56 protein-coding genes and 2 tRNA genes (1 of these 58 cut by a window edge) are annotated in these 56,859 nt (G+C 56.2%); 27 read left to right on the forward strand and 31 right to left on the reverse strand.

Annotated elements, in window-relative coordinates; all coding sequences use genetic code 11:
* Window positions 1-243, forward strand: a 243-nt coding sequence (locus tag C814_RS24405; protein WP_207637137.1) for a hypothetical protein, incomplete at its 5' end; no start/stop codon positions are given.
* 70 nt (window positions 244-313) lie between these two features.
* Here C814_RS24405 and C814_RS23765 read toward each other — a convergent pair.
* The 6 genes from C814_RS23765 to C814_RS15945 all read right to left on the reverse strand — a co-directional run bounded on the left by C814_RS23765 (window position 314) and on the right by C814_RS15945 (window position 4,709).
* Window positions 314-571: a hypothetical protein gene (locus tag C814_RS23765; protein ID WP_155846403.1), complete on the reverse strand. Its 258-nt coding sequence runs from the start codon at window positions 569-571 to the stop codon at window positions 314-316.
* Window positions 558-1,709: a M56 family metallopeptidase gene (locus C814_RS15925; RefSeq protein ID WP_016316405.1), complete on the reverse strand. Its 1,152-nt coding sequence runs from the start codon at window positions 1,707-1,709 to the stop codon at window positions 558-560. The genes C814_RS23765 and C814_RS15925 overlap by 14 nt, the downstream gene beginning before the upstream one ends.
* Window position 1,710: 1 nt before the next feature.
* Window positions 1,711-2,118, reverse strand: coding sequence for a BlaI/MecI/CopY family transcriptional regulator (locus tag C814_RS15930; RefSeq protein ID WP_016316406.1), 408 nt, complete (start codon window positions 2,116-2,118; stop codon window positions 1,711-1,713).
* Window positions 2,119-2,283: 165 nt separating this feature from the next.
* A complete protein-coding gene (locus C814_RS15935) occupies window positions 2,284-3,168 on the reverse strand; it encodes a hypothetical protein (protein ID WP_016316407.1) in 885 nt (294 codons plus the stop codon).
* 94 nt (window positions 3,169-3,262) lie between these two features.
* Window positions 3,263-4,198, reverse strand: coding sequence for a DegV family protein (locus C814_RS15940; RefSeq protein ID WP_016316408.1), 936 nt, complete (start codon window positions 4,196-4,198; stop codon window positions 3,263-3,265).
* A 10-nt stretch (window positions 4,199-4,208) separates the two neighbouring features.
* Window positions 4,209-4,709: a tRNA (cytidine(34)-2'-O)-methyltransferase gene (locus C814_RS15945; protein WP_016316409.1), complete on the reverse strand. Its 501-nt coding sequence runs from the start codon at window positions 4,707-4,709 to the stop codon at window positions 4,209-4,211.
* 643 nt (window positions 4,710-5,352) lie between these two features.
* Here C814_RS15945 and C814_RS24845 point away from each other — a divergent pair.
* Window positions 5,353-6,177, forward strand: coding sequence for a hypothetical protein (locus C814_RS24845; RefSeq protein ID WP_207637138.1), 825 nt, complete (start codon window positions 5,353-5,355; stop codon window positions 6,175-6,177).
* Between the two features lie 69 nt (window positions 6,178-6,246).
* Here the strand turns inward: C814_RS24845 and C814_RS15955 are convergent, their stop codons facing one another.
* Both C814_RS15955 and C814_RS15960 read right to left on the reverse strand, forming a co-directional pair.
* On the reverse strand, window positions 6,247-7,332 hold the full coding sequence (locus C814_RS15955; protein ID WP_016316411.1) for a zinc ribbon domain-containing protein: 1,086 nt from the start codon (window positions 7,330-7,332) through the stop codon (window positions 6,247-6,249).
* 61 nt (window positions 7,333-7,393) lie between these two features.
* On the reverse strand, window positions 7,394-8,029 hold the full coding sequence (locus C814_RS15960; protein ID WP_022788467.1) for a corrinoid protein: 636 nt from the start codon (window positions 8,027-8,029) through the stop codon (window positions 7,394-7,396).
* A 370-nt stretch (window positions 8,030-8,399) separates the two neighbouring features.
* On the opposite strand from C814_RS15960, the gene C814_RS24610 reads away from it, so the two are divergent.
* On the forward strand, window positions 8,400-9,194 hold the full coding sequence (locus tag C814_RS24610) for a M23 family metallopeptidase (RefSeq protein WP_016316413.1): 795 nt from the start codon (window positions 8,400-8,402) through the stop codon (window positions 9,192-9,194).
* A gap of 42 nt (window positions 9,195-9,236) precedes the next feature.
* On the opposite strand, the gene C814_RS15965 is transcribed toward C814_RS24610, so the two are convergent.
* On the reverse strand, window positions 9,237-10,511 hold the full coding sequence (locus tag C814_RS15965; protein WP_016316414.1) for a glycosyltransferase family 4 protein: 1,275 nt from the start codon (window positions 10,509-10,511) through the stop codon (window positions 9,237-9,239).
* Between the two features lie 437 nt (window positions 10,512-10,948).
* On the opposite strand from C814_RS15965, the gene C814_RS15970 reads away from it, so the two are divergent.
* The 3 genes from C814_RS15970 (at window position 10,949) to C814_RS15980 (ending at window position 14,088) form a co-directional block, all read left to right on the forward strand.
* Window positions 10,949-12,025 carry a mannose-1-phosphate guanylyltransferase gene (locus C814_RS15970; protein ID WP_016316415.1) on the forward strand — a complete coding sequence of 359 codons (1,077 nt, stop codon included), beginning with the start codon at window positions 10,949-10,951 and terminating at the stop codon, window positions 12,023-12,025.
* Window positions 12,026-12,041: 16 nt separating this feature from the next.
* The gene (gene gmd / locus C814_RS15975; protein ID WP_016316416.1) at window positions 12,042-13,073 is read left to right on the forward strand and encodes a GDP-mannose 4,6-dehydratase; all 1,032 of its coding nucleotides are present in this window, start codon (window positions 12,042-12,044) and stop codon (window positions 13,071-13,073) included.
* Between the two features lie 67 nt (window positions 13,074-13,140).
* Entirely contained in the window at window positions 13,141-14,088 is a 948-nt protein-coding gene (locus C814_RS15980; protein WP_016316417.1) for a GDP-mannose 4,6-dehydratase, read from the forward strand.
* 89 nt (window positions 14,089-14,177) lie between these two features.
* On the opposite strand, the gene C814_RS15985 is transcribed toward C814_RS15980, so the two are convergent.
* The 7 genes from C814_RS15985 to C814_RS16010 form a co-directional block, all read right to left on the reverse strand.
* Window positions 14,178-14,552, reverse strand: a complete 375-nt coding sequence (locus C814_RS15985) for a hypothetical protein (protein WP_016316418.1) — start codon at window positions 14,550-14,552, stop codon at window positions 14,178-14,180.
* A 14-nt stretch (window positions 14,553-14,566) separates the two neighbouring features.
* Complete coding sequence (locus C814_RS15990) at window positions 14,567-15,304, reverse strand: pseudouridine synthase (protein ID WP_016316419.1); 738 nt, start codon at window positions 15,302-15,304, stop codon at window positions 14,567-14,569.
* Window positions 15,305-15,675: 371 nt separating this feature from the next.
* Complete coding sequence (locus C814_RS15995; protein ID WP_016316420.1) at window positions 15,676-16,857, reverse strand: D-alanyl-D-alanine carboxypeptidase family protein; 1,182 nt, start codon at window positions 16,855-16,857, stop codon at window positions 15,676-15,678.
* A gap of 74 nt (window positions 16,858-16,931) precedes the next feature.
* On the reverse strand, window positions 16,932-18,002 hold the full coding sequence (gene ytfJ / locus C814_RS24965; protein ID WP_016316421.1) for a GerW family sporulation protein: 1,071 nt from the start codon (window positions 18,000-18,002) through the stop codon (window positions 16,932-16,934).
* A gap of 189 nt (window positions 18,003-18,191) precedes the next feature.
* A complete protein-coding gene (gene scpB, locus C814_RS16000) occupies window positions 18,192-18,716 on the reverse strand; it encodes an SMC-Scp complex subunit ScpB (RefSeq protein ID WP_016316422.1) in 525 nt (174 codons plus the stop codon).
* Complete coding sequence (locus C814_RS16005; protein ID WP_016316423.1) at window positions 18,709-19,449, reverse strand: segregation and condensation protein A; 741 nt, start codon at window positions 19,447-19,449, stop codon at window positions 18,709-18,711. The genes scpB and C814_RS16005 overlap by 8 nt, the downstream gene beginning before the upstream one ends.
* Entirely contained in the window at window positions 19,449-20,135 is a 687-nt protein-coding gene (locus C814_RS16010) for a site-2 protease family protein (RefSeq protein WP_016316424.1), read from the reverse strand. Before C814_RS16010 ends, C814_RS16005 begins: the two co-directional genes overlap by 1 nt.
* A 229-nt stretch (window positions 20,136-20,364) precedes the next feature.
* Here C814_RS16010 and rpmB point away from each other — a divergent pair, with 229 nt between their 5' ends.
* Window positions 20,365-20,553 carry a 50S ribosomal protein L28 gene (gene rpmB, locus C814_RS16015; RefSeq protein ID WP_016316425.1) on the forward strand — a complete coding sequence of 63 codons (189 nt, stop codon included), beginning with the start codon at window positions 20,365-20,367 and terminating at the stop codon, window positions 20,551-20,553.
* Window positions 20,554-20,637: 84 nt separating this feature from the next.
* On the opposite strand, the gene C814_RS23775 is transcribed toward rpmB, so the two are convergent.
* Window positions 20,638-20,781 carry a hypothetical protein gene (locus C814_RS23775; protein WP_196809932.1) on the reverse strand — a complete coding sequence of 48 codons (144 nt, stop codon included), beginning with the start codon at window positions 20,779-20,781 and terminating at the stop codon, window positions 20,638-20,640.
* A gap of 529 nt (window positions 20,782-21,310) precedes the next feature.
* On the opposite strand from C814_RS23775, the gene C814_RS0105120 reads away from it, so the two are divergent.
* Complete coding sequence (locus C814_RS0105120; protein WP_016316426.1) at window positions 21,311-22,354, forward strand: 3D domain-containing protein; 1,044 nt, start codon at window positions 21,311-21,313, stop codon at window positions 22,352-22,354.
* Between the two features lie 160 nt (window positions 22,355-22,514).
* Here the strand turns inward: C814_RS0105120 and C814_RS16020 are convergent.
* From C814_RS16020 to C814_RS16035, 5 genes are all read right to left on the reverse strand, one after another.
* Window positions 22,515-22,599: transfer RNA gene (locus C814_RS16020), tRNA-Tyr, on the reverse strand.
* Between the two features lie 15 nt (window positions 22,600-22,614).
* Window positions 22,615-22,690 (reverse strand) — tRNA-Thr (locus C814_RS16025).
* 241 nt (window positions 22,691-22,931) lie between these two features.
* Window positions 22,932-23,660 (reverse strand): YesL family protein, encoded by a 729-nt coding sequence (locus C814_RS16030; protein ID WP_016316428.1) that lies wholly within the window; start codon window positions 23,658-23,660, stop codon window positions 22,932-22,934.
* Window positions 23,661-23,757: 97 nt separating this feature from the next.
* The gene (locus C814_RS0105125; RefSeq protein WP_016316429.1) at window positions 23,758-24,339 is read right to left on the reverse strand and encodes a hypothetical protein; all 582 of its coding nucleotides are present in this window, start codon (window positions 24,337-24,339) and stop codon (window positions 23,758-23,760) included.
* Between the two features lie 84 nt (window positions 24,340-24,423).
* A complete protein-coding gene (locus C814_RS16035; protein ID WP_016316430.1) occupies window positions 24,424-25,644 on the reverse strand; it encodes an AGE family epimerase/isomerase in 1,221 nt (406 codons plus the stop codon).
* Window positions 25,645-25,861: 217 nt separating this feature from the next.
* Here C814_RS16035 and C814_RS16040 point away from each other — a divergent pair, with 217 nt between their 5' ends.
* The 4 genes from C814_RS16040 to C814_RS16055 all read left to right on the forward strand — a co-directional run bounded on the left by C814_RS16040 (window position 25,862) and on the right by C814_RS16055 (window position 30,861).
* Entirely contained in the window at window positions 25,862-27,235 is a 1,374-nt protein-coding gene (locus tag C814_RS16040) for an ROK family protein (RefSeq protein WP_016316431.1), read from the forward strand.
* Between the two features lie 315 nt (window positions 27,236-27,550).
* The gene (gene nagA / locus C814_RS16045) at window positions 27,551-28,663 is read left to right on the forward strand and encodes an N-acetylglucosamine-6-phosphate deacetylase (RefSeq protein ID WP_016316432.1); all 1,113 of its coding nucleotides are present in this window, start codon (window positions 27,551-27,553) and stop codon (window positions 28,661-28,663) included.
* 72 nt (window positions 28,664-28,735) lie between these two features.
* Window positions 28,736-30,046, forward strand: coding sequence for an amidohydrolase family protein (locus C814_RS16050; protein WP_016316433.1), 1,311 nt, complete (start codon window positions 28,736-28,738; stop codon window positions 30,044-30,046).
* Window positions 30,043-30,861, forward strand: coding sequence for a purine-nucleoside phosphorylase (locus C814_RS16055; protein WP_016316434.1), 819 nt, complete (start codon window positions 30,043-30,045; stop codon window positions 30,859-30,861). The genes C814_RS16050 and C814_RS16055 overlap by 4 nt, the downstream gene beginning before the upstream one ends.
* Before the next feature lie 397 nt (window positions 30,862-31,258).
* On the opposite strand, the gene C814_RS16060 is transcribed toward C814_RS16055, so the two are convergent.
* Complete coding sequence (locus C814_RS16060) at window positions 31,259-31,915, reverse strand: GDSL-type esterase/lipase family protein (RefSeq protein ID WP_016316435.1); 657 nt, start codon at window positions 31,913-31,915, stop codon at window positions 31,259-31,261.
* Between the two features lie 222 nt (window positions 31,916-32,137).
* On the opposite strand from C814_RS16060, the gene C814_RS16065 reads away from it, so the two are divergent.
* The 9 genes from C814_RS16065 to C814_RS16100 all read left to right on the forward strand — a co-directional run bounded on the left by C814_RS16065 (window position 32,138) and on the right by C814_RS16100 (window position 41,155).
* On the forward strand, window positions 32,138-33,520 hold the full coding sequence (locus C814_RS16065) for an ABC transporter substrate-binding protein (protein ID WP_016316436.1): 1,383 nt from the start codon (window positions 32,138-32,140) through the stop codon (window positions 33,518-33,520).
* Between the two features lie 105 nt (window positions 33,521-33,625).
* The gene (locus C814_RS16070) at window positions 33,626-34,561 is read left to right on the forward strand and encodes a carbohydrate ABC transporter permease (protein ID WP_016316437.1); all 936 of its coding nucleotides are present in this window, start codon (window positions 33,626-33,628) and stop codon (window positions 34,559-34,561) included.
* Between the two features lie 15 nt (window positions 34,562-34,576).
* On the forward strand, window positions 34,577-35,398 hold the full coding sequence (locus C814_RS16075) for a carbohydrate ABC transporter permease (protein ID WP_016316438.1): 822 nt from the start codon (window positions 34,577-34,579) through the stop codon (window positions 35,396-35,398).
* A 151-nt stretch (window positions 35,399-35,549) separates the two neighbouring features.
* Window positions 35,550-36,467 carry a dihydrodipicolinate synthase family protein gene (locus C814_RS16080; protein ID WP_016316439.1) on the forward strand — a complete coding sequence of 306 codons (918 nt, stop codon included), beginning with the start codon at window positions 35,550-35,552 and terminating at the stop codon, window positions 36,465-36,467.
* A gap of 15 nt (window positions 36,468-36,482) precedes the next feature.
* Window positions 36,483-37,223: a glucosamine-6-phosphate deaminase gene (nagB, locus tag C814_RS16085; RefSeq protein ID WP_016316440.1), complete on the forward strand. Its 741-nt coding sequence runs from the start codon at window positions 36,483-36,485 to the stop codon at window positions 37,221-37,223.
* 197 nt (window positions 37,224-37,420) lie between these two features.
* On the forward strand, window positions 37,421-38,542 hold the full coding sequence (locus C814_RS16090) for an ABC transporter ATP-binding protein (protein WP_022788470.1): 1,122 nt from the start codon (window positions 37,421-37,423) through the stop codon (window positions 38,540-38,542).
* Between the two features lie 358 nt (window positions 38,543-38,900).
* On the forward strand, window positions 38,901-39,356 hold the full coding sequence (locus tag C814_RS0105130) for a NanQ anomerase/TabA/YiaL family protein (RefSeq protein ID WP_031219797.1): 456 nt from the start codon (window positions 38,901-38,903) through the stop codon (window positions 39,354-39,356).
* A 350-nt stretch (window positions 39,357-39,706) separates the two neighbouring features.
* The gene (locus tag C814_RS16095) at window positions 39,707-40,459 is read left to right on the forward strand and encodes a FadR/GntR family transcriptional regulator (RefSeq protein WP_016316443.1); all 753 of its coding nucleotides are present in this window, start codon (window positions 39,707-39,709) and stop codon (window positions 40,457-40,459) included.
* Window positions 40,460-40,462: 3 nt separating this feature from the next.
* Window positions 40,463-41,155, forward strand: a complete 693-nt coding sequence (locus C814_RS16100) for a FadR/GntR family transcriptional regulator (protein ID WP_016316444.1) — start codon at window positions 40,463-40,465, stop codon at window positions 41,153-41,155.
* Window positions 41,156-41,206: 51 nt separating this feature from the next.
* Here the strand turns inward: C814_RS16100 and C814_RS16105 are convergent, their stop codons facing one another.
* The 4 genes from C814_RS16105 to C814_RS16115 form a co-directional block, all read right to left on the reverse strand.
* Window positions 41,207-41,752 carry a DUF3795 domain-containing protein gene (locus C814_RS16105; RefSeq protein WP_016316445.1) on the reverse strand — a complete coding sequence of 182 codons (546 nt, stop codon included), beginning with the start codon at window positions 41,750-41,752 and terminating at the stop codon, window positions 41,207-41,209.
* 248 nt (window positions 41,753-42,000) lie between these two features.
* The gene (locus tag C814_RS23780) at window positions 42,001-42,165 is read right to left on the reverse strand and encodes a hypothetical protein (protein ID WP_016316446.1); all 165 of its coding nucleotides are present in this window, start codon (window positions 42,163-42,165) and stop codon (window positions 42,001-42,003) included.
* Between the two features lie 161 nt (window positions 42,166-42,326).
* Complete coding sequence (gene rpsT / locus C814_RS16110) at window positions 42,327-42,572, reverse strand: 30S ribosomal protein S20 (RefSeq protein WP_016316447.1); 246 nt, start codon at window positions 42,570-42,572, stop codon at window positions 42,327-42,329.
* A 225-nt stretch (window positions 42,573-42,797) separates the two neighbouring features.
* Window positions 42,798-43,031 (reverse strand): HPr family phosphocarrier protein, encoded by a 234-nt coding sequence (locus C814_RS16115; RefSeq protein ID WP_016316448.1) that lies wholly within the window; start codon window positions 43,029-43,031, stop codon window positions 42,798-42,800.
* A 207-nt stretch (window positions 43,032-43,238) separates the two neighbouring features.
* On the opposite strand from C814_RS16115, the gene mtaB reads away from it, so the two are divergent.
* From mtaB to feoB, 5 genes are all read left to right on the forward strand, one after another.
* Window positions 43,239-44,531, forward strand: a complete 1,293-nt coding sequence (gene mtaB, locus C814_RS16120) for a tRNA (N(6)-L-threonylcarbamoyladenosine(37)-C(2))-methylthiotransferase MtaB (protein ID WP_016316449.1) — start codon at window positions 43,239-43,241, stop codon at window positions 44,529-44,531.
* A gap of 243 nt (window positions 44,532-44,774) precedes the next feature.
* Entirely contained in the window at window positions 44,775-48,491 is a 3,717-nt protein-coding gene (locus C814_RS16125; protein WP_016316450.1) for a phosphoribosylformylglycinamidine synthase, read from the forward strand.
* A gap of 443 nt (window positions 48,492-48,934) precedes the next feature.
* Window positions 48,935-49,630: a TVP38/TMEM64 family protein gene (locus C814_RS16130; protein ID WP_016316451.1), complete on the forward strand. Its 696-nt coding sequence runs from the start codon at window positions 48,935-48,937 to the stop codon at window positions 49,628-49,630.
* A gap of 106 nt (window positions 49,631-49,736) precedes the next feature.
* Window positions 49,737-49,976 (forward strand): FeoA family protein, encoded by a 240-nt coding sequence (locus tag C814_RS16135; protein WP_016316452.1) that lies wholly within the window; start codon window positions 49,737-49,739, stop codon window positions 49,974-49,976.
* Window positions 49,973-51,976 carry a ferrous iron transport protein B gene (gene feoB / locus C814_RS16140; protein ID WP_016316453.1) on the forward strand — a complete coding sequence of 668 codons (2,004 nt, stop codon included), beginning with the start codon at window positions 49,973-49,975 and terminating at the stop codon, window positions 51,974-51,976. The genes C814_RS16135 and feoB overlap by 4 nt, the downstream gene beginning before the upstream one ends.
* A gap of 254 nt (window positions 51,977-52,230) precedes the next feature.
* On the opposite strand, the gene mscL is transcribed toward feoB, so the two are convergent.
* Entirely contained in the window at window positions 52,231-52,656 is a 426-nt protein-coding gene (gene mscL, locus C814_RS16145; RefSeq protein ID WP_016316454.1) for a large-conductance mechanosensitive channel protein MscL, read from the reverse strand.
* 221 nt (window positions 52,657-52,877) lie between these two features.
* On the opposite strand from mscL, the gene C814_RS16150 reads away from it, so the two are divergent.
* The gene (locus C814_RS16150) at window positions 52,878-54,854 is read left to right on the forward strand and encodes a fructose-bisphosphatase class III (RefSeq protein ID WP_016316455.1); all 1,977 of its coding nucleotides are present in this window, start codon (window positions 52,878-52,880) and stop codon (window positions 54,852-54,854) included.
* 76 nt (window positions 54,855-54,930) lie between these two features.
* Here C814_RS16150 and C814_RS16155 read toward each other — a convergent pair whose 3' ends face one another.
* The 3 genes from C814_RS16155 to C814_RS16165 form a co-directional block, all read right to left on the reverse strand.
* Window positions 54,931-55,623: a hypothetical protein gene (locus C814_RS16155; protein ID WP_016316456.1), complete on the reverse strand. Its 693-nt coding sequence runs from the start codon at window positions 55,621-55,623 to the stop codon at window positions 54,931-54,933.
* Window positions 55,620-56,156: a GNAT family N-acetyltransferase gene (locus C814_RS16160; RefSeq protein WP_016316457.1), complete on the reverse strand. Its 537-nt coding sequence runs from the start codon at window positions 56,154-56,156 to the stop codon at window positions 55,620-55,622. Before C814_RS16160 ends, C814_RS16155 begins: the two co-directional genes overlap by 4 nt.
* 169 nt (window positions 56,157-56,325) lie before the next feature.
* A protein-coding gene (locus C814_RS16165; protein ID WP_016316458.1) for an RraA family protein crosses the window boundary here: on the reverse strand, window positions 56,326-56,859 show its 3' portion. Its footprint extends 132 nt past the window's final position; only the last 534 of its 666 coding nucleotides appear in the window; the start codon falls outside the window, past its right edge; the stop codon is at window positions 56,326-56,328.

Genomic DNA, 56,859 nt, shown 5'->3' on the forward strand with positions numbered 1-56,859 from the left:
CCCAAAACTAAAGTTTTATTCAACTCTTTTGCTTTAGCCAGAGCTTGCCCAAAACCAAAGTTTTACTCGATTTTTTTCAAAAAATCGCGGGGTCGAGGGGCGGAGCCCTCGACGCGCTCCGCAGAGCGCGGAACGCTTTATCCTGAGAAGCGCATTTTTCGGGTGAATTGCCGCCCGAAGGGCGGCAAGAGGGGGCTTTTTGCAAGAGAAAAAGCCCCCTCCCGGTTTGGTGACCCGTATTAAGATTATAAACGAAAGATCGCCGCATTTCATCACGAAATACGGCGTTTTTTACCTGCGATTCTATTTTTGTTTAGCAGGCAATCCAGTCTCCAACCCATTCCCCTTTAGAATAATTATAAAGGCGACGATAGATATGTCCATCTATGGTTTTATAAACCCACTCAATCTTATCTTTGCGGGGCTGGATGCTTCCTCCATCTATACCTGAGTTTTTAATTGTAGAGATCTGCGGGGCAGACCAGCCTGCAGCAGACACTTGTATTCCCATAAAAGAAATAGCAAGCACAGAAGCAGAAAAAACAGCCAGCATTTTTTTACGAAGGTTCAAGTTGTGTCACCTCATCAATAGATTTATAAATTGGCATATCTGAAACTATATTACGACTATCATAAGCTATTCCCCAATAAACTCCGTCAATATAGACATCATATTGCCCATCATCTCTTAAAACAGAAAATATATTTTCTGAACTTAACGGTATAGAGTCCGCGAGTTCTGGATATTCTGGCTCCAATATAAAAGAAAAAGCGCCAATCAGAAGCGCTGCACACACAAGCATACTTGGTACAAGATGTCGCTGACGCGCTTCTTTGGTCTGCCGATTGCTCATTGACAGCAACTGGAATCGCTGTTTCACTGGAGCCTCTTTTGCTGTTGCAAACGCTAAGGCACAGTTGGAAAGCGGCGAATCAACACTGATCCTTGCGACATCCACCAGACACTGCATATAGTCATTGGTTTCTTTGTCGCTCATATACTGGGTAACCACTTCATCAGCATGAAGCTCTAAGACTTTTGCAAGCTGACTCCTGAGAAGCGATGTAATTGGATTCCACCAATACACCGCACAGACAAATTCACAAAATATCTTGACCCAGGCATCATGGTTATCATAATGTGCGATCTCATGCCGGAGGACATGCGACCATTCCTCAATGGAAAGCTCCATGTCAGGTATCGCGATGACTGGGTATCGCCATCCAACCATCATCGGAACTTTAACCAGAGGAGAACATATCAGTTGGAAGGTTGCAATTCCCTTGGAACGCTTTTTGCATAACCCAACCAACGCTATTTTTGCTTCCGCAGGACAAGGAACCGCCGTTTTGCGTATAGCTCCTTCAAGCTGCAAAAAAGGAAACATCGACCGCGAAAAGCAGATAACCGCACCGATTAGCCAGATTGTGACGAGAATCACTCCCGGGGATACCGCTATTTCCCCAAATACAAGTGGGGTAATCAGGAAATCCCGTAATGCAGGCAGGCCCCATCCAAGATAGATACTGGTTTCAAAGCCAAGCTCAAACGGAATCACCATGCGGATCATAGCAATCATCAGAAACCAGATAATCACTCTCGAACCGGTATAAACAAGCCACTCGTCCTTTTGTAAAAACCGCCAGACCAAGTAAATCAGCAGACTGCCGAAAAAAATAATGCTCATCAAACCGGTTGCTGAAATCATCTTAAGAGTCCGCCTCGAGTTTCTCCCGATGCTGGTGAACAAGCTCCTCCAGCTCATCAATCGTCTTTCTGTCTACATCTTCTTCCAGGAGTCTGGAAACGATTTGTGTCGTAGGCAGCTTGGGGCTGATGTCTTTGAACTGTTTGATGAAAAGCTCGGTCGTATACACTTCGGGATCCACATTGGGTCTATACCGACGGGAAAGAACGGTTCCACTGTGGACAATGTCCGCGATCTCGATCATCCCGGCATTCAGAAGATTTTTCAGAACCACATTTACGGTGTTGATGCTTGTAGAACTGATCCTGGCAATCTCAGACGCAAGATAAGGCGTATCGCTTTTCCACAGCAGGGTCATGACCTCCATTTCCCTGCGGCTCAACTGAATTGGATTTCTAATTTGGGGCACAGCACATCTCCTTTCTTTTTTCCTAAAACGGAATTTACTTTATAAATAATTATAATACAAAAAAATAGAAAGTCAATAGTTCTGAGGGAAATTTTTATCCGTTTTTTGAAAAAGCGGGTATCTGCCCCCGAAAAGTACGACGCGGGCTAAAAAAGCCGCGGCAAATCAAAACGGAACCGGAAGGAGAAAGCCGGGGGTAACGATCAGGATTGCCGCGCCCGCCGCGAACGAGACCCCGTTGGCAACAAGCGCATAGATAACTGCCAGCCAGCGGCGCGCCGGTTCTCCCGCCGGACGGTACCGGGGCAGCAGAAACGCATAGGCAGTCGCTTCGAGCAGAAATACCAGAAATTCCAACAGAACATATTCGACCATCAGCAGCAGGCCGCCCGCATGATAGGCGGTCAGATTGAGCAGGAGGTTCAAAATCCCCTGGGTGACAAGGTTAGCCGCCAGAACAATGCGTATCTGCTGTCTGGCGCGGTAACAGAACAGAACCGCAACCACAAGTTCGATCGCGATGGTTGCAGCCATCCGGCAGAAAAACGAAACAATCTGCCAGAGATAACAATACGATCTTTGCATTGAAAATTCGCCGATTTTTGTCTCGCCCGGCGACAGCGAAAGATCGTGCAGATCAGCGGTGAACAGGCTGTCAAATGCGTACCGCTCATAGCTTTCGGCGCTCACCACAAAAGCATCCTGCTCGGGAAAATAGAGCAGAAGTTTAAAACGGGCAGGCGGAAAATAGCCCCAGGTAAACGAGGAGGTCTCGGTACAGTCCTGAAAATATTGCAGGAAGTACCAGCCATCCGGACCCTCAAACGCTACAAATTTTTCCCAGATTGGGTATTCCGGGTCTTCAGGCGTATAGCGCGGATTGTCTGGAAACTCCTCCAGCGCGGTATACGGCCCGCAAAACGGCTCGGGAGAAAGGAGCGTAGCCATGTACCGTTGCCCTTCCAGCCCCTCGAACCGGATGCGGGTTGAGGCCTTCGGCCCCATATCTGCCGAAATTCCGGTCGACAAGAGAAGAACAGCCAGAACCATGCAAAGGACCGCCGTAACCGTCCTTCGAAAAAACCATCTGGTTTGGGCGGGACCACCTTTTTTTCCCTGGCGCAGAGAAACCGTTAAAGCGCCATCAGACCTGTTCATAGTCCTGTTCACGTGCGCGGGTATTCAACCGCTTCTTGCCCCGGACGATCAACCCCACGACTTTAGGCCCGGCATTGATGACGATTGCCGCACCCGCTTGCCAGAGCGCCTTGGGGGAATGGCCAAACCGTTTGGAAATCGCCTTGCTCATCTCCTCCCCGCACTCGGCGGCCGAGCCGTAGACCACGACGGTCGGGGCTTTTTTATCCGCGCAGTTGGCGTATCCCACCTCTGCCAGACGGGTGATGAGGTTTTTGTCGCCGCGCACCTTTTCAATTACCGTAGTTTTTCCGTCTATGATCGAGATGATCGGGCGCAGACCCAGCACCTCCCCCACAAAGGCCGCTGCTGCGGGCACCCGCCCGGACTTTTTCACATAGGCCAGGGTGTAGGGGGCAAAATAAATCTCAACGGTCGAAAAAAAGTCGTCCAGATAGGAGACAATATCCTCTGCCGTTTTGCCGGCCTTGACCATCTTGGACGCCTCAACCAGCGGGTAGCCATAGCCCAGGGTATAACTGCCGGAGTCCAGAATTGTGATCCGCAGCCTGTCCTGCGCGTCCGGATGCTCCTCGAAAAAGGTCTTTTTTGCAAAAACCGCCGCTTCAAACATATTTGAACCTGCGGAGGTGATCGTCGTATTGATGATATCGGTATAGCCCTGTGCATAAGCGTCCTCATACGCCTGCTGGTAGGTCAGCGACAGGATGTGGCTGGTGACTGGCAGCTCCTTTGCTGCGGACAGCCTTTCGTAAAATTCCGGGATCGTGAAATCCACCCGCTCGTAATAGCCCTTCCCGTCGATCGTGATCGGGATCGGCAGCATCACGATGCCGCCTTCGGTCAGGTCCTGATCGCTGATGTCGCTTGCAGAGTCGGTCATCAGCAGAATCTTCTGGTTGTGTGCTGTTTTTTTTGCCATATCTGTTCTCCTATCCGTTCCATTCGTATTTGGTCAGCTTGCCCGCATTTTGCAGTTCGGGAAACTCCCACTGGCGCAGCGCCTCATAAACCGCCACCGCCACCGTATTCGAGAGGTTCAGGCTGCGTGCCCCCGCGATCATCGGCAGACGTACGCAGCATTCCGGATTTGCATGGAGAAGTTCCTCGGGGAGCCCCCGGTCCTCCCGGCCAAATACAAGGTAGGTGTTGTCCGGATACTGCGGCTCGGTATAGGTCTGCTGTGCTTTGGTGCTGAAATAATAAAATCTTCCCTCATTTTGCGCAAAAAATGCGGCCGATGAGGGATAGGTCGTGATGTCCAACAGATGCCAGTAGTCCAGCCCCGCGCGTTTGAGTTTGGCATCGGTGATCTCGAAGCCCAAAGGCCCTACCAGGTGCAGGCGTGCACCGGTCGCTGCACAGGTGCGCGCGATGTTGCCGGTATTCTGCGGAATCTGCGGCTCAATCAGAACAATGTTTAAGGTCGGCATGTTTTCCATCCTCGCGGTACAGAGTTCTGGCTGGCGCTCCCAGCCAGAGCCCTCGGTCTGTTTTCTCTACTTTACCATTTTGTGCCCGAGGAAGTCAATATCGTACAAGCGCTTCTTTCCTGCAAATTGACGTCCTGTGAACAGCATAGGGGAAGCTTCTGCCGTTATCTGCCCGCCGGGTCGACAACACAGATTTTCTCGAAGGATATTTTTCCACATCATCAAAAATACTTGTTGAAAGAATGTGCAAACTATGATAATATTTTAAAAAATATACATAGGAGGTAGGGAAATGGAGAAGCAAAGCGGTTCAACACAAAAATGGTATCCAAAAAATATCCGGATCATCTTATCTCTTCTGCTCTTTGTTTCTGTAGGTCTTATTTTGATGTGGGAGTGCAGCGGATGGAACCCAACGTCTAAAGCGGTCATATCAGTATTGGGGAACACGGCGGCGGACGTGCTCGGCTGGGGATTGCCTGCGTTGCTTTGGCTGTTGGCTGCAATCGGAATATTGTCCCTTCTGAAAAAGGGAAAAAGGCTGGATGGGAGCCGGTTTAAAAGGCTTTCATGCGCCGGATTGTGTGTGGCCTCCTGCTCTTTTCTGGCCTGTGCACCTGCCCCTCTGGGGGTCGAAAGGCAAGTGCCGGAACATCTGCCGGCCGCAGCAACTGTCAGTTCCCTTTCCCTAGCAGAGAGGGAATCCGGATCGCAAGCGCCCGAACCGGCCTTAACAAAGCGGTTGAATGTCAGCCAGGCAATCCTGAAAGAGATGGAGCCGGACAGGCTGTCTTTGGAACTTGCACTTTATAAAGCCGCGGAAAAAGCCAATGCTGCAAGCATAGACAAAATTGAGGTTACCGTCTCGGCAAAAGACAAATTTGCCGTTGATACAGAGCTGGCAATTCTTCAAAACGATATGAAAGCGGCGAAATGGGCGGCGGTTACGCTCTATAACACCTTTGCAGAGATAGAGGGGTACCAGGTTTCCCTCTATACGTTTGCAGTGTCTGCCAACCAGACTCCGCTTTGGACGATCTCCAAAACAGATGATGACGAGAAATTCAGCATTGCAAGCGTGACGCAGGATGGGGCAGCAACGACGTTTACCGCGCAGGAATTGGAGCAGGAACGTGCAGGGGCTGTATCTTCCGGCCAATCGGAATCGCCTGCGCGGGAGCCTGCCGTACAGAAACAACCGGTTCCTGCTGCACCGGCCCCTGCGGTCACATCCCCGCCGGCGGACAACAGCTGGACCGCTGACCTTGATAAAAACGCATCCGACACCAATGAGGTCACCGGGCCGTTGGATCAAACCGCTTACTGGGTACCACGCGGAAAATCCTATCATTTTTCTTCCAACTGCACCACGCTGAAACGCTCCAAAACCATTCTGAGCGGGAGCCTACAGCAGGCGTTGTCCGCCGGAAAAGCGGACCCCTGCAACCTGTGCGCAGGAGGCAGATAACGGACAGAATAAAAATACCGCCGGTTGCAAAACCGGCGGTATTTTTGATCGTCTGAGACCTGCAGCGGGTCAGAAGCTGGGGGAACGGTCCAGAAGCTCCTCGAAGATTCCGGCGAGAACATAGGGGGTATCGTCCGGGAAAATCGAATCCCCGGCCTTCATATCTCCGCCTGAGTCTTCACTAATCAGCTCCCCAAATTCGGTCAGGTTCCCATCGTTTCCGACCTGATCGCGGACGTCAAACAGCATTTCGTCGCCCACTGAAAGCATAAGCGGCATGAACGCGCTGTCTGAAACCATGATGCAGAGAAGGAACGGCTCTTCCTCGAGCACCGAATCTTCACCGCCTGCAACCGTCCCAGGCAGGTAGATATACACCCCATCGGTATAAACATCATCCGCGAAGAGGGCCGCCTCTACCCAGCCATAGTTTTGCTGGAGGACTGCTACCGTAATTGGCTGGAGAACCTCGTCAAAAAAGAGCTGGAAAGAACTGAGCGGGTCGATATACTCGGTATCCGGCTGGGATTCTTCCCAGAAGTGCTCCAGCTCCTCGGGCTGGGATCCCGCCCAGTCAGTCGCGATCTCTTCCGGAGCGGGGGCACTAGCCGCTTCCGAGTGGAGCTGTTCGTTCTCCTGCGCGTATGAGAACACCAACGACAATCCCACAGGCAGCAGAGTGAAAAAGATCATGACGATGACCACAGTAAGCAGGCATCCAACCAGAGGAGGCTTTCTGAGCGGCTTATCCAGCTTGGACGCGGATTGATATTTTTTTCCGTGGGCAAACCGCCGGGCAGTTTCTTCATGGTAGTAGTGGCTTCCCTGAAATACGCTCTGGTCGAACTCGTCAGAGATGTCGTACCGGTCCCGGTCGGGGGCAGGCTCGTCCTTGCGGTCACGCTCCCGTTCGATCTCCTGGTTTCTCCGACGGATGGTGCAGATCGCGCAGACATCATCAATGTAGCTTCCGGGAAGTTCCTTGCCGCAGTCATGGCAGTGCTTTTTTGGCATCCCCGGACGGATGCAGTCGTCATCCGGAACAGTGGACACCGGTTCCGTGGCTTTGGGCGTCTGCTCCGGGTGTTTGATCCCACAATAACAGCAATAAAGGCTGTCCTCCGGGATTTCCCGTCCGCACTTTCTGCAAAACATACAAATCAACCTCATTTCAGCGCTGCCCCCATCGGGAAACAGCGCGCAAAGATTCGCGCTGCTACTCGCAGAAGCGCAGCGCAACCTCGGCAGCGGTCGCTGCGTCGGGGGTATAGCTGTCCGCACCGATCGTGTCACAGTAGCTTTGGGTAACCGGTGCGCCGCCGATCATCACCTTGACATTCCCGGCAAGCGGCGATTCCCTGACCAGGTCAACGACCCGCTTCATTTCGGGCATGGTGGTCGTGAGCAGCGCGGAACAGGCAATGATTGCCGCACCATGTTCCTGTGCTGCGGACAGGTATTTTTCGGCAGGCACATCCACCCCTAGGTCGATGACCTTCAACCCTTTGCCTTCAAACATCATCTTTACGAGATTTTTTCCAATATCGTGCTGGTCGCCCTTGACAGTGCCGATCACCACGGTGCCCTTCGATTCCACCCCCGCATCAGCGAGCAGCGGTTTCAAAAGCCCAAGGCCGGCGTTCATCGCGCGGGCGGCAAGCATCACTTCAGGGATAAACACCTTGTTTGCCTTGAATTTTTCACCGATCACATTCATGCCGGCCAGCAGCCCATCGTTTAAAATCTGGTCGGCGGAGATTCCCGCGTCTATCGCTTTTTGAATCTGCTGTTTGACAGCGGGTGCGCGCCCCTGCTGCAACAGTTTGCTCAGATCCTCCAACAGTCCCTCCAAAATAAGCCCCCCTGAAAACAGATTTTGTCCCCCGAATGCAACAGCAAATGCGTTTGGAACCCGACGCCTCACAGACAGAGGGGTACCCCTCGATTCCGCAGCCTTTGCAAAGGCCGAAAACGTCTGGTCCCGATTATTCACCCTCTGCCAAAGCAGCGGGCGTTCGGATCACTTCTAAAAACATCATACCCCAAAACCGGTCAAAATTCAAGACTGCGCCAAAAATCGCCTTGAGAGGAAACGGGACGGAAACCCACCGGCACAGCGGTTTCCAATATCGTGAAAGATTCGTAAACAAACGGGAGAATTCATAGAATATTCATAAACGGCCGGTAGAATGGGGGGCAGATCAAAAAAAGGAGGATGATCCATGGAGAAACCTGCGGTCAAACAGCAAGCGACGACAGCAGGGAAATCGACAAAACGACTGAAAAAATACATAGCGTCAGCAGGTGCAGGGATGGCATTCCTGCTGCTCTGCGCGTTTTCTCCCAAGATGCAGGCCGAAGCACTTACGCCGCCCGCACAGGAGACCAAAACCGTGACCGTTACCGAAAAAATCCCGTTCGAGACGACCTATGTCGACCTGCCAAACACCTACCGAGGCTATACCGAGCTGGTGAGCGAAGGCGTGATGGGCGAGCGGCAGGTCGAGGCGCAGGTGATCTATGAAGGGGATCAGGTGGTAAGGGTGGTTTCGATCAAGACGACGGAAACCGGCCGGCCGGTCAACCAGGTGGTCCGCCGCGGGACCAAGCTGCTGCGTACCCCGACGGCGGACGGGAGCGTTTGGAAAACCTCGTTTGCAAACCCGCTCAAGACCAGAGGATGGCTGTCAGCGGATTTTTACGACTACCACGGTCACAATGGGATCGACCTCGCCGCGCCTTATGGAACGCCGGTCTATGCGGCGGCGGGCGGCACCGTCGAGCTTTCGGGCTGGTACGGCGAGTATGGACGGTGTGTTATCATCGGGCATTCGGATGGCAGCAAGACCCTCTATGGGCACAACAGTAAGCTGAATGTGTCGGTTGGGCAGACGGTGAAACAGGGGGAGAAAATCGCGGAAGTTGGCTCGACCGGGAACTCGACCGGGAACCATCTGCATTTTGAGATTCGGGTGGGAGGGACATTCCTCGATCCGCTCGTTTATATGGATAAGTAAAGCACAAAAGGAACGGACGATCCGGATCGCCCGTTCCTTTTTCTATTCCGGCCGGCTGTAAATCTCGTCGATGCGCTGCTGGATGCATCTTCCAGCGCGTTCGAGGCTCAGCTGTTCGGTGACAGATCGTTTGGCGTTCTGGGAGATCTGCTGGTAAAATGCCGGATCCTGCCAGAGCTTCTGCATGGCTTCAGCGGCCTGCTCCAGGTCTGCATCCGCCCAGCGGTTCCCAGCTTTGTATGGGCCATAATCCTCTTCAATCGGAACCAGCGAATAGTCGATCATGCAGGCGGTTTCCTGGCTCATGAATTCGGTATTGGCCGACCAGTTGGTGGCAACCACAGGGGTCCCGAGCAGCATTGCTTCCGCCAGAGCCAGACCGAACCCTTCCGCGCGGTGCAGGGAAACGAGCACATCCACACAGCTTACCAGGCTATTCACCTGGACTTTGGTTAAAATATCAGAAATCAGATAGATATTCCGATATCCCTGGAAGCTGGCCCGGAGCATGTCCAGATCCGCCTGCTGGGGGTTGTTTACCTTGATGACCAGCCCCACCTCCGGATTCTCGACCGGGAAAGCCCGCTTATAGGCGGCGATAACCCCCAACGGGTTTTTACGCTGGATGGTGCTGTTGCAGTCATACATGGTGAGATAGAGGAACTGGTTTTCCGGGAGGTGGAACCAACTGCGTGAACAGGCGTCGTCGGTTGGAGCACTGATCGCATAAGGGACTGTTCGAACAGGAAGAGAGGTTTTTTTGCGGATGCTTTCGCTGACAAACTCCGCGGGGGTCCATATTTCGTCCAGCAGCCCCATGCAGAGACACCACTCATCCGGGAATTCCTCCAGTTCCCAAAGCCAGAAGCCGATGTTATAGTGCTGCGCCCACATAGATGCCGGAAGCTGAAAGTAGGCGGCAACCAGCTCGGAGGGGTTGATGTGGATGAGATTGATATTGAACGGGACCGTATTGGTGATTTTCGAATCCCATGTAGAATCGGAATGGCGCATCTGGCCGATCTGATCGACATTATAGATCGTGAACGCTGCGCCGCTCTGCGCCAGCGCATCCGCAACCAACCGACAGCTCTGTCCCAGCCCGATCTCCCCTTTGATGTAACCGATCAGATTGACACCGTCGGGAGCGGCGGAGCGGCAGAACCGGTGCTGGAAGGAAGAGAGCACGACCGCCAGCTTTCTCCGTGTAGCCCATGGCTGCACCCGCTTGAGGAGCGCAGATGGAACGATTTTTTTTAAAAAAGGCTTGCAGGCGGTTACGATCCTCCACAAAAAACGAAACACAGAATGATGCATAAAACCTCCATGGAAAAGAGATGGGATTTAGCGGGCCGTATGGGTTGCAATTTCGACCGTGTTCAAGTATAATCATAAGTATATCTGAAAATTCGCAAAAGCGCAAGCAGCGGCCCATTTGGAACCATTTGTGTGAAAAGGTCTGCCAGTCTGCTCAAAGGCCGCGGCGTTGGGGACAGGGTTCCTGCCGCCGCGTGTATATGGCGGAATACGCCATCCGGAAAAGCGCTTTTTTGAGGGTGTCCTGGTCCTGGCTGGTCAGAGCGGAGAGAGGGGTTTTGGGTAAAAATCCCCCTGATATAAAGATTATGGGACAAACCCTCAAGCGAACCTTTCAACAACCAGGAAGAGAAAAATACAGGTCTGCCCAGGGAAACCCGGGCAAAGCCGGCTGGTTTTGCCTTTCCGGACAGGCTCAGTAAGTAAGGGGCGTTTTCATGAAGACAACAGCAGTGATTATGGCAGGCGGAAAAGGGGAGCGTTTCTGGCCCAAGAGCAGGAGCAGCTTTCCGAAACAGTTCCTTTCGTTGACGACCGACGGAAAAACCATGCTCCAGCATACGGTAGAGCGTCTGCTGCCGGTGGTGGACCTCGGTGATGTTTATATCGTGACAAATCAGGATTATGTGGAGATCGTAAAAGAGCAGATGCCCGAGCTGCCGCCAGAGAACATCCTCGCGGAGCCGATGTCAAGAAATACCGCCCCCTGTATCGGCCTGGCGGCGGCGGTGATCCAGTCAAAGTACGAGGACGCGGTGATGCTGGTCCTCCCTTCCGACCATCTGATCAAGTATACCGAGATGTATGTGGACACCCTGCGGCAGGCGATCGATCTTGCGCAGGAGGGGGAGAACCTTGTAACACTGGGGATCACCCCGACCTATCCGGAAACCGGGTACGGATACATCAATTTTGTCAGGGACGAGGCCAACAAGCAGCGGGGGATTTACAAGGTCAACCGGTTTGTGGAAAAGCCGGATATCGACACCGCGAAAGAATACCTCAGTTCGGGACAGTACCTCTGGAACAGCGGTATGTTCATCTGGAAGCTCTCCACGATTCTGGAAAAGTTTAGGCAGTTCATGCCCGATACCTATGCGGGCCTGGTCAGAATCCGGGATGCGGTCGGACAGAAAAATTTTGATCTGGTCCTGAAAACCTGCTTTGCCGGGTTCCAATCCGAGTCGATCGACTACGGCATCCTGGAAAAAGCGGAGAATATTTATACCATCCCGGGCACCTTTGGCTGGGATGACGTGGGAAGCTGGCTCTCCCTTGAGCGCATCAACCGGACCAATGAATTCGGAAACATGGTGCAGGGGGATGTTGTCACGATCAAAACCAAAAATACAACGATTGTCGGCGGGTCAAAGCTGATCGCCGCTGTAGGGCTTGAGGACATGGTGATCGTTGATACCGAAGATGCACTTCTGGTCTGCGCCAAAGACGCGGCTCAGGACATTAAAAAGGTGATCGAAAACCTGAAAATCTGCAACCGCAATGAACTGATTTAGTAAAGGGGAAAAGAAAATGAAACATGCGTTGATTACTGGGATTACCGGGCAGGACGGGTCCTATCTTTCGGAACTGCTGCTGGAAAATGGCTATGAAGTTTATGGGATCATGCGCAGGAAGAGCGTCGTGGATTACGGGAATGTGGAGCATATCAAGGACCGGATCCATTTTATCTATGCGGACATGACCGACGTGGTTTCGCTCATCAATGCGATGAAAATTTCGCAGGCGGATGAGGTGTATAACCTGGCGGCACAGTCGTTTGTGGCTACGAGCTGGGAACAGCCGATCGCCACCGCGGAGATCGACGCGGTAGGCGTCACCAACATGCTTGAGGCGATCCGCACCGTGAATCCCAAATGCCGCTTTTATCAGGCCTCCACTTCTGAAATGTTCGGATTGGTGCAGGAGATGCCGCAGACCGAGAAAACCCCGTTTTACCCCAGAAGCCCCTACGGAGTCGCCAAACTCTACGGGCACTGGATCACGAAAAACTATCGGGAAAGCTTTGGGCTGTACGCCTGTTCGGGCATCCTGTTCAACCACGAGTCGGAGCGGCGCGGGAAAGAGTTTGTGACCCGTAAGATCACCGATGCAGTCGCCCGGATCAAGCTGGGGGTGCAGGAGTCCCTGGAGCTGGGGAACATGGACGCCAAACGCGACTGGGGGCATTCCAAGGACTATGTGCGCGCCATGTGGCTGATGCTGCAGCAGGAGTCTCCGGACGATTATGTGATCGCGACGAATGAAACCCGCACCGTCCGCGAATTTGTGGAAACCGCATTCCGCCATGTCGGGATTACGGTCGAATGGCAGGGAGAAGGCGTCAACGAGATCGGAAAGGATGCGGCGACCGGAAAGACCATCGTGAAGGTGAACCCGAAATTCTTCCGTCCTGCGGAGGTGGAAATCCTGCTAGGGAATCCCGCAAAAGCGGAGGGGAATCTGGGCTGGAAACGGGAAATCCCGTTCAGTGAACTGGTTGAGCGTATGGTAAAGAATGATATGGAGCTGGTCGGGAAAGAAATCCGGCTCAACGCCATCTGAAACCGCTGCCTGCGGGCCTTTAATGGCTGTTTTTAAAATCTGAAAAAGCGTTGGAGGTGGATTTGTCATGAAAGCGCTAATCATTGGGGCGGCAGGGTTTGTCGGGCACTATTTGATCAGCCATCTGCGCGATGCGTGTAACTGGCAGGTCAGTGCCACCAAGCTCAAACATGAGGAGGTCCCTGGCCAGGGGATCAGCCTGTTTGATCTGGATATTCTGGAGATAGGGCAGATCAGGACCCTGCTGGAGCAGGTGCGTCCGGATTGTATTTTCCATCTGGCGGCACAAAGCTCGGTCGCCCTGTCCTGGAAGAATCCGGCTTTGACAGCGGATGTGAACATCAAGGGGGTTATCAATCTGCTGGATGCGGCCCGCGCGCTGGATTACAGGCCCAGGATCCTGTTGATCGGGTCGGGCGAAGAATATGGGCATGTGAAACCGGAAGAAATCCCGATTCAGGAGGAAAACAACCTGCGTCCCGGAAACATCTACGCCGCGACCAAGGCGTGTCAGAACATGATCGGGAAAATCTATGCGGACGCCTATGGGATGGATATCATCCGGGTACGGGCGTTTAACCATATCGCGCCGGGACAGGCGCCGATCTTTGTGGTTTCGGATTTCTGCAAACAGGTCGCGGAGATCGAAGCCGGGATCCGGGAACCGGTCATTTCGGTCGGGAACCTCAGCGCTAAACGGGATTTTACGGATGTCCGTGACGTAGTTCGTGCATACCGGCTTTTGATGGAGAACGGCAGGCCCGGGGAGCTTTACAATGTCGGGAGCGGCCATGCGGTGGCCATCCAGGAGATATTGGACCAGATATTGTCCCTGTCGAATCAGAAGATAGAAGTCCGGGTGGACAGCAGCCGGATGCGCCCGGTCGATGTGCCGATCATTGAGGCGGATATTTCAAAGCTGTGTGCGGATACCGGATGGGAGCGGCAGATTGCACTGGAACAAACCATCCGGGAGATCGTAGAGGATTGGAGAAACAAGGTCAAGGCGGGATAAACTGTCTTGAAAGAAAAAGGACGCGGAAGAGAAATCCGCGTCCTTTTTGGTTTTCCGATCGGATATGCCGCCGCAAAGCTGGCTTTTGTTCAGTGGCTGCAATTCTTTTTTTCAAAGAATTCCTGTAGGGAGAACGAACCTTCGGCGGCATAGCCCAGTTTGTTGAGCGAATGGCGCAGTTCTGCCGGAAGCCGGCCGCTCAACCGGGCTGCTGCGACCCCATTCCGGAGCTGCGCCGCGAACGCCGCGCGCGCCATCCCGTCGATCAATGGGAGGTCGGTGCGCCGGCCAGTGTCCGCCCCTTCAAGCACCACGCATCCCTCCTCAAGGGTGAATACGGCGGTTGCGAGCACCTCATCCTTCTGAAAGGCCGCGTAGGCGAACACGTTTTTTCCATCCAGCCCGAAGCTGCCGCATACCCGCGCGGAAAGCCGCGGATCGGATAATCTGCGAATCTGAAACATCCTGCACCTCCATCCTATTTCGCCGCCGCATTGCGCAGGGCAGCGACCTCGGAAGGCTTCAGCTCCCGCCAGTGTCCCGGTTGGAGCATCCCCAGCTTGAGCGGGCCGATCGAAGTGCGTTTGAGCCGCGCGACCTCCAGCCCGACTGCCTCGCACATCCGGCGCACCTGCCGGTTGCGCCCCTCCTGGATTGTGATCTGGAGTACGACCCGGCCCTCTCCCTTCTCGAGCACCAGGACGGTGGCCGGCAGGGTCATCCGACCGTCGAGCATCACGCCCGCGGCCATCTGCGCCGCCTGTTCATCGGTGATTCCCGGACGGGCGGTCACCCGGTAGGTTTTGGAAATGTGGTTGGACGGATGCATAATCAGGTTGGCGAAGTTCCCGTCGTTTGTGAGCAGAAGCAGCCCTTCGCTGTTGCGGTCGAGCCTGCCCACCGGGTAGACCCGCATGGGCAGGTCTTTCACCAGATCGGTGACGCATCTGCGCCCCATCTCATCTGAGGTGGTGGTGACATAGCCGCGCGGTTTATGCAGCATGACGTAACAGTTTTTCTTTTTGCGCTGGAATACGATCCGCTTTCCATCGACCGCGATGATGTCGCGGTTGGGGTTGACCGGGTTGCCCAGCTGGGCGGGATGCCCGTTGACAGTGATCCGTCCGTTTCGGATCGCCTCTTCCGCCTTGCGGCGGGACATGACGCCATGATCCGAAAGTACCTTCTGAATCCGGATGCCTTTTCCCTGTGCCATAAATTTTACCTGTCTTTCCACGGCTCACGCCGTTGATTTTTGTGAGATTCAGGACCTGTGCGCCCCGACGATTTTTGTGGTTCTGGCTAGGGGCTGTTTGAAAAATCGAAATAGCCGTCTTTTTCTACAAAAAGCGGCAGCTGCCGCGTCAAAAATGCGCGGAATACAGCAAGTATTCCTGTGCTTTTTTCCTTGCAACCGCTCGCTTTTTACGAACCATCCGTCTATTTCTCTATTTTCAAACAAGCCCTAGAAAGCGGAATACAAACGTGTTTTCGGCTCTGGCTTCAGGCCAAAGGCCGCTGGGCCGGTTGGCCTTTGCGCGCTGCCCCACGCTCCCGAAGCCCTGTCAGACGCATTACAGGATAGCCTTATGTAAACAACCATTCCAAGAGAGATTCGCGGGGGGAAGGGGTGGTCGCCTCGACCGGCTGTGCGGCGGTCAGCGGCAGCTCGGCGACCGGCTCGCCATTGCAGCAGATGGTCAGATGTCCGAGCAGGTCCCCCTGCTCGACCGGCGCGAACACAAGCGGTGCGGCAACCGCGCGCACCTCTACCCGATCCCCCTCGAGCAGCGCCATTGCAGGGGGAGGGGTGTACCGCAGCGCGACAGCCGGTTCGGTCCCGCCCGCAACCGGGAGCTGCAATCCTGTGTGCGGCAGATAGCCCGAAAGGTCGTCCGGGGTGAGCAGGCCAAAATAGCGGTCGAACAGCCTGCGGTGCTCGTTCCAGTCGTCCGGGCAGCCGAGCGTGACAGCGATCAGCCGTACCCCGTCCCGCTCGGCGCAGGAGACCAGGCACCGCCCGGAAGCCTTGGTAAAGCCGGTTTTGACGCCGATTGTGCCGGGATATTCCCGCAGCAGGCGGTTGTGGTTGGTGAGCCAGCGGTTATAGGGCGGGTTGCCATACTGGACTACCGCTTTGCTCTGGGCGCAAATCTCGGCAAAAAGCGGATTTTGCAGTGCCTCGCGGGCGAGCAGCGCCATGTCGTAGGCGGTGGAGTAGTGGCCGGGGTCGTCCAATCCGGAAGGGGTTGCGAACCGGGTGTCCGCCATGCCGATCTCAGCAGCGCGGGCATTCATCCGCTCAACAAACGCAGGGATCGACCCCGAGATGCGCACCGCTGCCGCATTGGCGCCGTCGTTGCCAGAGGCAAGCAGCATCCCATAAGCGAGTGCCCGCAGGGAAACGCTGTCCCCCTCCTGAAGGCCCATCGACGAGCCTTCCACCCGGATGGCATCGCTGTCGACCTGAAAATAATCGTCCAGACCGCCCTGCTCGAGGGTGAGCAGGGCGGTCATGATTTTGGTGGTCGAGGCCATTGGCAGGCGCAGACCAGCATTCTGTGCAAAGAGCACACGCCCGGTCTGCGCATCCATCAATACCGCGGCCTTGGCTTTGGTCTGGTAGTCCGGCGTATCCGCAACCGCCTGCACTGCGGCGGGCTTCCCAAAGCCGTCCGGTGTCTGCGCGTGCGCATCAGTCACCCGCACCCCTGCCAGCAAAAGCAGGAATGCGACCAGCAGGACGATCGACTTTTTCAGCATCTCCATCACCTGCACCTTGTCATCAAAATATCGTTTGATACCAGTATACAGGTCATTTTATGCGGATTCTGTCGGTTCCATTACTGGGGCTTGCCCTCCTGCCCGGCGGAATCGGGCGGATTCTTGTCCTTTTTGGAAAACAGTTCGGAAACCTTGTCAAACAGCTCGGGCATCAGTGAAACTGCGCGGTCCGCGACGTTCTTGCTGTTGTCGAACTGGAGCAGCCGGACATCCCCGTCCTTGACCACAAGGAATGCCAGCGGCTGTACCGAGACACCGCCGCCTGCACCGCCGCCGAACAGCTCGCCCTCTTTCTGGGTGGGCAGGTCCGAGCCGCCCGAGCCGAATCCAAAGCTGACTTTGGAAACCGGGATAATGACCGTCCCGTCCGGGGTGGTGATCGCTTCACCGATCACCGTATTGGCGTCGACGAGCGACCGCAGGTTCTGCATCGAGCTGTCGAGCAGGCCGTTGATTGGATGTTCATTGTTCATGGAAATTCCTCCGTCCTTATGATCTGCGGAACTGCCTGCGGTTTTTGCCGCGCGTGTCCGCCTGTTTCGTTTGAGCGTTTTGGCCAGAAACCGGCCTGCGATATTTCCCGTCCCGAGCAGGGCAAAGAGCGGGAGCATACGGCCATGCAGGGAGAATTCCACACTGCCCTGTGAAGCGGTGAAGTCCGGCTGAATCGAGATTTCCTGCTTTTTGAGGCGCAGGAAGTGGTGGGCAGAGGCCAGAATCCCATAGACCGCCGCGTTCGTCCGCCCATAGCGGATTCCGGTTTCGGCAGCGTCCCCCTCGGCGACCACCATCTGAAGCCGAACCCGAAGCGGAAAATGCCGGACCAGAAAACCCGTCCCTTCCGCTGCCGCGGAAAGCAGGTCAGAGAGCAGGCCAGCCATGCCGGGGATTCCGCCGAACTGCTCCCCCAGAGATTTTTTCTTTTTGTCCGGCGGCTTTTTGCGGGCCTTCTTGGCCTTAACAGGCTTTTTTTCCGGCTTTTGTGGGCCGCCCAACCGGAGCTTGAAAAACGCCCAGCACAGGACGGCTTCGGCCGTTTCGCCGGTCTGATAGTGCAGCCGGATCGAACAGGGGATCAGCAAACAGACCGTGACCAGGGCCCACAGCCCCAGCAGGATAAAACCGACCATATCCGTCCCCCTTTTTGTGCGTCCACGATGTTTGAACAGATGGGTAAAAAGTTAAGATGATGGAATAAATCCGGAAAACCATCCCCAATCGGGCGGATGCGGCCCCACGGGAGCAGTTTCACGCAGCCTGGAGGGGAGGAATGTAAGAGGAAGGCACTGGACGCTTATGAGCCTGGCCTGGAACCAGGTTTACGCTGTCCCATCCTCTGTACCTGGCAGGGGCGGAAGCTGTTCCAGGCTTTCCAGACCGAACGTGCGCAGAAAATGTGGGGTCGTACGGTAGGAGAGCGGGCGCCCGGGCAGGTCGAGCCGGCCGGCTTCCTCCAGAAGCTGTTTTTCAATCAGAGAATTGACCACCCCGGAACTGTCCACGCCGCGCACCTGCTCGATCAGCGCGCGGGTCACAGGCTGGTTATAAGCGGCCACCGCAAGCACCTCGAGCGCCGCCTGCGAAAGCGGAATGTTGCGGCGCAGTGCGAGCGCGTCCTGAATCACCGGCGCAAAGGCTTCCAGTGTGGAAAGCTGGAGCCTGTCCCCCAAACGCAGGATCTGGAGCGGTATGCCGGCCTGATCGAGGCTGTCCTGAAGGGCTGGCAGATATCGCAGGACGGTTTCCTCATCCGCACCGATCGCCTGCGCGACCCTCGCCGTTTCGACCGGCTCCCCGGCGGCGAACAGCACCGAAAAAATCTGTTTGTGCGGCAGGTCAATCATAACTCAGTTCCCCCGTTGTGGATGCGTCAGGGCAGTGGTGGGTCCGATCGAACCGGACCTGCCCGTCCTCCACCGTAATCCGTTTTGCCTTTACCAGCTCGAGCACCGCCAAGAAGGTCGCCACCAGCTCGCTGCGGTCGGTGCTCGTCTCGAACAGGCTCCCATAGGACGCCCTTCCCGACCGGTAGAGCCGTTTAAGCAGGTGCACGATCCGGCTGCTGACCGAGACGACCCGCCGCGCAACAATCCCCGAAAACGCCTGCGGGGGCGGGGGCAGACGCCGCAGACCGCGTCCAACCGCGTCGCGATAAGCGTCACAGAGCAGTTTGACCGGATGAGTCAGACGGTATGCGGTATCGGCCTCAATTTTTTCCGGCGGTCGGACAAACCGTCGGAACTGCTGGCCCCGCTCCCCGAGTTCAGCGGCCATCTGCTTGCAGACCTGATATTCGAGAAGCTGCCCCTGCAGTTCGGTTTTGAGCTGGCGGCTTTCCTCCTCGTGCCTGGGCAGAAGGGAAACTGTCTTGATATAAACCAGGCGGGAGGCCATCTCGAGGAATTCGCTCGCCAGCTCGAGGTCCGCGTCCTGTGCCGCGCGGATGTACGCCATGTATTGTTCGAGCAGGGCGGAGATCTGCACGTCATAGATGTCCAGCTTGTGCTTGGCGATCAGGTGGAGCAGCAGATCGAGCGGGCCTTCAAATTCCGCAGTCCGGAACGAAAGCTGTTCCATTACAGAATAAACCGGGCGATCAGGTTGACCCAGCCGGTCGCGAAGTCCAGCAGCCGGTAGATCAGCCCGCTCAGGAACGAGAGCGGCCAGTCGAGCAGCGGGGTACCCATGACGATCACCAGCAGGATCATCGGCAGATACCGGCTGTACTGCGCAATCGTGTATTCCCATTTGGCGGGCAGGAAGTAGGAAAAGATGTTAAAGCCATCAAGCGGGGGGATCGGCAGCAGGTTGAAGACCGCCAGCCCCACATTGATCGAGACCATCATGCTGAGGATTTCAGCGACGATCCCGAGCGGCATGGTGATCGTGGCGCCGGTTGCAATTACCGCGACCGCAAAGAGCTTGTAGACAACCATGATAATGAGCGCCAGCAGCAGATTGGCAGCCGGGCCGGCCAGAGAGGTCAGCGCGACACCGGCGCGCATCGAAATCTTCCGGTTGAACCTGTGGGGCTGTACCGGAACCGGCCTTGCCCAGCCAAACCCGGTGAAAAGCAGCAGGATCGTGCCGAGCGGGTCGAGATGGGCGAGCGGGTTCAGGTCGAGCCGGCCCTGCTGGTAGGCGGTGTCGTCCCCCAGCTTGTGCGCCATCCAGCCGTGGGCGTACTCATGAACCGGCATCGAGGTGAACAGCACCACGATCCGGGCAAAGATCTGATACATCGAATAGATCGAAAATCCCATAAAAGTCTCCTGTTCTGTTTGCGTTTCTGCGTTTGAGCGGTTTCTTCCATATTATACTGGCTTTGCGGGCAAAATACAAGCGATATTCGTAGGAAAAGCCGCTTTGTGCGCAATTTCACAAAAAATTATCAAAAAGCCCTTGCATTTCCGGGCCGCATCTGATAAAATACTACTGTTGACCTCGAGAGAGAATTACAAAGACTGTCCCGCAAAGAGGAGGTGCAGACACATGGCAAAATGCGACATCTGCGGAAAAGGTGTTACCTTCGGAATCAAGGTTTCCCATTCTCACAGACGTTCCAACAGAGCTTGGAAGCCCAATGTACAGCGCGTAAAGGCGATCGTCGACGGTACTCCCCGCCACATCCACGCCTGCACCCGCTGCTTGCGTTCTGACAAAGTGCAGCGCGCAATCTGATTTCTGTGCAAATAAACGCCTCTGCTTTTAGCAGAGGCGTTTTTGTTTACCGTTGCAGGCGCTGGGCTTTCCGGGAAAGGGAGGTCAGAACGCCGCAATTGTTACAACCGGGACCGAACCGATCAGGTTAGCAATCGCTGCCGCTGTCTGACGGTCGGGTTGAGATGCAGGTATGGTTGGCTGTGCCGCGGCAGTCAGAAAAGCGTTGGATACCGCTGCCTGCGTCAATGGCGTTCCTCTGGCAGGGACATAACTGCGGACATGGAGCGCGTCTGTCCGCCTGTCCATTGTTTTGCGGTGTTACGCTGATAAACGATGACACATCACCCCGGATGCTGAAGGGCACAAAGTGAAGTGCATTGGCTGCAAGCGTCAGGGGGATGGGATCGGCGGAAAGGGGGAACTCAGGGGCCTTCGCCACCGTGGGGACCAGGCCCCTGGAATATCTTATGTGGAAGCGGATGGAATGCCACAAAGCCGTCAGTTTATGCTGCGCAGGGAAAAGATAAAGTTTCTGTGAATTTTTTCTGCCCTGCCCTGGTTGGAACCTGCCCTTTTGGCGGACATGATCGAAAAGACGGGGAGAAACAGCGAATCATCCCGCTTTTTGGGAGGCCGCCCCCGGTCTTCGGTTTGACAAAGACCCAGAAGTTGCATATAATGGGTAGTGCTCTGATATACTAAACACAGGGTGAATTTCCCATCGCCCTATGTCTCGCTGTAAAAATCTGCGGCGAAAAGAAAAAAGGAGTATTTTATGAGTCGGATTTGGAAAGAGGCCCGCGCATTGGCGGCATTTTTGCGCAGCCGGGCTTTTGCACTGGGCATGTTGTCGGTGGTGCTGGCATTTGTGATCTTTCAGATTTCCACCATGACCAACGTTGTCTATGTGACCGATGAGGAGGGGAGCGAGCTTCATTACACAATGGAGAGCGATCCCGGAAAAATTTTTGAAACCTATGCGGGCCAGCTGGACCAGAAACAGACTGGGTATCGTGGACTTTCCGGACACTACGCGGAGCTGAACACGACCCGCACCTGCAAAGCAAGCATCCAGGCAGACGGAGGAATCTCGTTCCATGACGTGCCGGTTGGTACAACAGTGGGCGACCTGCTCTACCAGCAGGGGATCACCTATGACGGGAACGACCTGCTGACCCCGGATGCGGACAAACCCATCCTTGATGGGGATCAGATTACGCTTCAGCGTGTCGAATACGAGCGGTATACCGAAGACGAAGAGATCCCCTATCAGACGGTGCGGAAAAACACCTCCCTGATCCGGCTGGGACGCACGCAAACGATTCAGCAGGGTGCGGAGGGGAGCAAGACCCTTACCTATATGCGCCGTACGGTAGATGGCCGCAGGGAGGAGGTCCAGCTGCTTGGTGAGAATGTGACCAAGCCCCCGGTGACCGAGCTGATCCTGATCGGGTCGGAGGTGCCGGTTTCCAATCTGGACTTTGATCTGGAGGTTGACGAGAACGGAAAACCGCTCCATTATTCCCGCCTGCTGACCGACCAGATCGCCACCGGATACAGCGCGCGGCCGGGTGCGCGGACTGCCAGCGGACGGTACGCGATTCCTGGACATGTTGCGGTCAACCCCAACAAGATCCCCTACGGCTCCAAGCTGTACATCGCCACCACCGACAACCGGTTTGTCTATGGGTGCGCGATTGCCGCGGATACCGGTATTGGGCTGATGGCGAATGTGGTGGATGTGGACTTGTTCTACGAGACCTATGAGGAGAGCGTCCTCAATGGCCGGCGGATTGTGGACATCTATGTACTTGAGTAAAGGCCCCAAATGGCCTGCCGAACAATCAAAACCGGAGGCCGGGCACAATCGTGTCCGGCCTCCGGTTATTTTAGGACCCATTTCGCATTTTTCAAAAAGGGTTTTCATCCAATTTCCGCATATAACAAAATCCGGCGCTTTTGCACCGGACCTTGCCTATTGGTGGGAGGAGATGGATTCGAACCATCGAAGCTGAAAGCAACAGATTTACAGTCTGCCCCCTTTGGCCACTCGGGAACCCTCCCATGATTCACTTTTGATGGAGCTGGTGGACGGACTCGAACCCCCGACCTGCTGATTACAAATCAGCTGCTCTACCAACTGAGCTACACCAGCGGATTCATAATCATTCTGAAATATCCTCGTTGGAAACTGAAAGTTATTTTAGCATATCAATCGAGGTTTGTCAACAGGTAATGGAAAAATTTTTTTGATTTTATAATCCAGGCTCCAAACCACCGGGAACCACCCCCGCAGCTATGTCCATTACAGCCGCCGCCTTTCGCCCATAGCGGCTGGTCCGCTTTGGTGACTCTAAGCCCCCCGACACGATAGAAGCCAGGAGTCCCTGACCTGCTCAGCGCAGATACCAGGGTGCAGGGCTGCTGTTTGTCTCGTCAGGGCATCCGGGCTGTTTTGGCGGGGTATATTTTTTGAAAATCCGCTCAAGGAAGAGGGAGGAGAGCAGTGCGGCGGCGGCGGGGACGATCAGCAGCGGCATCCAGTATTGGGGATAGGGGATCGCCTGGGGGGAAAGCCGGTAGGCGTCGAGCATGGACCGCAGCCCCCTGGCACAGATGAGGATTCCCTGCCCGTTAAGCAGGACGAGGACGACTGTCGAAGGCAGATGACGTATGGAGAGCAGGAACGAAGCGGAGAACAGCCCCCCGACCCCGAAGGTGAACCGGGAGAGGACCGGGAACAGGTAGCAGGCAGCTCCGGCAGGAAGCAGGAGCAGCACTCCATATGCGATGCAGAACGCGGTCCATCCACTGTCCGCCCGCGCCATCTGTCGGGTGAGGAGCATCCCGTTGCAGAGCAGGAACCCCGCAGCCACCGCAATGGCCGAAGCCGGGATTCCGGTTTTCAGGTTTTCGCGGAACGAATGGAAAAAGGACTGGCCAACGCGCCCCTCCCCACGGCGGACACTCTTGACAGCGGCATAGTAGAGGGCGGCTGTGGCAGGGCCTATCGTCACCACCGGGAGCGAGCAAACAAGCCAGGCCAAGCTCAAAAAGAGAAGGTCGGCGAACTTGCCAACCGCGCGAAAGAGAAAGTTGTCCGGGTTAAAGACCTGATTCAGCATCGGGGAAATCACCAGCCTTTTTGAAAGATGAGCAGCCGTATCCGGATTTTTAAGGGCATAGTTCGCATCCGGAGGAAAATTGGGAAGATCGGCTCCATCATCGTGCCCGGAGGTCGAGCAGAAAGAACAGGGCCGACAGGGTCGCCAAAACCAGAAACGACAGAAGGTCCCAGCGGTCAAGCACAGGGCAACCGAGTATTCCGGAAAGCGTGAGGTTGACAGCCGCACATCCCGGGATGGCTGTCAGGCAGGAAACCGCAACGGCCAGCAGTTTCCGGTTTCTCCAAAACCGGAACAGTGCAAAAACAATCCACAGAAAGGCGGCTCCGATCACTGCCATCCTGCCGCCGGCCGGCAGAATGGAGGCATGGCCCTGTATCAGGAGGTCGAGGCCGTAGAGGAACGGCAGAAGGGAGAGGCTCAAAGCCAGCAGTCCCCAGAAAATCCCCCGCTGCCCATATAGAACGACCGGGAAAAAGACCAGCCAGACCAACAGGATCGAGAGGGCTGGGAACAGGGACCAGGTGAGCCTTCCGGAGATAGACAGGTCACAGACCATAGATACCAGCATCCCGATTAGGAGCAGAAGGGAAAAGAGGAGGGCGGGACGCTGTTTTCCCGCACCGGCTTTCCCCGGGTTTATCGCACTATTTAACGGATCTGCGTGATGGAAGCGCATAGAAAACATCTCCTGTCAGGGCGATGGGAGGGAGCCTTTTTACACAGGCAAAAAGGCTCCCCTTGGTTTCGGCGCGGGTCGCTTTTACGCTTTGTCCCCTTCGCGTGCGAGCAGCTCGGTGAGCATGGTGTCGCACATCACCAGCATACGCGGCAGGTGGAACGGGCCCTTGAAGGTGCTGCCCTTGCAGGGCGGGGCGGTCGGTTTGCCATCGCGGCGCAGATAGCCATACCACTCGCCGTACTCGGGGTCAGAAAAGACCTGCTTGCAGTATGCGAGCGTCTTGTCAAACCACGCAAGGTATTTTTCATCCCCGGTGTCGCGGTAGATCATCAGGCTCGCGATCAGGATTTCGTCGTGCGGCCACCAGAGCTTCATGTCGTGCTCGTATGACTCGGGCGGCTTTCCAAGGCAGTCGATAAAGTAGAGAAGCCCGCCGTATTCCTTATCCCAGCCAGCCTCAATCGCAAAATCAAACACCTGCATCGCGTTTTTGTGCAGCTGCTCATCCTTCTTGTGGTTGGCTTCCTCCATCAGGAACCAGCTGCACTCGATGTCATGTCCTGGGTTGACCACCCGGCCTGCGGTGATGCTGTCCATGAATTCGCCGTTTACGCCCACTGATTCAAGGGTACATTTCAGTTCCGGCTTGAAGTGGTAGCCGAAGATCGTCTGCACGCACTCGGCGCTGCGTTTGTCATACAGCTCGGCATTCGCAGGGTCGACCCGCCGCATGATCGAGGTGATGTTCAGATAGATCATCGGGTCGGCGAGTGCACGTCCCGAGCGGGTTTCAGGGATCGTCTTGGGGCCCAGCCCGGTGGGGTCCTTAATCAGGCCGTTGTTCAGTTGATAGATCAGCTCATAGGCGTCGCGGGCACGCTTCAGGCAGGTTTCGTCACCGGTTACGCCGTAATACTCGGCATTGCCGATGCAGTAGAATCCCTCAGAGAAACAGTAGCGGCGCTGGCGCAGCGGCTTGCCGTCCGCGGTGACGGTGAAGTAAAGCCGGTTGCCCGCCTCACGGTTGATGCAGTGTTCCTCCAGGAAATCCAGACAGCTTTTGCTCGCTGCAAGCCATTCGGGGCGCGCCCCATAGACATGGCAAAGATAGGCGAACGTCCATGCGCAGCGGCCCTGCATCCAGACGCTTTTGTCGGTCGAAAAAACCTGGCCGGTTCGGTCGAGGCAGGTGTAAACGCCGCCATTCACCTTGTCGAGGCCGTTTTTCAGCCAGAAATCCACACAGCGGTCGAGCTCGGCCCTGATCCACTCCTGATACCCTTTGAGTTTTGCACTGTCCATTTGAATCTACCCCACTTTCCTAACGTTACGGGTGAAATCTTGTCCTCTCTATCATACCCGCCCAACCGGGGTCTCGTCAAGAGGACAACCAGAAAAACAGTGCAAAATTTACAAAAACCAGTAAAAATTTTGCCAAACTGCTTGACAGATTTTTTAAAACTGGGTAGCCTATAAGGTAAGAACAACCACGCGCCCAGATTGATGAAGGAGGCTGCTTATGAAACATCTTGGAATCGAAATTGACGTCAGAAACCTGCCGGAGCTGGACCAGGAATTCCTGCCGCTCTACAAATTCAATACCGCTTTTTTGAAAACGGCGAAAAAGCCGGTGAGCGTAGCGGTGGAACGCGCGGGCGGGCAGATGGCAACCTATCACACATTTATCCACGGGACCCCGGAGATGGCCGAAGCCGACCGCTACTATATCGACCGGCTGATTAAGACTGTCTTGTGGATGAAGGGCGGCTTCAAAATCTACATCAGTGGGGACGACGGCATCTGCGAGCAGATGAAGCAGGCGTATGCGCCCGGCGGCAGCCGCGCATTTGATGCGGATTTCATGGCGAACGTCTATGAACGCCCGTTTGAGGTGGTGGCCTGCGGTCAGGCGCCTGAGGAGAAGAGCGAATCCAAGCCGGTCGGACGGCATCTGGAGGGCTGCCGGATCGGGTTTGACGCGGGCGGCAGCGACCGCAAGGTTTCGGCGGTCATCGACGGAGAGCCGGTATTCAGCGAGGAAGTCGTCTGGTTCCCTAAGACCAATTCGGACCCCGACTACCATTTCGAGGGGATCGTCTCGGCGATGAAGGCCGCAGCGGAGCATATGCCGCGGGTGGATGCGATCGGTGTCTCGTCGGCGGGCATCTATATCGACAACCGCACAATGAACGCATCCCTTTTCCTCAAGGTGCCCAAGGACCTGTTTGATGCCAAGGTCAAGGACATCTATATCCGCGCAGCCAAGGAGATCGGCGACGTGCCGGTGACTGTCTGCAACGATGGCGACGTCACCGCGCTGGCGGGCGCTATGAGCCTGAACGAAAACAATGTGCTCGGCATCGCGATGGGCACGAGTGAGGCGGTCGGCTATGTCGACCAGGATGGCAATATCACCGGATGGCTCAACGAACTGGCGTTCATGCCGGTCGACGCCAGCCCCAAGGCTATGGAGGACGAGTGGTCGGGCGACATCGGCTGCGGCGTCAAATATTTCTCCCAGGATGCGGTGATCAAACTTGCTCCCGCCGCGGGCATCCAGCTCGACGAGAGCCTCTCACCCGCAGAAAAGCTCAAAAAGGTGCAGGCGCTCATGGCGGAAGAGGGCAGCCCTGCCGAAGGCATCTATCGCTCGATCGGCGTATACCTCGGCCATTCGCTGGCATACTACCATCATCTGTACGGCTGCAAGCATGTGCTGCTGCTCGGGCGGGTCATGTCCGGGCGGGGCGGGGATATCATCCTGGAGACCGCCAACCGGGTGCTCGCGGACGAATACCCCGAAGCTGCCAAGGAGATCAAAGCCGCGCTGCCGGATGAGAAGGCACGCCGGGTAGGGCAGTCGGTAGCCGCAGCAAGCCTGCCGGAGATGTGAGGGGCTCTGCCCCTCAACCCCGCCACCTTTGAAAAGGTGGACGAAACTTTTGGTTTTTAAAGTTTGAAGGAAACGAAAAGCTTTACTCGGTTTTTGCTCCGGCCTAAGGGCCGGCGCTTCACGCCGGCTGGCCTATGCACGCTGCGGCGGCAGCCAAAAAATCGCGATGAGCGGAACGCCTGATCCTGTGAAGCGCATTTCTGGGTGGCTTGCCGCTGCAAGGCGGCAAGCGGGGGCTTTTTCTCTTGCCAAAAGCCCCTCAATCTGAACTGTAAAAATAGGCTCTCAAACAAAGCGATCTGGAGGTAACCTGTAATGATCATTAAAAATGCCAAAATTTTCACCCCGGAGGGAAGGTTTGAAGAGGGAAGTATCGCGTTCGATCAGAAGATCACCGGGATTGGGCAGTGCAGCGGAAAAGCGGAGATCGACGCACAGGGCGGCTACGTGATCCCTGGCCTGATCGACGTGCATACCCACGGCGCAGTGGGCTGCGATGCGAGCGACGGGATCGCAGAAAACCTGCCAAAACTTTCCCGTTATTACGCGCAGCATGGCGTGACCTCGTTCTGTCCGACCACCATGACCCTCAAGGAACCGGTGCTCAAAACAGCGGTCGAGTCGATCCGCGGGTTCCAGCGTCCGGCGGACGGTGCAAAGGCTGCGGGCATCCATCTCGAAGGGCCGTTCCTTTCGTACGCCAAGCGGGGCGCGCAGGCGGCGGACAACCTGCATGAGCCGGATGTGGAGATGTTCCACCGGCTGAACGAGGCGTCCGGCGGGATCGTCCGGCTGGTTACCGTTGCGCCCGAGGAGCCGAACGCAATGGCATTTATCCGGGAGGTCTCGAAGGTGTGCACCGTTTCGCTCGGGCATTCGACCGCCGATTTCAAGACCGCCTGCGAAGCCTACGAGAACGGCGCGAGCCATGCGACCCACCTGTTCAACGGGATGCCCGCCCTGCTCCACCGGGAGCCGGGGATCATCGGCGCGGCGCTCGTCTCGGATGCAAGCGTCGAGCTGATCTGCGACGGCCTGCACATCCATCCCGCCGTGATCCTCGCGGTGCATAAGATGTTCGGAGACCGGCTCACCCTGATCAGCGATTCGCTGCGCTGCGCCGGGATGCCGGATGGGGATTACGAACTGGGCGGACAGCCGATTGTGGTCAAGGGCGGCCGCGCCACCCTGCTGGACGGCACCCTCGCCGGGTCGTCGATCAGCATGCTCGACGCGCTGCGCAATGTCGTGCGGTTCGGACTGCCGCTCGAGGCAGCGGTCACAGCCGCGACCCTGCGCCCGGCAAAGGTCATCCGCATGGAGCAGGAGATTGGTTCGCTCGCCGTGGGCAGAAGCGCCGACCTGCTGCTGCTCGATCCGGAGCTGAATCTCGTGAAAACATTTATTGACGGGCAGGAAATCCAGTAGCCTGCACCCGTCTGCGGCCCCCGGTTTTTGCACGCCAAAAACCGGGGATTTCTATCAGAAGGAGGGACGACCATGCTCTTTGCCGGGATTGGCCTGCTGGATGAGCGGGGCCAATATCGTGAAAACCAGTTTTTGGGGGTGCGCGGCAAAAAAATCGAATATATCGGGGCGGAGCCTCCCGAGGAGGACTATGGCGAGCGGTACGACGGCCGGGGCAGGCTGTTGATGCCGGGGCTGGTCAACGCCCACAGCCACGCCGCAATGACCCTGCTGCGCGGCTACGCGGAGAATCTTGCGCTGGATGACTGGCTGAACACCCGGGTGTTCCCATTCGAGGCCCGGCTCGCCCCGGAGGATATCTACAATGGCTCGATGCTGGCGATCGCCGAGCTGCTCCGGTTTGGGGTCACGTCGGTGACCGACATGTATTTCGGCGAGGACGCGGTCTGCCGCGCTGCGCTCGAAAGCGGCATCAAGATCAATTTCAGTTCGTCGATCACCTGTTTTGATGAAAGTGACCTGAAAAATCTGCCCGCTTACAGGGAGACGCTCCCGCTGATCCGGGAGTTCCATAACGCGGACGATGGGCGGATCCGGATTGATCTGGCGATCCATGCGGAATACACATCGACTCCGAAAACAGTGGCACAGATGGCGGATTGGGCGAGAGAAACCGGTCTGCGGATGCATCTGCACCTTTCGGAAACCAGATCGGAGCATGAGGCATGCAAGGCGCGCCGCAACGGGAAAACCCCAGCACAATATTTTGACAGCCTCGGGGTATTCGACGCGCCAACGACCGCTGCGCACTGTGTCTGGGTGGAGGACTGCGACATCGAGATTTTCAAGGCGCGCGGGGTCACTGCCGCCTGCAACCCGGTGAGCAACCTCAAACTGGCGAGCGGGTTCTGTCCGGTCCCCCGGCTGCTGGGCGCCGGGATCAATGTCGCGCTCGGCACCGACGGGGCCGCCAGCAACAACAGCCTCAACCTGCTTGAGGAAGCGCGGTTGTTCGCGACCCTTTACAAGGCCGCCAGCGGCGACCCTACCGCGGTATCCCCCGCGCAGGCGGTCTACGCCGCAACCCGCGCGGGTGCACACTCGCAGGGCCGGGAGGACTGCGGCATCCTGCGGGAAGGAGCACGCGCCGATCTGGCGGTATTCGATCTGCGCGGCCGGCCGTATTACCATCCCTGCCACGACATGGTGGGCAATCTGATCTATGCCGGACAGGGGACCGACGTCTGCCTGACCATGGTGGACGGGAAGGTTCTCTATCGGGACGGGAACTTCCCGACGATTGATCTGGAAAAGGTGGTCCGGGAAGCGGAGCGGTCCGCTTATCGGATCGCGGGAGAGCTGGGAAAGGAGCATTCGAGATGACGCAGTATCAAAAAGCTGGAGAAGCCGCCGCTGCCCTCCAGGAGCGGCTGGGGATGCAGCCGGAAATCGGGATTATTTTGGGATCGGGTCTGGGGGGAATCGCCGGCCAGATCGCGGAAAGACGGGAAATCCCTTATGGCGAGCTGCCGCATTTTGCCTGTTCGACTGCGCCTGGCCATAAAGGACAATTTGTAGCGGGGGAGTGGTCGGGCAAACGGGTGATCTGTATGCAGGGACGCCTGCATTTCTACGAGGGACACCCACTGACCGATGTGGTGTTCCCGGTGCGGGTGATGCGCCGGCTCGGGGTCGGGACATTGATCGTCACCAATGCTGCGGGCGGGGTCAATCTGGAGTATGCCGCAGGCGACCTCATGCTGATCTCGGACCACATCAACCTGATGGGAAAAAATCCGTTGGCCGGGCCGAATGAACCGGAATTTGGTCCGCGGTTCTGCGATATGAGCTATACCTACACCCCTGCATTGCGGGAGCTGGCGAAATCCGTTGCGGATGAGCTGGGGATTCCGCTGCGGGAGGGGGTCTATCTCGGGTGTTCCGGCCCAAGTTATGAAACTCCGGCCGAAATCCGGGCGTTCCGGATGCTTGGAGCGGATGCGGTGGGGATGTCCACTGTGCCCGAGGCGATCGCGGCTTCTCATTGTGGGATGCGTTTGCTGGCGTTCTCGCTGATTACCAATATGGCAGCCGGGGTACTCGACCAGCCGCTGACCGAAGAAGAGGTACTTGAAACGGGTGAGCGGCGGGGCAAAGACCTCGAGCGCCTGCTCGCACAGGTGGTGGAACGGCTTTGAACGCCTATCGCTTCTCGGGCTTTCAGCCCGAAGCGCGCTTACGCGCGACGCTCGGGCAGGATGCGCCTTGCGGGCGAGGGGTCAGCGGCCCCTCCCCGCAGGCCCCACCCCGACAAGCTCGGCGAATTTCTTATTTTCTCAATTTAAAGTTTTACTCAATTTTTTTCAAAAAATTGCGGGGTCGAGGGGCAGAGCCCCCGACGCGCTCCGCACTGCGAGCCGCAGCGAAGCGTTTCGAGCGCAACCCGCCGAAAGCGGGCTCTTAGCGCGAGATGAGCGCGGAACGCTTTCTCCTGTGAAGCGCTTTTTTCGGGTGAATTGCCGCAAAACGGCAAGAGGGTGCTTTTTGCAAGTGAAAAAGCACCCTGATTTTATGCAGTATTGTAACTGTCTGCGGCTATGCAAGCCCCCGTACGACCTCCGCGAGTTTCTCCGCCAGCATCCGATGGCCTTTGCGGGTCAGATGCATACAGTCGATCGTATTAAATTCAGCGTAGGGGGCGGCGTCCAGGAAGTGTGCGTGTTGACGCTCGGCGACCTGCGCGTAATACCGCGCAAGCTCCCGGGATTTTTCCACACAGCCGCGTCCCATGGTTTCCGAGACAGCAGACTGATAGACCCCTTCGCCAATCGGTGGGGGCGCAACAATCAGGATATTCGGCTGTTTGCCGCCCCAGCATTCAATGTTGCGGGCAGCGCGCACCAGACGCTCCATCCCGAGCGAGATGCATTCGGCCGAGACATGGAACCGTTCCTTTGTATCGTTGGTTCCCAGCATTACTACCAGCAGGCTCACCGGCTCGTGGCTTGTGAGGCAGGGAAACAGGTAGCCGAGCGCGGAAAGCCCTTCGTAAAGCGGATCGGAAAAGACGGTTGTCCGCCCAGACAGCCCTTCCTCAAGCACCAGGTAGTCCTCCCCAAGCTGTTTTCCGAGCAGGCAGGTCCATCGTTCCTCTTCATTAAAGCGAAGCAGTGGTCCATCCGCACAGTCGTCCGGGCTGGCGCTATAGCCATGGGTATTGGAGTCCCCCAAGCAGACAATATGTTTTTTCACAGAAATCCCTCCAGAAAAAGGTTTTATTTAGCATACCATAGCGCGCAGAGGAATGCAAACAAAACCGCGCTGGATGCCGGTTAAAACAGCCATTTCCAAAATGAATGGAAAATTTTAATATAAAATTTCCTAATTCTATTGATTTTATCACCCGGAAATTATATAATTTACCTAAGCACATACACACTATGCCAAAAACAGAAATGTAGGAGGAAACTTCCAATGAAACTGAAAAAGACGCTCGCATTCCTGCTGTCGGCCATGATGACGGTTTCGATGACCGCGTGCGGCGGCAGCTCGTCCGCTTCTTCGCAAGCGCCGGCCAGTTCTGCGGCACCTGCGGAGAGCAGCGCGCCATCCGCGGCAGAGCCTGCCGGCTCTGAGATCGAAATTACATGGTGGGCGTTCCCGACCTTTGGTCAGGAGAACGCGGACGACCCGGTAGGTACCTACGAGCAGAAGATTATTGATGCGTTCCAGGACGCGAACCCCGGCATCAAGGTGAAGCTCGACACGATCGACTTTACCAACGGACCGGAGAAGATCGTTTCGGCGATCGAGGGCGGCAATGCACCGGACGTTCTGTTCGATGCCCCCGGACGGATCATTGAGTACGGCAACAACGGCAAGCTGGTTCCGCTGGATGACCTGTTCACCGCTGACTTCATCGCGGACGTCAACAACGATGCGCTGGTCGAAGCCTGCAAGGGCAAGGGCACCCCGTATATGTACCCGATCAGCTCTTCGCCGTTCTATATGGCGATCAACAAGCAGATGTGGGAAGATGCGGGCGCGATGGAGTTTGTAAACCTCGAAGGCGACCGCACCTGGAGCACTGCTGACTGGGAGAAAGCGATTGAGAAACTCGCGGCTGCCGGCATGAACCCGGGCACCGTATTCTGCAACGGCCAGGGCGGCGACCAGGGCACACGTGCTTTCATCACCAACCTGTACGGCGCGACCATCGCGAATCCTGAGATGACCGAGTACACCGCCAACAGCGATGCCGGCGTTCAGGCGCTGACCAAGATGAAAGAGTGGATCGACAAAGGCTGGCTGGGCGACGGCGTTTCCAACACCGCCGCAAATGACATCGAGCTGTTTGCAACTGGCTTCTCGTCCTTCGCATTCTGCTGGGGCACCAGCACCGCGCTTGCACAGGCCCCCAACATGGAGGCTGCGGGCGTAACCCCGATCTCCCTGCCGTTCCCGTCTGATGACGGCGTTCCCGAGCTGGAGTATCTGGTCAATGGATTCTGCGTCTTTGACAACGGCGATGCCGCCCGCGCTGACGCTGCCAAGAAGCTCATCCAGTTTATCTGCGACGATCCCGAGTGGGGTCCGAAGAATGTTGTCCGCACCGGCGCATTCCCGGTCCGTCAGTCGTTCGCCGAGAAGGATCTGTATGCCGGAAATGAGGAGTATGCGGTCCTCGAGAACTTCACCAAATACTATGCTCCGTACTACAACACCATGGATGGGTTCGCAAACATGCGCACCGAGTGGTGGAACATGCTCCAGAATGTCATCTCCAACGGAACCGATCCGAAAGAGGCTCTGGACGCTTATGCCGCAGCTTCCAACGCAGGCATGACTGCTGCATAACAAGCAAAGCTCTAATGACCTGAGAATCCTGCCCCTGACCGCCCCTGCGCCCCTTTCCGGTGTGGGGGCGGACAGGTATTCCGATCCAAAAGGAGGTAAAGACGTATGGGCCAGTCCAATCCGGCTGCTGCGCCTCAAAAGAATCTGAGCCATGTTTTGCAGCGCAGAGAAACCACTGTGGCCTATCTGTTTCTGCTCCCGGCGCTGCTCTTTTTTGCTGCATTCGTCATCGTGCCCATGGTCATGGGCGTTGTGACCAGCCTGTTTAACTACACGATGAAAAGTCCGGTTTCGGCCGAAAGTTTTGTCGGCCTCGGCAACTATATCGAGCTGTTCCAAGACAAGGTATTTCTGCGTTCGATGTGGAATACAGTGGTCATTGTGGTGGTATCCGTCCCGGCAGTCACCTTTTTCTCGCTCTGGGTCGGGTCGGCGATCTATCAGAAGACAGGCTGGGTCCGCTCGTTCTTCCGCGGTGTGTTCTATCTGCCGGTGGTCACGGGAAGCGTAACGGTTGTCGTCGTCTGGAAATGGATGTTCGATTTCCAGCGCGGTATCTTCAACTGGGCGCTCAAATCCTCCGGCCTGATTGAAAAGAACATCAACTGGCTGGGTGACCAGAGGGTCGCAATCTGGTGCATCCTGCTGATCCTGTTCACCACCTCGGTCGGGCAGCCGATCGTCCTCTATGTTGCCGCGCTTGGCAACGTTGACCAGTCCCAGGTCGAGGCCGCCCAGGTGGACGGCGCGACCAAGCTTCAGACCTTCTGGCAGATCAAATGGCCGGCGATCAAGCCAACCACCCTCTATGTGCTGGTCATCACGACGATCAACTCGTTCCAGTGTTTCGCGTTGATCCAGCTGCTGACCTCGGGTGGACCGAGCAACTCGACCTCGACGGTCATGTACTACCTCTACCGGAACGCCTTCTCGCTCTACCGCTATGGCTACGCCAATGCGATGGGTGTCGTTCTGGCGATCATCATTGCGATCTTCAGCGCCCTCCAGTTCAAGACAATGAACACCGGCGTTGAGTATTAAGGGAGGGGGAAGTTTATGGGAAAAAAGAAAATAACGCCATATGCCGTGATCTCGATGATCCTGCTGGTGCTTGTGGCGCTGGTGTTCATCTTCCCGTTCTACCGGATTATGACCGGCGCGTTCAACGATCCCACCAATGTCTGGAAGGCGGAGCTGTTCCCCTCCAAACTTACCATGCAGAACTTTGTCCGCCTGTTCAAGCAGCCCGCCTGGAAATGGCTGTATAACAGTGTTTTCATCGCGCTGGTCTCGATGATCCTTGTCTGCGGGACCGCATCGCTCGCGGGTTATGCGCTGGCAAAAAAACGGTTCTTTGGGCAGAAGATTGTCTTTACCCTGTTCATCTGCGCTATGGCGCTGCCCAAGCAGGTCGTGCTTGTCCCGCTGGTGCGGATTATGTCCACCTTTGGCATCTATGACAATGTGTGGGCGGTTATTCTGCCTACGGTCGGCTGGCCGTTTGGCGTGTTCCTGATGAAGCAGTTTTCCGAGACGATCCCCACCGAGATGCTCGAGGCCGCGCGTATTGACGGTGCGGGTGAGCTGCGCACCTTCTGGAGCGTTGTATTCCCAGTGGTAAAACCGGGCGTTGGAGCGCTGTCGATCTTCACCTTCATCAACACCTGGAACGATTACTTCCTCCAGCTGGTCATGCTTACCAGCACCGAGAATCTGACAATCGCGCTCGGTATCGCGCGGCTGCAGTCGGCGGATGTCATTGAATATGGGCCGCTGATCGCGGGTGCCGCACTCGCCGCAATCCCGATTGTCACCATCTTTATCTGTTTCCAGAAATATTTTACACAGGGTATCACGATGGGCGCAGTCAAAGGCTGATTCCCAATCGCACAAGCCGTCCGCCTCTCCAAGGGGACGAAACCGAGGGGCAGAGACCCCGCTGCCGCTTGCATACGGTGAAATTCTTTTATAAAAACAGACCTCACCTGCCGGGGCATTGCCCCCATCCGAAAAGGAGCGTGTATTACCAATGAGAGATTTTTCAAAATACCAGGGCGTTATTCCTGCATTCTATGCCTGCTATGATGACAATGGGGAGATCAGCCCTGAACGCGTCCGCGCGCTGACCCGGTATTTCATCGGGAAGGGCGTACAGGGCCTTTATGTGGGCGGTTCCTCCGGCGAGTGTATCTACCAGAGTGTGGAAGAGCGGAAAGCTGTTCTCGAAAATGTGATGGCGGAGGCGCGCGGTAAACTGACGATCATCGCGCATGTTGCCTGCAACAATACCAAAGACAGCCAGACACTCGCAGCCCATGCGCAGGAGCAGGGGGTTGACGCGATCGCCTCGATCCCGCCGATCTATTTCAAGCTGCCCGACCACGCAATCGCAAAATACTGGAACGACATCTCTGCAGCTGCGCCCGAAACGGATTTTGTGATCTACAACATCCCGCAGCTCGCCGGTGTGGCGCTGACCCTGCCGCTGCTGCGCGAGATGAAGAAAAATCCGCGGGTGATCGGCGTCAAGAATTCGTCGATGCCTGTGCAGGACATCCAGATGTTCCGCGACGAGGGCGCCGGTGATCTGATCGTCTTTAACGGCCCCGACGAGCAGTTCGTTTCGGGGCTTGCGGCGGGCGCGATCGGCGGCATCGGCGGCACCTATGGCGCAATGCCTGAGCTGTTCCTCAAGGCGCGCGAGCTGTTCCTCGCCGGGAAGCTGGAGGAAGCCCGTGAAATCCAGAACGAGGTCTGCCGGGTTATCTATCGGCTTTGCTCGACCCGCGGCAACATGTATGCGGCGATCAAAGCGGTCCTCAAACAGCGGGAGGGGGTCGAAGTCGGCGGCGTGCGCGCTCCGCTCGCAAACCTCGTTCCGGAGGATCAGGAGATTGTCTCTGCCTGCGCTGCACAGATCGACCAGGCGATCAAAAAATACTGCTAGGAGGATGCCTGTTCCATGAGAATCTATCAAGCTGAAGATTATGAGGGGATGAGCCGCAAAGCGGCAAACCTGATTTCTGCACAGATGCTGTCCAAACCTGCATCGGTGCTGGGTCTTGCCACCGGATCGACCCCGGTCGGGACCTACAAACAGCTGATCGAATGGTACCAGAGAGGGGATCTGGATTTCAGCGAAATCCATTCGGTCAATCTCGATGAGTACAGAGGGCTGGCTCCGACACACGATCAAAGTTACCGCTATTTCATGCAGGCCAACCTGTTCGACCATGTAAACATCAATCCGGAGCACACCAATGTGCCCGACGGCCTTGCGGAGGATGCGCAGGCCGAATGTTGCCGGTATGAAGCGCTGATCGATTCGCTGGGCGGCATCGACCTTCAGCTGCTTGGCATCGGGCACAACGGACACATCGGTTTTAACGAGCCGTGTGCAGAATTCCCGAGGGCAACCCACGTGGTCGATCTGACCAAAAGCACGATCGACGCGAACGCGCGGTTTTTCGCGAGCGCGGACGAGGTGCCCCGTCAGGCGCTGACCATGGGAATCCGCTGCATCATGCAGGCGCGTAAAGTGCTGGTGGTTGCGAGCGGGGAGGATAAGGCCGAGATCGTCTGCCGCGCATTCAGCGGCCCGGTGACTCCCGAGGTACCTGCTTCGATTCTCCAGCTCCATCCGGATTTCACGTTGGTAGGTGACCGCGCTGCACTCAGCAGGCTCATGCAGGTGACCGGCTGATCTTCAGAACTGTCCCCCCATTCAGGCCCCGGCCGGCTACTCCATTTCCATAGGCGGGATGGGCCGTAAAAAAGGAGGAATATTTCCGTTTGGCCGACGGTGCGGCAGTGTGGAGACCTGTCGCAAGGTGTGTGGTGTTTTGCTCTCCATGCATGAAAGGATGTTCGCGGGGGCGGTATCCTTACGGCTTGTGCTCAATGGCAGATTTAAGTTTGAGAAACATCAAGAAAATTTATGACAAAAATGTCACCGCGGTCCACGAGTTCAATCTCGAGATCGCAGACAAGGAGTTCATCGTTCTGGTAGGCCCCTCCGGATGCGGGAAATCCACCACCCTGCGTATGATCGCCGGGCTGGAGGACATCTCGGAAGGAGATCTGCTGATCGGCGGTAAACGGGTCAACGATGTGGAGCCGAAAGACCGCGATATTGCGATGGTATTCCAGAGCTATGCGCTCTATCCTCATATGACTGTCTATGAAAACATGGCGTTTTCTCTCAAGCTGCGCCATGTTTCCAAGGACGAGATTGACAAAAAGGTACGGGATGCGGCTGCAATCCTCGGCATTACCGAGTATCTTGAGCGCAAACCGAAAGCGCTTTCGGGCGGTCAGCGTCAGCGTGTCGCAATCGGACGGGCGATCGTCCGCGAACCGCAGGTTTTCCTGATGGATGAGCCGCTTTCCAACCTGGATGCCAAGCTGCGCAACCAGATGCGTGCGGAGATCATCAAGCTGCGCCAGCGGATTGACACGACCTTTATCTATGTCACCCACGACCAGACCGAAGCGATGACGCTCGGAGACCGGATTGTGATTATGCGGGACGGCTACATCATGCAGATCGGCACCCCGCAGGAGGTTTTTGACCGTCCGGCCAACATCTTTGTTGCGGGATTCATCGGCTCCCCGCAGATGAACCTGTTTAACGCCCGCCTCGAAAAAATTGGGGAAGGGTATCAGGTTTCCTGTGCGGGTGCGACCATCGCCCTGTCGGATCGGATTCAGGCGCGGCTCACCGAAAAACAGGTCGGTGAGAGGGACATTATCCTCGGCGTGCGGCCGGAACATGTCCTGCTGAAGTCTGAAAAGAGTTCCTACACCATCTCAGCAACCGTAGATGTTTCGGAGATGATGGGCAGCGAGGTTTATCTGCATGTGACCGCTGCCGGCAAGGATGCGGTTCTGCGCATCCCCACCACCGAGCTGACCGAAGAACAGCGCGGCGGGTTCAGCTACGGTACCGAAATCCATTTCACCTTCCGCAGCGATCTGCTGCACCTCTTTGACCCGCAGACCGAAAAGAGTCTGCTGCTCTGACAACAAGGGCTGTGGGGTGGATAAATCCCACCCCACAGCAAAAGGACGCACCCTGTTGCGCGGGGTGCGTTGACCCTTTTCTGGTAAAAAGCAGAAAACATTCAAATAAAAGTAAATATCCGCATTCGCAATGGTTGGATGCCGCCGCAACGGGCCTATCGCAATGCCATCCGCTGGCCCCAGTCCGCTTGGGGACAGGCTCGGGCACCGGCTTGCTTTAAAAAAGATTCGTCCGCCTCTGCTCCGGTTTGAAAGTCAGCGTTTGGTATCGGTTGGCTATGCATGGCTTGCGGGGCAGATGGGCGCGCTCTTGGCTGAAAAGCGCTTTGCGAATGCAGATGAAAAAGGGGCTTTGCGTATGATTTTTGATCTGCTGAAAAATGCCGGGACCTATCAGAATCTGCCTGCGATCTACCGCGCGCTGCAATACCTGCAAACGCTCGACCCCGCAGCACTGCCCGAATCCCGGGTGGAGATCGACGGAGACCGGATTTTCGCGAATACCGTCCGGCTCACCTCCAAGCCGTTTGAAAGCTGTGTCTTTGAGGCGCACAGGCGGTATATCGACATTCACTATATTGTCAGCGGGGTGGAGGGGATCGGTGTCGCGTCGGTCGGTGCACTTACGCCGCTCGAGCCGTTCAGCCAGGAAAAGGACATCGGGTTCTATCAGGGGGAGCACCATTCGCTGACCTTCCTGCATTCTGGCGAATTTATGGTCTGTTGGCCTGAAGATGCGCATAAAGTCGCAATCGCGCAGGATGCTCCCGCGCCAATCATCAAGCTAGTGGCAAAGGTCGCGGTGGAGGAGTAAGGTTTTGCTTACGGTCTGACCGCTGCTAGGGGGCTTTTTGCAAGGAAAAAGCCCCCTCTTGCCGCCCTTCGGACAGCGATTCACTCTCCAAAAGCGCAAAAGGTTCCGCGCTTTGCGAAGCCGCGGCCAAAGGCCCTGCCTTTGGAATCCGCAGCCTTTGAAAAGGCTGGCGAAACGTTTGGTTATGGGAGCGGGGGATTGTTTGAAAGCGGAAATGTTTGCTGTATTCTGTGCGTTTTTGATGCAGCGGGCGCCACTTTTTTGTAGTAAAAGACAGTGGCTTTGATTTCTGAAACAGCCCTTCGACAGGCTAAAGCAGGTTTTTCCACTCGAAACAATATGGAGGAGTCATGTTCCTGAATTTTGAAGAAAACAAAATCAAAAAGGCATCCTATCCGGATTTGATCTGCGACCAGATCGTAGACGCGATCAAGGATGGGGGGATGAAACCAGGTGACCTGCTGCCGCCTGAGAATGATTTTGCAGCGCAGTTTGGCGTCAGCAGGTCTTCGGTGCGGGAGGCATTGGCCGGCTTGGAATATCTGGATGTCATTGTCGCCCGAAACGGAAGATACTATATCAATGAGGATGTGCAGTCCTTCTACAAAAAGAAGATGTTGTATCACTACCGGATCAACCGGAAGCATCAGGCAGATGTTTTTCAGGTGCGGTGCCTGCTGGAACGGCAGTTTGCCCTGCTTGCCGCCCAGCGTGCGACCACCAATGACCTGAAGTTTATGCGCCAGACATTGGCCTCGATCGGGGAACGCCTGGAAAAAAGCGCGGATAGCGAGGGCGGTGCAGAGAAGGGACAAATTTATGGCGCTTATCTCACCGAGGCGTTTACCAATTTCCACAGTTCTCTGGCGGGGGCTACGCAGAATGCCCTTCTGATCCGCATTTTTGACAGGTTTAAAGACATCATGTTCCCCGAGGTGGAATCGAACGAGTACACGTTGGAGCTGTTCGGGGACCTCCACCGGAAAGCGCAGGGCATTGTCAAAGGCATTGAAAACCGGGATTACGTGCGGACGGTTTCAGCAATGGAAGCCTATCTGGATACGGTGAAACAAGCCTATAATCTTGCGGATGAGGAAGCGTGAGCCATGTTTAAAACAATCGAAAAAGCGTCCGTCCCGGTGCAGATCGTTAACTACTTTCTGGATTCGATCTCTTCCAACGAGCTGAAAAACAAAGAACGCCTGCCGGCTGAAAGAACCCTCTGCGAACTGATGGGGGTCGGGCGCAGTACGCTTCGGGAGGCCCTGCGCATTTTGGAGATGATGGGCGTCATCGAGAAAAAGGTGGATGGGACCTATGTCCACATCCAGGAGGAAGCCATTATCCGGGATGCGGTTGCGCTGGATTTTGCGGTCGGGATCACCAATTATGCGGAGCTGGTGGAAATCCGAAATTTTATGGAGGTCGAGACAATCGTGCTGGCGGCCCAAAACCGGTCGGAGGATGACCTGGAAAAGCTGCGGGGTTTGTGTGACAAGATGCATACTTCCCTGAACGACATCGAGCAGTATGCGAACAGCAGCACAGAGTTTCATATTTCGATTGCGCGGGCCACCCACAACAGCATTCTCGCGGAGATTTTTGAAGCGATGCGCTATGTCATGTACGATTACCAGAAAAACAATATGAGGACGCTGGGAGAAGTGCTCCGCTCCTACCATGAGCATTTGGAGCTGCTCAAAGCACTGGAGCGGGGGGACGCCGCCGAATGCGAGCAGCTTATGCGGGTGCATCTCGATTATACCCAGAACCTTTACGAGCGGGACAGTACGGTCTGAAAAAGAGGTTTGTCCGCTGCGGGACCTCCCCATAAACCCGGGCGAGAGCCGCTACTTTTTCTTTCGGAGTTTTAGTTCGATCTCTTTTTGTGCGGCAACCGTTTGAAACAACCCTGCAACAAAGGAACATCGCTTTTTTGCTGACAATGCAGAGTGTTCCTGATTGGCCTTGATTTGGCTAAAGATCTCCCGCAGCTCTGGAAGTTCCAGCAGATTTACTGCCACACAAAAGAAATTTTTCCGGCGGCCATCGTTGAAGTTTGCGAGCAGATGGTTCAGCATCTGCACTTTCTCCTTCTGCTCATGGTTATACTGCTCGATGCCAATCCGCTGCGCTTTTTCTAAATCTGCCTTTCGCCGCCTATGCGTGATGAAAGAATCATATTCATCTATGTTTTGGTACTTTTCGCAGGGATAAAGGCCGCATTCAAAACAATATACGACTGCGTCATGTTCCAGACTGCATTTTGCGATCTTACAGGATTGGTTTCCATTGCCGCATCCCCCGCAATGGTTCCCTAAAAGCATGGGGCATAATCCACAATTCAATCCGCAAAGGGAAAACAGCTGGTTTTTTCGTTCAAACCCTCTCATCATAAAATCCTCCTAAGCCAGGATTTTGCCGGTTGATCGGTTTTACAGTGCGTCACCAGTCAGATGCCATACAGGCCGCGTTATGGCCTGTCGGTATAAAAGCCGGTTGGGACGGATGGCTTTTGCCTGTTTTGCGGCTTTGAACAAACGCCATGCATCAGGGCTTCCTGTGCATAGCGTTTGTTCTGGTTTTTTCCTGCCTGTCCGGCATTCTGCTGTTTGGACAGGCGGAAACGATCTTCATATGGGCGTCAGCCCAGCCCGCAGTCGTGGTAGTCTTTCCACCGTTCGCGATAGGCGCGTTCATCGGCGATCCGATAGATCAGATAGCCGGCAGTGATGCAAAGCACCAGAATTGAAACCGCAAACGGAAGAAGCAGGGCAAACAGCGAAAAGGATTTTTCCGGACGGTTCATCAAAAAGCCCCCTCAAAAGGATTGTTTTTGTAGAGATGCCATTTTATCCTACTGTTATTATAGCCCAAAAGAGGAGATTCGTCAACCCGCACAAAATGAAATAACACCGCCACCAAACAGGTGACAGTGTTACCAGATACGGTGTTGGCCCAGCCGTCTGCTTACTGGGAAACAGTGGCGAGCTTCTTCATCAGCGCGGATTTTCTGTGCGCAGCCGTATTCTTGTGCAGGATCTTCTTCGCGGCAGCCTGATCGACCTTTTTGATCGCGAGGCGGATCGCATCCGCAGTGCCCTCGGAAGCGGCTTTCTTCATAACAGTCTTGAGATTGGTCTTGACTGCTTTGTTCTGAAGCGCTTTTTTCTGGTTGACAAGAACTCTCTTTTTCGCAGATTTAATGTTCGGCATAGGTTACACCTCCTTGATCTCGGAATCACGGTTGGGGCAGAAAGCCGCAACCGATTATGTCGCATCACTTTAGACAGTACAAGTTATGATACCATCTTTTTTCAAAAAAATCAAGCCCTTGGCGGAATTATTTTACGCTCTCTGCGGGAAAGGATTGGGAATCTTTCCGGACAGGAAGAACGGCGCGGCCAAAATGGCTGCGCCGCGCTGGCGTTCGAAAACGGATTAAGCCTCGGAAACGAACGGCTGGATTTCCGACATCAGGTCGGGGCAGTCATCCGAATAGATCTCCATCTTGATCGGCTTTGCCAGATCGAGCGAGAAGATCCCCATGATGGATTTTGCGTCGACCGCATACCGGCCGGACATCAGGTCCATGTCAAAATCATATTTGGATACGATGTTTACAAAATTTTTCACGTCATTGATTGTGTCAAGTTTAATTACGAGCGTTTTCATCTTGTTGTCCTCCTTACGTGACGAGAGTTGTTGTTTCTTTCTGTTTTTACCACAATTACACTATATCAGCGAGATTTATTTTCGTCAACTGCTAATTGTAATTCTTCATAAAATTCATTATAATGGGCGTAGGATTCCAAGTTTGCCAAAGATGAATTTGTAATAGTTGCACAATAAAAAACAGTCGAATTTAGACGGAGTGTATAAATGAGGATTGCTTTCTACACCTTGGGCTGCAAGGTCAACCAGTATGAAACACAGATTTTGACCCAGATTTTTGCTGCGGATGGCTATGATGTGGTATCCCATACCGACCTGGCGGATGTCTACGTGGTCAATTCCTGCACAGTCACCGCCACCGGCGACCGGAAAACCCGGCAGATGCTCCGCCAGTTCAAGGCCCGCAACCCCGCCGCCAAGGTGGTGCTTTCGGGCTGTTTCCCGCAGGCGTTCCCCGATGCCGCCGAGCGTCTCCCCGAAGCGGACGTGATCACAGGCGCACGCGGGCGGGGCAGGCTGGTCGAACTGGTTGCACGCGCGCTGGCGACCGGGGAACGGATCGTCGAAATTCAGCCGCACGAGCGCGGGGAAGGGTTTGAACGGATGCAGGCGGGCAGCTTCGCCGAACGGACCCGGGCGTTTGTCAAGATTGAGGACGGATGCGAGCGGTACTGTGCCTACTGCATCATTCCAACTGCGCGCGGGCCGGTGCGGTCCAAGCCGCCTGAAGACCTGCGGGACGAGCTGCAAACGCTTGCTGCTGCCGGTTACCGGGAGGCTGTGCTGGTCGGGATCAACCTTTCCAGCTATGGCAAGGAGCTGGGGCTGCGGCTGATCGACGCGGTCGAAACCGCAGCGGCTGTGGATGGGATCGAACGGGTCCGGCTCGGCTCCCTGGAGCCGGAACTGCTCACCGGCGAGGACATCTCCCGGATGGCGGCATTGCCGAAGGTCTGCCCGCAGTTCCACCTTTCGCTGCAAAGCGGCTGCGATGCAACCCTGTGCCGGATGAACCGGCATTATGATACCGCCGAGTATGCGCGGATCGCCGCTGACCTGCGCCGCCACTTTGCCAACTGTGCGATCACCACCGACATTATGGTCGGCTTCCCCGGCGAGACCGATGTGGAGTTTGGGGAGTCTCTCGCATTCGCCGAAGCGGTCGGTTTCGCCAAAGCACATGTCTTCGCCTACTCCCGCAGGCCGGGCACCCGGGCAGCGGATATGCCCGGACAGATTTCCAAAGCGGTCAAGGAGGAGCGCTCCCGGCAGATGATCGCGCTCACCAGCCGTACACGCGCCGCTTTCCTGCAAGGTCAGATCGGGCAGGTGGTTTCGGTGCTGTTTGAAAGCCGGACGCCCGACGGGATGTATGAAGGGTATGCCGAAAACTATACGCCGGTGCGGGTCGGCGGGCCGGACAACCTGTGCGGGCAGATCCGCCGTGTCCGTATCGAGGCCGCGCTGGACGGTTGGTGCCTGGGCGCGCTTTGCGGTTAGGATCCTTCTTCGAAAGCAGTGTTTCGACCGCCTTTTCTCCAGCCCGGGAGCCGGCATACTGTACCGGTTGCCCTGCGCCTGCCGCAGCGGCGGAATTCCAGCCTTGAGAGTACCTTTCGGGGTTGATGCCTGGCCAGTAACCAGAAGGCGGCTGTTTGCGGGAGAAAAAATCCCTTGGCTATTTGTGTTGTTCCAAAACAGTATGAGATTATACACGATTCTATATGGAAAGAGGTTTTGAGATTGAGCGTTTACCGTATCTATGTCGAAAAGAAACCGGAATTTGCTGTCGAAGCCGCCGGCGTCCTCAGCGACCTGCAAACCGTCCTGATGCTTGACTGTGTCACCGGTGTGCGGGTGGTCAACCGCTATGATGTCGAGCGGATTGACAAGGCCGACTTTGACAATGCCCGTTTTACCATCTTCTCCGAGCCGCAGGTTGACTGCGTATATGACGAACTGCCCCCGATTGCCGAAACCGAGCGGATGTTTGCGGTTGAGTACCTGCCCGGGCAGTTTGACCAGCGCGCCGATTCGTGCGCCCAGTGTATCTCCCTTTCGACCGCCAAGGAACAGCCGGTTGTGCGCACCGCCCGTATCTACATCCTTTCGGGCAGCATCCCGGACCAGGCGCTTGAGCAGGTCAAGCACTATCTGGTCAACCCGGTGGAAAGCCGTCTGGCTTCGCTGGAAAAGCCGGACACCCTTGAAACCAGCTACGAGATTCCCACTGTGGTCGAGACGCTGGACGGATTCACCAGCCTTGATACGGCAGGCCTGGCTGCGTTCGTGACCCGTTACGGCCTTGCGATGGACACCGATGACATCGCGTTCTGCCAATCCTACTTCCGGGACGAGGAGCACCGCGACCCGACTATCACCGAAATTCGGATGATCGACACCTACTGGTCGGACCACTGCCGCCACACTACCTTCCTGACCAATATCGGAAAGGTGCAGATCGACACCCCCTATATCCGCAAGAGCTTTGAAAAGTATCTGGAGCTGCGGGACCGGCTGTATGTCAAACAGGGCAAGGACAAGCCGATGTGCCTGATGGATCTTGCGGTGATCGGCGCGAAGGCGCTCAAGGCGGACGGTCTGCTGAACGACCTCGACGAAAGCGACGAAATCAATGCCTGTACGGTCAAAATCACGGTGGATGTGGACGGGAAGGACGAGGACTGGCTGCTGCTCTTCAAAAACGAGACCCATAACCACCCCACCGAGATCGAGCCGTTTGGCGGCGCGGCCACCTGTTTGGGCGGCGCGATCCGTGACCCGCTTTCGGGGCGGAGCTATGTCTATCAGGCGATGCGGGTGACCGGTGCGGCAGACCCGACCGTCCCGCTCTCCCAAACGATGGCGGGCAAGCTGCCGCAGCGCAAGATCGTCACCACCGCTGCGGCTGGTTATTCCTCCTACGGCAACCAGATCGGCCTCGCCACCGGGCATGTTGCCGAGGTTTACCACCCGGGCTATGCGGCCAAGCGGATGGAGATCGGTGCGGTGCTCGGCGCAGCACCGGCAAAGAATGTGGTCCGGGAGTGCCCCGATCCGGATGACGTGGTGATCCTGCTCGGCGGGCGCACCGGTCGGGACGGCTGCGGCGGCGCGACCGGCTCTTCCAAGAGCCACACGATGGATTCCCTCGAGAGCTGCGGCGCCGAGGTGCAGAAGGGCAACGCGCCGATCGAGCGCAAGCTCCAGCGCCTGTTCCGCAACGGGGAAGCCACCCGTCTGATCCGGCGGTGCAACGATTTCGGTGCGGGCGGCGTCTCGGTCGCGATCGGCGAGCTGGCCGACGGGTTGGAGATCAACCTCGATGCGGTCCCCAAAAAGTATGACGGCCTGGACGGCACCGAGCTGGCGATCTCCGAGTCGCAGGAGCGGATGGCAGTTGTGGTCGCGCCCGGCAACGTTGACCGGTTTATCCAGTTCGCCCACGAAGAAAACCTCGAAGCGACCGTTGTCGCGAAGGTCACTGCCCTGCCGCGCCTGGTCATGTACTGGAACGGCAGCCGGATTGTAGACCTTTCCCGCGCATTCCTCAACTCCAATGGTGCGCCCAAACACACCGACATCGAAATCGAGGCCCCAAAAAGCTGGGCGCGTCCCCGCTCGAACGCCCCGCTCGTACAGAAATGGCGCGAGATGATGGAAAACCTCAACGTCTGTTCCCAGAAGGGATTGGTCGAACGGTTCGATTCGACGATCGGGGCAGGCAGCGTGCTGATGCCGTTCGGCGGCAAGACCCAGCTTTCCCCCGCGCAGGCGATGGTTGCCAAGCTCCCGGTGCTCGGCGGGGAAACCACCACCTGTTCGGTCATGGGCTGGGGATTCAACCCCGACCTTTCAGCGGCCAGCCCGTATCACGGCGCGATCAACGCGGTGGTCGAGTCGGTTGCAAAGGTGGTCGCGGCAGGCGGCAGCCATACCCACTGCTGGCTGACCTTCCAGGAGTATTTCGAGCGCACCAAGGGGGACCCGAAACGCTGGGGCAAGCCGCTTTCGGCTCTGCTCGGCGCGTTGGAGGCGCAGCTTGGGCTGGGGATCGGTTCGATTGGCGGCAAAGATTCGATGTCCGGCAGCTTTGAAAATCTGGATGTCCCGCCGACCCTTGTCTCGTTCGCGGTTTCTACCACCCGCACCGACCGGGTTGTTTCGACAGAATTTAAACATGCAGGAAATAAAGTGTATATTATTACTCCTTGTTTCGACGAAAATAAGGTCCCGCAGTTCGACAGTGTGCGCGAAGTGTTCGGGACAGTCGAAAAACTGATCGCGGAAGGGAAGGTCGCGTCGGCTTGGACGATCGGGTATGGCGGCGTCTGCGAGGGCATCACGAAGATGTGTCTGGGAAACCGGCTCGGGTTCGATTTCTCGGCCACCTTTGATGACGCGGCACTCTTCGAGCCTCTCTGCGGCGGGTTCATCCTGGAATCGGCGGAGGACCTGCCCAACCTGCCCTGTATCGGTACAGTCAGCCCCGAATACCTGATCCACTATGGATTTGACCGGATCGACTTGAACGACATTCAGGAAATTTGGGAGAAAAAATTACAATCAGTATTTCCTTATCTGCTCAAAACCCCCGAAAAACCGGTACCGGAATATTCCTTCGCTGTTTCGGATAGAATGCAGGCAAAGGCAAAAATCGCAGCGCCGCGGGTGCTGATCCCGGTGTTCCCTGGCAACAACTGCGAGTATGACACCGCGCGGGCATTCGAGCGTGCGGGCGCACAGGCGGAAATCTTCATTGTGCGCAATCTCACTGCCGCTGACATCGAGGAGAGCGTCGCACAGTTTGCCCAGCGCATCGCGCAGAGCCAGATCATCGCGATCCCGGGCGGGTTCTCGGGCGGTGACGAGCCGGACGGTTCTGGCAAGTTCATCACCGCATTCCTGCGCAATCCCCGGATTAAAGATGCAGTGCACGATCTGCTCAAAAACCGCGACGGCCTGATGTGCGGCATCTGCAACGGCTTCCAGGCGCTGATTAAACTCGGGCTGGTCCCGTATGGTGAGATCCGCGACATGGACGAGAGCTGCGCGACCCTGACGTTTAACACGATCGGCCGCCACCAGTCGGGTCTGGTGCGCACCCGCGTAGCATCGAACAAATCGCCCTGGTTAGCGGGGATGCAGGTGGGGGATATCCATACGGTCGCAATCTCGCATGGGGAGGGACGGTTTGTCGCACCGCAGAGGCTGATCGACCAGCTCGCCTCGAACGGGCAGATCGCGACCCAGTATGTCGATCTCGAAGGCAGGCCGAGCCTGGATATCCGGTATAACCCCAACCATTCGTTTGACGCGGTTGAGGGGATCACCAGCCCGGACGGACGGGTATTCGGCAAGATGGCGCATTCCGAGCGGTATGCCAACGGTACGTTCCAGAATGTGCCGGGCGAAAAGTTCCAGGATATTTTCGGGAACGCAGTCCGGTACTACCGGTAATCAGCGGGTTTGAAAAACGAAAGTTTTACTCAATTTTTTTCAAAAAATTGCAGGGTCGAGGGGCAGTGGGACAGCGGAAGTCTGGTTCCAGACCAGACTTCCAGGCGCAAAGCGCCTTCCTCGGGTCTTCTCGGGCTTTCAGCCCGAAGCGCGGCATACGCCGCGACGCCCCTGCGGGCTGTCTTGCGGGTTAGGGGTCAGCGACCCCTCCCCGCAGGCCCCACCCCGGCAAGCTCGGCGAATTTCTTATTTTCTCAATTTAAAGTTTTACTCAATTTTTTTCAAAAAATTGCAGGGTCGAGGGGCAGAGCCCCCGACGCGCTCCGCACTGCGAGCCGCAGCGAAGCGGCAAGAGGGGGCTTTTTTACTTGCAAAAAGCCCCCCTCGCCTCGGAAAAAGGCTTATGTGCCAAGGCCGGAAGACATAAAAGAAAGGGGTTTTTTATGAGGAGAACAAAGTCCGGGCAGGTTCTTTTGGCGCTGCTTGCGGCAACAATACTCGGTGTGGCTGGATGGCTGGTCTGGCGCTGGTATCCGGTGGTTCAAGGGCTGATGGAGCCGGAAAAGATGGACGCTTTCCGGGAGCGCCTGCAATCTTTCGGCTTGATGGGGATACTCCTCCTGATCGGGGTGCAGGTTTTACAGGTCATCTCGGGCCTGATCCCGGCACTGCCGGTTCAGATCGCCGCCGGGGTCACCTATGGTGCACTGGGCGGTTTGGCGATCTGCGCCAGTGGGGTGTTTTTGGGGAGTGCGCTTGTTTTTATACTCGTCAAACGGTTCGGGCAGCCGGTGGTTGACCGGATGTTTCCTCCGGAAAAACAGCGGCGTCTCGCCTTTTTGCAGGACAGCGACCGTCTCCAAATCCTCGTTTTTATCATCTATCTGATCCCGGCCATGCCCAAAGACCTGCTGACCTATCTTGCCGCGCTCACCCCGCTCGAGCTGCCGCGGTTCCTGCTGCTGACAGTGACTGCGCGCATCCCCACCATGTTGGCGAACACCTTTGCCAGCAGTGAGCTGCTTGAGGGAAATTATCTCAGCTCGGTAATCGCGTTCTGCATCACTGGTACGCTGGGGCTGGTTTGTATGCTGTCCAGAAAACGGATGATAGCTTGGATGCAGAAAAGCAGGAATTGACAAACGACCGGAAAAGGTCTATTATGTAAGCGTCAGCTAACAGATTGAAAAAATTTTTTGCGAAAAAGTTAGCCTGGGCTAACATATCGAGAGGTGGAACAGAGCGATGACATTGGACCGTTTGAAGATTGGGCAGAGCGGTATTATCCTGCAGGTGGGCGGAAGCGGCGCACTGCGGCGGCATCTGCTCGACATGGGATTAACCCCGAAAACCAGGGTCATGGTACGCAAGGTCGCGCCGATGGGTGACCCGATCGAACTGCACCTTCGGGGATATGAGCTGACCCTGCGTCTTGAGGATGCAAAGGAGATTGAAATTGAAGAGATCAAGGAGGCAGCCAGATGATTTTTGCATTGGCGGGCAACCAGAACTGCGGGAAGACCACCCTGTTCAACCAGCTCACCGGGTCGAACCAGCATGTGGGGAACTTCCCCGGCGTGACGGTTGAGCGCAAGGATGGGCAGCTCCGGGGCCATAGAGATGTGACGGTGGTTGACCTGCCGGGCATCTACTCGCTTTCCCCCTACACCAACGAGGAGATCGTCACCCGCGACTTCCTGTTGAGCAGCCATCCGGACGGGGTCATCAATATCCTTGATGCGACCAATATCGAGCGCAACCTCTACCTCAGTATGCAGCTCATCGAGCTGGGGATTCCGATGGTGATTGCGCTCAATATGATGGACGAGGTCCGCAGCAACGGCGGGACCATCAAAATCAAAGCGATGGAGCGGGAGCTGGGAGTGCCGGTCTTCCCGATCTCTGCGGTCAAAAACGAGGGGATCGACGAGATGGTGGAACGGGCTATCTCGATTGCGCAGTCCCGCACCGCGCCCAAACGGCAGGATTTCTGCATCGGTGCGGTACATAGGGCGATCCACGCGATTGCGCATCTGGTCGAGGATCATGCCGAGCGGATCCATGTACCGGCCCGGTTCGCCGCCACCAAACTGGTCGAGGGGGATGCGCCGATGCTCGAACTGCTCGCGCTCTCGGCAAACGAACAGGATATGGTGGAGCACAGCGTCACCGAGATGGAAGGGGAGCTGGGCACCGACCGGGAAGCCGCTATGGCGGATATGCGGTATACCTTTATCGAACGGCTGTGCGCGGATACGGTGGTCAAGCCGCGCGAGAGCAAAGAGCATCTGCGCAGCGTCCGGATGGACAGCCTGCTGACCCATAAATATCTGGCCATCCCGATCTTTCTGCTGATTATGCTGCTGATCTTCTACCTCACCTTTGGCCTGATCGGCAGTTTTCTGAGCGACCTGCTCGCCTATGATATCGACTGGGTGACCAGCGCCGTAGACCGCGCACTCACCGCCTATGGGCTAAATCCGGTGGTGCATTCGCTGCTGATCGACGGTGTATTTGCCGGGGTTGGCTCGGTGCTCTCGTTCCTGCCCACCATCGTTGTGCTGTTCTTCTTCCTCTCGATGCTCGAGGACAGCGGCTACATGGCGCGGGTCGCGTTCGTGATGGATAAACTCCTGCGCAAAATCGGGCTTTCCGGCCGCTCGTTTGTGCCGATGCTGATCGGGTTCGGCTGCTCAGTGCCTGCGATCATGGCGACCCGGACCCTCTCCTCCGAGCGGGACCGCCGTATGACCATCCTGCTTACCCCGTTTATGTCGTGCAGCGCCAAGCTGCCGATCTATTCGATGTTTACCCTCGCATTTTTCCCCGATCATCCGGCGCTGGTCATGATCCTGCTCTATGCGGGCGGGATGCTGGTCGGCGTGTTGAGCGGGCTTCTGCTCAAGAACACTGCGTTCCATGGCAAGCCGGTCCCGTTCGTGATGGAGCTGCCCAACTACCGCCTGCCGGGGGCGAAAAACGTCTGCCTCCTGCTTTGGGACAAGGCGCGCGATTTTTTGACCCGGGCATTCACCGTCATCTTCCTGGCCACCATCGTGATCTGGTTCCTTCAGACGTTCGATGCCCGGTTCAATGTGGTGGCGGACAGCGGGCAGAGCATGTTAGCGGGAATCGGGCGGTTTATCGCGCCGGTGTTTACCCCGCTCGGCTTCAACGACTGGCGCGCGTCCACTGCGCTGATTACCGGCTTTTCCGCGAAGGAAGCGGTTGTCAGTACCCTTGCGGTACTGACCGGCGGCAACACCGCCACCCTGCCTGCTACCCTTTCCCAGATGTTCAGCCCGTTGGCGGCCTGCGCATTTTTGACATTCACCCTGCTCTATTCCCCCTGTGTTGCGGCGATCGCAGCGGTGCGGCGGGAGCTGGGCGGCAAACATGCCGCGATTGTAGCGGGATACCAGTGTGGGGTTGCATGGCTCGCCGGATGCATGGTTTACCAGTTCGGAAGCCTGCTATTCCGGTAAGAACCCAGTTTCAGCGCCTATCCTACATCCAGAGTTTAAAGTTTTACGCGATTTTTTGCTCCGGCCTAACAGCTGGCGCTTTGTGCCAGTTGGCCTATGCGCGCCGCTCTTAGCGCGAGATGAGCGCGGAACGCTTTATCCTGTGAAGCGCATTTTTCGGGTGAATTGCCGAGAAGCGGCAAGAGGGGGGCTTTTTGCAAGTGAAAAAGCCCCCCTCCCTATGAAGGATACAAAACAGACTTCCGGAACCGTGGTTATTCGGCGTTCTGTTCCTTGAGCAGGTCGCGGATCTCTGTGAGCAGAACAATATCCGCCGGAGGTGCGGCGGGTGCTTTTGGCTGTTCCTCCTTTTTCCGGCGGAACCGGTTGAGCAGCTTGACCATCGTAAATACCACCAGCGAGATCAGCAGGAAGTTGACCACCTGCTGCAAAAAGCTCCCGTAGAGAACCGCCACTTCGGGATTTTCCCCGGAGGCCGCGGAAAGCACCAGTTTATAGCCGGAAAAGTCCAGCCCGCCGATCAGCCAGCCGAGGAATGGGGTCACAATCTCCTTCACCAGGGAATTGACAATGCTGGTGAAGGCGGTACCGATGATGACACCGACTGCCATGTCCACGACGTTGCCGCGCGAGATAAATTCTTTGAATTCTGCAATCAATGTTTTTGTTTTCTGTTCCATTTTTCTGCTCCTTTATAGGTTGTTTTTTTCCAGTATAGCAGATTTTAGACAAAAGTCCATTGCAACAGGGGAGATTTCGTGGGATAATAGAGACAGCATACTGAAAAACCAATCCCTGTTTTTCAGTGGAGGCAAAAAAGCCATCAGACGCATTTTGCGTGCTTGATGGACACATGGTAAACCGAAGACGGCAGAATTTATAACAGTCAGGGGGCGGTCCGATGAACGAACAAACCGGCCAGCAAAAAGACCTGCGCTATCTGCAGCTGCTTTCGCGCCAGTATCCCAATGTACAGGCGGCGAGCAGCGAGATCATCAATTTACAGGCGATCCTGAACCTTCCCAAGGGAACCGAGCATTTCATGTCCGACCTGCATGGGGAATATGAGGCATTCCTGCACATCATGAACAATGCATCCGGCGCGGTGCGGGAAAAGGTGGACATCCTGTTTCAAAACATGGTGACCAGTGAGGAGCGCGCCCAGCTCGCTACGCTGATCTATTATCCGGAGGAAAAGCTGGAAGAGATTGCGTCTCAGGTGGAGGACATCAACGAGTGGCACAAGATCACGCTCAACCGGCTGATCGAGATCTGCCGGCTGGCCTCCTCCAAATATACCCGTTCCAAGGTGCGCAAAGCGCTGCCGAAGGAATATGCCTACATCATCGACGAGCTGCTCAACACCAACTACGAGGTACATAACAAAAAAGAATATTACGAAAACATCATCTCGACGATCATTGCCACCGACCAGGCCGAAAATTTTATCATCAACATGTGCAGGGTCATCAAAAAGCTGGTGGTGGACCATCTGCACATCGTGGGGGACATCTTCGACCGCGGCCCGCGCGCGGACATTATCATGGATTCGCTGATCGGGCACCACTCGGTTGACATCCAGTGGGGCAACCACGATGTGCTCTGGATGGGCGCAGCCACCGGAAGCCGGACCTGTATCGCAACGGTCCTGAACAACTCGATCACCTATAACAACCTTGAGGTGATCGAAACCGGGTACGGGATCAGCCTGCGGCCTCTGGCGCTTTTCGCCAATGAGATTTACGCGGACTGCGACACCTCCTGCTTCAAGACCAAACACATCGGCGGCGGGAGCTACAGCGACAAAGAGAACGGCCTGGGTGCACGAATGCACAAGGCGATTGCGGTAATCCTGTTCAAACTTGAGGGGCAGACGATCCTGCGCAACCCCTCCTTCCGGATGCAGGACCGGCTGCTGCTCGACAAGATCGACTTTGAAAAGGGGACGATCCGTCTCGGGGACACCGAATATCCGCTGCTCGACCGGGATTTCCCAACCATCCTCCCCTCGGCGCCGTATGAGCTTTCCAAAGAGGAAGCCGAGCTGATGGATCAGCTCAAATACTCGTTCCTGCGCAGCGAGAAGCTCCAGCGGCATATCAAATTCCTCTATTCCAAGGGCGGCCTCTATAAGTGCTACAACGGCAACCTGCTCTTCCATGGGTGTATCCCGATGGATTCGGAAGGGAATTTCCTCAAATTCAGCATCGGATGCAAGGAGCTTTCCGGCCGGGCGTTTCTCGACCATGCCGAGTCGGTCGCGCGGCAGGGGTATTACGCCAAACCCGGCACCCCGGAGAAGCAGTTCGGGAAGGACTTCCTCTGGTTCCTCTGGTGCGGACGCAACTCGCCGCTTTTTGGACGGGACCATATCGCTACCCTCGAACGGCGGCTGGTGGCGGATGAGTCGACCTGGGCGGAGCCGAAGAACCCCTACTACTCCTACTACAACGATGAAGAGGTCTGCGAGCAGATCCTCAAAGAGTTCGGGCTGGAAGGGCCGCACTGCCACATCATCAATGGGCATGTCCCGGTGAAATCAAAGGATGGAGAAAACCCGGTCAAGGCGCATGGACGGCTGATCGTGATTGACGGCGGCTTCTGCCGCGCCTACCAGCCGACCACCGGCATCGCGGGGTATACCCTGATCTACAATTCGTGGGGAATCCGGATTTCGGCGCATGAGCCGTTCAGCGGGGTGCAGAATGCGATCCGCAACAACAAGGATATTTTCTCCACTTCAGTGATCTTCGACCGGATGGAATCCCGCATCCGGATCAATGAGACCGATAATGGTGCTCTGCTTCAACAGCGCATTGATGATCTGAAATGGTTGCTTCTCGCCTACAAGACCGGTGAGATTAAAGAAGAGCATTGAAGGTTTTTAGAGACAATGTCCGCAGAAATTAAAAAAGGATTGGCGCGGCTGCGCCAATCCTTTTTTAATGTGGTGGTTATGCCTCCATGGAAAACGGGGACTGCCCGGAAAAGACGATGCCATCTTCTTCGAACAGGCCAAAGCAGGTGCGTCCCGCGCTGTCGGTGAAGCGGATAGCCTCCATTGAGCGGCCGGTCTCAGGATCATCCAGCCGGACCCGGTTTGCAGAAATCGAGGACAGGTCGAGGGAGGTCCCTTCCAGCCCGGCAATGATCGCTTTCAGATTGGCATTGAGATCGTAAGGATACGGCGTCTCTGCCGCTTTGAGGTTGCACAGGCTGTTCCCGTCATACGAGAGTACGAAATAACCGGACCCGCCGTCCGGGCTGGAAAAGCCACAACAGTAGATCTCCTGGTGGGTGGCGATTGACCGCAGTTCCGGGTCAAGAATGTCGTATCGGGTGAAGCTGTCGAATGCCCAGGCGGGGCTGGCAGCCGAAAACCCGGCGGCATCGGTCCAATGGCGAATGAGCCGGGAGAAAATCTTTTTGTGCAGCATCTCGAATGCGTGGGAGTCCTGCCCCTCATAGTAGGAGCTGAACAGGGTTTCCATCAGGGCTGCTTCGGACACAGATTCCCCGCTGGCTGCGGAGACAGGGGCTGCCGTACCCGGCAGGGTGCCGGTCACTGAACCCTGAGACACTGCGCATCCGGACAGGGAAAACACCAACAGCAGAGCTGTGATCGCAGTTCTGTTCCAACGGTTCACGTACAAACACCCCCATCACTTGCGGTCGGTGGTTCCCAACTTTTTTCACGTTTATTCCCCAGATAGCCACCGTCGTCAAACGATTCTACCCAGACAAATCCATGCGCTTCGTAGTACCGGTTCAGCTTTTCGTTCGACCTTACACAGTCCAGCCGCAGACAACAGCAGTTCTGCCTGCGTGCAAGCGCTTCACAGCATCGGAGGATCTCGCTGCCCGCACCCTTTGCAGTGGGTGCGGCGACCAGATTGTGAAGATAGCGTGCAGGCTGGTTCTCTTCCCAGCGCGGGTCCGAATCGGTCAATACGACAGCCCCAGCCACAGCACAGTCGTGGCTTTGCCTTAAAACGAAAAGCCGGTGTTGTTTTCGGGCTTCCTCATAATACTGTCTGGGGAAAACCTCCCAGTAAATTTGCCTGTCCCACTGGTCGATTCCGCGCTCTTCCATCCACTGGATGCGGGCATCAATCAACCCAAAGACGGCTTCCATATCCTCCGGCTGTGCCGGCTCAAAGGAGAAACCCTGCTTTTGCATTCGGTTCATACCCCTCCCTTTAGAAGCTGCTGTTAATCTATTGGAAAGCATTCGATATAGAATGGAAGCACCTGAAAACAACCAGCTGCCTCCAAGCGCTTCCATTATAACAAACGATCCTGAGAATGGCAAGACTGGGGCTGTCCGCACGCAGACGCTCCCACAACGGCTAGAGGATGCCGTATTTGGCAAAAGCGGCGGTAGCTGACATCCCATCCTCAATCGCCTTGCGGACGGTCTTTTCCCCCGCGGCTTTCTCCAGAGAGAGCATAATGACCTTTTCAGAGATCCCTGCGGGGATGCACAGGACCCCGTCAACATCTCCGAAGAGGACATCCCCATTTCGGATGGTGACCTGCCCGACCTCGATGGTGCAGCGATACTGCACGACCTGGGTGCGGACGCTCGAATCCTGTGCATAGCAGCCGCAGCTGAACACAGGCCAGTTCTGTTCAAGGATCTGCGGGGTGTCCCGATGCCAGCCGTTCACGACAGCGCCCACCGCCCCCCGCACTCTCGCGGTTGCGGTCAGCAGTTCTCCCCAGTAGGCGCACCGCCTGGTTCCTCCGGCAGCAATGTAGATTTCGTTTTTTTCCAACTGGTCCAGCGCCTCGGTCAGGTAGCCAAACGGCTTCTCCTGCGCCTCGTAGACATCGGTCATCAGGACGGTCATCGCCTTGCCGGCGAGCTTCATATCGTCGCG

This window comes from Anaerotruncus sp. G3(2012), assembly GCF_000403395.2.
Classification (GTDB): Bacteria; Bacillota; Clostridia; order Oscillospirales; family Ruminococcaceae; genus Anaerotruncus.

Excerpts from the sequence above, each read along its gene's own strand:
- C814_RS16040 (WP_016316431.1), top strand. The coding sequence starts at position 25,862 with ATGAAACATCTTGGAATCGAAATTGACGTCAGAAACCTGCCGGAGCTG.
- C814_RS16035 (WP_016316430.1), bottom strand. The coding sequence starts at position 25,644 with ATGGACAGTGCAAAACTCAAAGGGTATCAGGAGTGGATCAGGGCCGAG.
- feoB (WP_016316453.1), top strand. The coding sequence starts at position 49,973 with ATGATTTTTGCATTGGCGGGCAACCAGAACTGCGGGAAGACCACCCTG.
- C814_RS16080 (WP_016316439.1), top strand. The coding sequence starts at position 35,550 with ATGAGAGATTTTTCAAAATACCAGGGCGTTATTCCTGCATTCTATGCC.
- C814_RS15980 (WP_016316417.1), top strand. The coding sequence starts at position 13,141 with ATGAAAGCGCTAATCATTGGGGCGGCAGGGTTTGTCGGGCACTATTTG.
- C814_RS16030 (WP_016316428.1), bottom strand. The coding sequence starts at position 23,660 with ATGCTGAATCAGGTCTTTAACCCGGACAACTTTCTCTTTCGCGCGGTT.
- C814_RS15935 (WP_016316407.1), bottom strand. The coding sequence starts at position 3,168 with ATGGTTCTGGCTGTTCTTCTCTTGTCGACCGGAATTTCGGCAGATATG.
- C814_RS16050 (WP_016316433.1), top strand. The coding sequence starts at position 28,736 with ATGCTCTTTGCCGGGATTGGCCTGCTGGATGAGCGGGGCCAATATCGT.
- C814_RS15940 (WP_016316408.1), bottom strand. The coding sequence starts at position 4,198 with ATGGCAAAAAAAACAGCACACAACCAGAAGATTCTGCTGATGACCGAC.
- C814_RS15925 (WP_016316405.1), bottom strand. The coding sequence starts at position 1,709 with ATGATTTCAGCAACCGGTTTGATGAGCATTATTTTTTTCGGCAGTCTG.
- C814_RS16055 (WP_016316434.1), top strand. The coding sequence starts at position 30,043 with ATGACGCAGTATCAAAAAGCTGGAGAAGCCGCCGCTGCCCTCCAGGAG.
- mscL (WP_016316454.1), bottom strand. The coding sequence starts at position 52,656 with ATGGAACAGAAAACAAAAACATTGATTGCAGAATTCAAAGAATTTATC.
- C814_RS24610 (WP_016316413.1), top strand. The coding sequence starts at position 8,400 with ATGGAGAAACCTGCGGTCAAACAGCAAGCGACGACAGCAGGGAAATCG.
- C814_RS16010 (WP_016316424.1), bottom strand. The coding sequence starts at position 20,135 with ATGGGATTTTCGATCTATTCGATGTATCAGATCTTTGCCCGGATCGTG.
- C814_RS16095 (WP_016316443.1), top strand. The coding sequence starts at position 39,707 with ATGTTCCTGAATTTTGAAGAAAACAAAATCAAAAAGGCATCCTATCCG.
- rpmB (WP_016316425.1), top strand. The coding sequence starts at position 20,365 with ATGGCAAAATGCGACATCTGCGGAAAAGGTGTTACCTTCGGAATCAAG.
- C814_RS0105120 (WP_016316426.1), top strand. The coding sequence starts at position 21,311 with ATGAGTCGGATTTGGAAAGAGGCCCGCGCATTGGCGGCATTTTTGCGC.
- C814_RS23780 (WP_016316446.1), bottom strand. The coding sequence starts at position 42,165 with ATGAACCGTCCGGAAAAATCCTTTTCGCTGTTTGCCCTGCTTCTTCCG.
- C814_RS16105 (WP_016316445.1), bottom strand. The coding sequence starts at position 41,752 with ATGATGAGAGGGTTTGAACGAAAAAACCAGCTGTTTTCCCTTTGCGGA.
- C814_RS16090 (WP_022788470.1), top strand. The coding sequence starts at position 37,421 with ATGGCAGATTTAAGTTTGAGAAACATCAAGAAAATTTATGACAAAAAT.
- nagB (WP_016316440.1), top strand. The coding sequence starts at position 36,483 with ATGAGAATCTATCAAGCTGAAGATTATGAGGGGATGAGCCGCAAAGCG.
- C814_RS15955 (WP_016316411.1), bottom strand. The coding sequence starts at position 7,332 with ATGTTTTGCAGAAAGTGCGGACGGGAAATCCCGGAGGACAGCCTTTAT.
- C814_RS0105130 (WP_031219797.1), top strand. The coding sequence starts at position 38,901 with ATGATTTTTGATCTGCTGAAAAATGCCGGGACCTATCAGAATCTGCCT.
- scpB (WP_016316422.1), bottom strand. The coding sequence starts at position 18,716 with ATGATTGACCTGCCGCACAAACAGATTTTTTCGGTGCTGTTCGCCGCC.
- C814_RS16100 (WP_016316444.1), top strand. The coding sequence starts at position 40,463 with ATGTTTAAAACAATCGAAAAAGCGTCCGTCCCGGTGCAGATCGTTAAC.
- C814_RS15965 (WP_016316414.1), bottom strand. The coding sequence starts at position 10,511 with ATGCATCATTCTGTGTTTCGTTTTTTGTGGAGGATCGTAACCGCCTGC.
- C814_RS16150 (WP_016316455.1), top strand. The coding sequence starts at position 52,878 with ATGAACGAACAAACCGGCCAGCAAAAAGACCTGCGCTATCTGCAGCTG.
- C814_RS15945 (WP_016316409.1), bottom strand. The coding sequence starts at position 4,709 with ATGCCGACCTTAAACATTGTTCTGATTGAGCCGCAGATTCCGCAGAAT.
- C814_RS16075 (WP_016316438.1), top strand. The coding sequence starts at position 34,577 with ATGGGAAAAAAGAAAATAACGCCATATGCCGTGATCTCGATGATCCTG.
- C814_RS0105125 (WP_016316429.1), bottom strand. The coding sequence starts at position 24,339 with ATGCGCTTCCATCACGCAGATCCGTTAAATAGTGCGATAAACCCGGGG.
- C814_RS16160 (WP_016316457.1), bottom strand. The coding sequence starts at position 56,156 with ATGCAAAAGCAGGGTTTCTCCTTTGAGCCGGCACAGCCGGAGGATATG.
- C814_RS15985 (WP_016316418.1), bottom strand. The coding sequence starts at position 14,552 with ATGTTTCAGATTCGCAGATTATCCGATCCGCGGCTTTCCGCGCGGGTA.
- C814_RS16130 (WP_016316451.1), top strand. The coding sequence starts at position 48,935 with ATGAGGAGAACAAAGTCCGGGCAGGTTCTTTTGGCGCTGCTTGCGGCA.
- gmd (WP_016316416.1), top strand. The coding sequence starts at position 12,042 with ATGAAACATGCGTTGATTACTGGGATTACCGGGCAGGACGGGTCCTAT.
- rpsT (WP_016316447.1), bottom strand. The coding sequence starts at position 42,572 with ATGCCGAACATTAAATCTGCGAAAAAGAGAGTTCTTGTCAACCAGAAA.
- C814_RS16135 (WP_016316452.1), top strand. The coding sequence starts at position 49,737 with ATGACATTGGACCGTTTGAAGATTGGGCAGAGCGGTATTATCCTGCAG.
- C814_RS15995 (WP_016316420.1), bottom strand. The coding sequence starts at position 16,857 with ATGGAGATGCTGAAAAAGTCGATCGTCCTGCTGGTCGCATTCCTGCTT.
- C814_RS16115 (WP_016316448.1), bottom strand. The coding sequence starts at position 43,031 with ATGAAAACGCTCGTAATTAAACTTGACACAATCAATGACGTGAAAAAT.
- C814_RS16070 (WP_016316437.1), top strand. The coding sequence starts at position 33,626 with ATGGGCCAGTCCAATCCGGCTGCTGCGCCTCAAAAGAATCTGAGCCAT.
- nagA (WP_016316432.1), top strand. The coding sequence starts at position 27,551 with ATGATCATTAAAAATGCCAAAATTTTCACCCCGGAGGGAAGGTTTGAA.
- C814_RS16065 (WP_016316436.1), top strand. The coding sequence starts at position 32,138 with ATGAAACTGAAAAAGACGCTCGCATTCCTGCTGTCGGCCATGATGACG.
- C814_RS15990 (WP_016316419.1), bottom strand. The coding sequence starts at position 15,304 with ATGGCACAGGGAAAAGGCATCCGGATTCAGAAGGTACTTTCGGATCAT.
- C814_RS16005 (WP_016316423.1), bottom strand. The coding sequence starts at position 19,449 with ATGGAACAGCTTTCGTTCCGGACTGCGGAATTTGAAGGCCCGCTCGAT.
- mtaB (WP_016316449.1), top strand. The coding sequence starts at position 43,239 with ATGAGGATTGCTTTCTACACCTTGGGCTGCAAGGTCAACCAGTATGAA.
- C814_RS15970 (WP_016316415.1), top strand. The coding sequence starts at position 10,949 with ATGAAGACAACAGCAGTGATTATGGCAGGCGGAAAAGGGGAGCGTTTC.
- ytfJ (WP_016316421.1), bottom strand. The coding sequence starts at position 18,002 with ATGGTCGGTTTTATCCTGCTGGGGCTGTGGGCCCTGGTCACGGTCTGT.